Consider the following 57,671-nt stretch of genomic DNA (forward strand, 5'->3'; position numbering starts at 1 on the left):
TATTTAGATATGGAACCTCTATTAAAAGAGATTTAAACAATTGAAATAGAATGAGAAAAGAAGAAATGATCGAATTTACAGAAAAAGTGTTGCTTTATCGCTCAGCTCCCCAAAATAAAAAGAGAACCCTATGAGCAGCACAAGCCAACACGTTCTTTTCACAACCAGCAAAACCCCCCAGGTCTTTTCTGAAAAAGCCTCTGGAGAAGCTTGGTGCGCCCACCATCTAACAACCTACACCGGGGCAGAAAAAAATCCCATTCCAACGGACCATGGGGCGATTGCCAAGGTGGGGAAGGGGTACCGAATGGTTTTAACGGATGGGCTGGGGCATTGGGACCCCAAAGCCATTGGGACTGTGGCGCTGGAAGTGATGGAAAGGGCCCTTTCCATGAGCTTAAAAGAGCAGGTAGCAAAAGGAAAAGGAAGCTACCAAGGGTTTTTAAAGGGGCTGGCTATCGAGTATAAAAACCGTGAGGGGACAACTCTTTTACAATTAGAAGTCGAGACGAGGCTAAAAAAGCTCGGTGTTACCTTAGGAAAATGTGGGGACTCAACAGCGCTGATCATCGATGAAAGGGGAGCTGTTTGCTATAGCTCGGTCGATACGACCCACCATCTTAAGAGTGATAAGAAAGAAATCGGCCTTCTTGCCATTGGAGGGAACTTTCAGCCAGAATGGTTGAACCATGCTACCTATGTGAAGACAACATTGAAGGTGGATAAAGCCTTTGCAATTGTTGCCAGTGACGGTCTCACAAAATCCTTTTGCCAAAAAGATGGGACGATTGACTCCAAACGTTTCCGGTATGCTGTTTTAACAGGGAAGGCCCTTTTTGTGGGAGAAAAGATCCCTAAATTTGCGCCACTTTCTTTAACTCCGGAGGTTATCAATGCCCACCTGCGCCATGCTGCAGCAGAGTTTGCCCAAAGGGAGCAGAAAGAAAGAAAAACACTGATAAGAAAAGAGCTTGAAGAAAAAAAAGTTCCCGGGCAGGTAATTGAAAAAGAGCTTAAAAAAATCCATGCGGGAGATGACACGACGATCCTAACTGTTGCTTTGCATAAAAACTCTTTAAGCTCTTCAAGCAGCTCTCAGGATCCTCTTTATAGAAGCCTCATCGAAGCCTACCAAAAAAAAGAGTGCGAGGGGCAGCGTCTTGCCCTTACCGCTCTGGCTAAACGTTCCCGTACGCAGGGAAACCTGCAAGACGCTGCCCATTTTCTAAATGGGGCCGCTTCTCTTTACCCTCTAGAGCAGGTGCCCCCCTATCTTTTCGATCTCTTAGAAGAGCTCGAAACACTCTACCTAAAGTCATTGGGAACTGTTGTCCCCACTCCCTATGGAATTCTCCTCTATTACCGGGAAAAACTGGCTTCGATCAGGCAATATGTCAGCATTCAGCTTGCAAGCCAGACTCCTGTCGAAGAGGTGCAAAAAAGCTTAACCCAAGCACACAAAGGGATCTTGATTGCCCTGATTAAAGAGGGGTTAGAGATATTTGGAAAGCCTCCCACTCCTTTTATGATCATGGGACTCGGTTCGATGGCAAGAGAAGAAATGTGCCCTTACTCGGATGTGGAGTTTGCAATTGCTGTCAAAAAAAGTAGTCCCACCATAAAACACTACTTTAGAACCTTCGCTAAGTGGATCACTTTTAGGATCATAAACTTTGGAGAAACAGCGTATCGCTTAATAAAGTACCGGAAAACCGATAGAACCCACATAGAAGAGAGTCTGACCCCCCAAGGATTTAGCATGGACAGTGGAGGACTCTCCCCTCTCGGAAGACCTGGGGGCCATGAGCTCATCGGAACCCCAGAAGAGCTTGCTCTCTACCAAGATCCCACATGGCTAAAAAAACACTCTGGAGAGATTATCCTTGCCAACGCCCTCACTCAAACCTCTTTCGTCTACGGAGAGGAAAAGCTTCTTCAAGCCTACACCCAAGCAATAAACCGCTTCCTTAACCTTAAAGAAGGAGCTACCCTAAAATTTTTTGGAGGAACCAAGCAAAGAGAGCTCCGAGGACTTGACCTTCTCCGAGGACACCTCCATGAGTTTAAGCCCACCCTAGATGAAGATAGGATCCAAGGAAGAGCCTTTGGAGTCAAGCAAGATCTTTACCGCCCCTTACAAATGGCAATCAGCGGTCTCCTCCTCTATCTAGGCTTTCGAAGCTGCAAAACCCTAGAGGGGATTAAGAGCCTCCAAGAGAGAGGCTTTTTAAACAAGCAAGGAGCTACTCGGCTCAAAAAAGCCCTTCGCTCTCTCCTTACCCTCCGCATCCAAACTCACCTCTTCTACCAAAAAGAGCAAGAGATCCTCTACCTTCCTAAAGGCCCCAAAGACACCTCTGCTCAAGGACTCTACCTCATTGATAACTCAAATGCTCTCAGAGAAATCTACCGTGTTCTCATCCCTCTCCATACTGCGGTTCAAAGCTTTGTTCAAAACCCTCAAATCACCTTTAAAGACCTCTTCTTTTACGATAAAACCCTCGGTACCTTAGACCACTCCGCTAAAGAAAAACTACAGTACGATAAAGCAGAAGCCTCCTATACCCTAGCAGCTGCCCTCAATCCCAATAACACCGCTACCCTCCGCCACCTAGGGCAAATCAAGCAGACTCTGGGAAAAGTCAATGATGCTCTTATCTATAAACAAGAAAATCTTCGCCTCCTCAAGCAACAGCATGGAGAAACTCCCCACCCCGGTACTACTACAGCACTGAATGAGTTGGGCTTAGCTTACAACGATTTAGGAGAGTCGAAAAAAGCAATCGAGTGCTCTAGACAGGCGCTGGCAATGGGTCGTAAGCTTTATGGCACTAAGCCCCATCCAACCATTTCTAAAAGCTTAAATAACCTAGGTTTAGCTCACTTCGCCTCAAGAGAAATGGAAAAAGCAATCGATTTCTATAATCAAGCCTTGGCAATCGATCGAAAGCTTTATGGCAATAAACCCCACTCCGATATTGCTATCCGGCTAAACAATTTGGGTTCAGCTTACCAAGCTTTGGGAAAACCGCAAAAAGCAATCGACTATTTAAACCAGTCCTTGGCAATGGGTCACAAGATCGATGGCAATAAACCCCATCCTGACATTGCCATCCGCTTAAATAATTTAGGTTCAGCTTACCAAGCTTTGGGAAAACCGCAAAAAGCGATCAACTCCTACAACCATGCCTTGGCAATCGACCATAAGCTCTATGGCAATAGGCCCCATCCTCAGGTTGCTCTCCGATTATGGAATCTAGGAACTGCTTATTACGACCTCAAGCAGTATGGTAAAGCCAAAGACCATCTACTGCGAGCTCATACGATGTTCATGAAGGTCTGTGGCCCCAACCATCCCGATACTAAAGGGGTAAAAGAGTGGCTTGCTAAGAACGACTCAGTGCGCACGTCATGCAGTGGGCAGCGCCATACCCCCCTGTCAGATGTTTGAGACTTAGCGCGCGCGCTGAGACTCCATGTTGATAGATCTCCCTTTTATGGGGGAAAAACTGCCCTTCTCTTTTGAGGTATTCGTAATCTTGCTCCGCTTGCTTTAAAAGTGCTCCATATTTTTCAGGATTTTGGTCGGCAACATGGCGGAGGTTCCTCAATACTTCGCGGGTCACAGGTTCGACATCAACGGCTAAAATCTCTTTATCCTTAATGCAGAGAAAGTTTGAAGCATAAGACATCTGTTCTAGCGTGGTGATGTTGATAACTTGGAATCCTTTTTCAATAACATATTGGTAGAGAGTTGTCTGTTTAGGATCTTTTCGAAATTTTCCCTCTCCTTCATTATGATAAATATCGACCTTTGCTTCTTTTAAGAGAAGCTCAGCACCCACAACCACATCCTTTCCTGCAACATTAAAGTAGGTATCGAGGTGCATGTTGATCATCGGATCGGGCTTCGATGAAGGGATTAAAGGGTGAAGGGGTTGATGGACCACCCCAATTTGTTCATACCCAAGTGGAAGAGAGAGGAGCTGATCGATCGCCTCTTGATTGGTTCGATCCCCAACTCCGATCAGAGCAAATGTTCCCATGGGGATGAACTCCCCTCCCTCAATCGTTGCAGGATCTTTCATTTCATGAAGAATCGGGATATTGAGAACCTCTTCCCATAAAAATTTTGTCACCTCTGTCTCTCTCCTTCTAGAAGGTTTTGCCATCCGACATAATACAACCCCTTGATCGGTCATAAACTGTTGGTCTCTCATGAAGTAGAGGTTTGCTAAAGGTTGCCGGCTGATGACCTCGAGATCAACATTTCTAGAACCGGGAGATTCCTTTACCTTGACACGGGGATGCATAAGAATCACATAGAAAAAATGGAGGATATCATAGTACTGATAATGCTCATCAAATCTCTTCTTCGCCCGTTCGATATAGGCTTGATCGCCAACATACTCAAAGGACTCCCTCGCTTTATCAAGGAGCTTTTCCTTAATAGAAGGATCCTTTGTAGCGGCTTTTATGATAAGATCTTTTAAGTGCAAAACCTCAACATTGTATTCCTTATCCAATATCCGCGTTAACATATCATGCTCAAAGCGGGCACCATCGCGACTAAACGCCCGTTCATATAGCGATCCATAAGGATCTAAAAGACCAAAAAACATCTCGATTCCTGGTCGATGGACAACCACCTTTTTTAAGGGGTCCCACTCTGCTCGAATTTTTCCATCCATATTATCCTCTGTTGTTTAGCCGATAGGCCCAACTGTAAATCATAATAGAAAACAGCGTTAACACCACTAGATCATAGGGCATTTTTAAAAGGCCTAAGGGGGAATAAGGGGTAAAGTTATTTAACTCAAAGTGTTGATCTCCAATCATAGATATGATGATAATTCCTAGTAAATAGCAGGCAATCCAGACATTTCTTTTTAGCTCAAGATGGACCCTTCGAACCAAAAGAAATGCCGGAAATCCTAGAAAAATCAAGAGGGCTCCCACAAGTGTCCACGGCCATGAAGCCCAATAGATAAGCCAGGTTGCAAATACAAATCCCATAAGGGTAAAAAGCCGGTAAAAGGGAAGCTTAAATGGGCGGGGGGTCTCCCTTTTTGTCTTTCTTAAGATGGGAACCGCTAAGACAGCCGCAGCATAAGGAACAAGCGCTGTCATCGATGCAATAAGAGAAACCGATACAAAGTGGGGAATGGCAATAATTGTGATTGATGTTAGTAGCGATGTAAAAATCAATGAACGTGCTGGCACTCCATAACGGTTAACAGCATTTAGCTTCGACCAAAAAAGGGACTCTTTTGCCATCGCAAAAGGGATCCTTCCTTGAATCAAAACCCATGTTCCACTCGATCCCCCCGTTGCAATGATAGCCCCAATGGCAATAAGACTTGCAAGCCACCCTATCTTTAGGGTTGTCGATGAAAGGGTCACCTGAGCAAGAGGAGAGCCGAGCTCCCCGATTGCACTCCAATTCATGAAATTTATCCCAAGCCCTTGCCAATCAATCATCCCTAAAAATGCTGTGGCAACAAGGAGATAGGTTGCCATTGTGATCAGCATCGTTAATAGGATAGCCCTTGGAATCGTCTTCGCGGGGTCCTTCACCTCTTCCGATGGAACAACAATTGCTTCAAACCCGGTATAAGACCAAAAGAAAAGGGTGGAGGCTAGTGTGACCCCCGTAAGGCCAAAGGGGAGGAAGGGGGTGAAGTTATGGCCATCTATAGCAGCAAACCCTATAACAGCAAAGAGTAGCAGGGGAAGAATTTTGCCAATGGTTGTGATAATACTATAAAGACCTCCCCATTTGACCCCAAAAAGATTCATAAAGGTAAAAAGCCAAAGGGAACCCAAAGCGATGATAATGCCTAAAGGGGTCAAGGTCGCTCCGGCCGATAAACCAGGAACATAAAAGCCAAGATACACAATAAAAATCTCGATAAGCGCAGCGGTTCCGATAAATAAATAGAGAAAATATCCCCATCCTATGATAAAGCCCCCAATATCGCCTAGAGCAAGTCTAGGAAGGGAAAAGGGACCCCCCGTTATGGGAAAAGCTGCTCCAAGCTCTGCATAAGCAAGAGCTAAAAAGGTTGTGATCACCCCAGAAATCAGAATTGCTAGGAGAAGTCCAGGCCCTGCAAGAGCGGCCATATTTGCAGGAAGGATAAAGATCCCTGAACCAATAATTCCCCCAACCCCAATCGAAACAAGGGTAAGCAGTCCGATCTCTTTTTTTAACTTTGAACGACTCATAAATACACGTTCGTTATAACTAACTAACGTAATTTACATACGAATAGGATTTTTTTCAATACAACCCTGGAGCACCCCAGGGTTATTTGGTAAAAAAGGTTGAAATTAAAATATTAGGTTTTTAGAATTAAACTCGAAAGTCCTAACCGTTGCTGGACTTCTTTAGAAAAATAAGATCCGACTAGTGCTCTGTCAACCCTAAAATTAAGGATAGATTGGTTGAGATTTTTTTGTCTGGCAAAGTGTGGAGATCGAATCTAAACTTTTATAAGTTTGTGAGATCGAACACGAAGTCAGCCGGGAAAAGATAAATCAAGATATCCTAATTCTTAGGGTTGACAGGGCACTAGTTAAAACAAGAGGTTAATATTCCAATTTAATTTCTTTAAAGCCCCTGCATAACCATCCCTCTAAAATGGAGTTATTTAAGTGTCTAATAATATCCAACCCCAAAGTTCATCTTCTAGCCAACATCAGCAATACCCAAATAAAATACTGACTAACCAAAGGAGATTGAATAGTTTATCCGCACTGCCTATTGCGGAAATGAACCATGGATTCCCCCTTCCGGTTTCAAACACTACTAGGCATGCTAAAACTCAATCCTCTAAATGGGTCTATTCGATCAAACCAATCAATCATACTCAAAGGAATCGCTCTTCTTCTAGCTCACCCTTTTTTAGGCAACAAGCAGTAGCTATCTCTAAACTCCCTTCAAATTGGCCTATCCCCCTCGTAACGCAAAAACTCTTCAGTGAATCTAGCAGTTCAAAACAAGACATTGATGGATCTTATTACAGTGCTTTTGAGTCGGCCTATGACTCCAAAAACCTAAAAGAGCAAATCATTTATCTTGAAAAAATGGGAAAACGTGCTCAGGAAAAAGGAGACTTTATAAGAGCAGCCCACTTACTGAATTCAGCTCTTGCTATCACTCCCCTTAGCCAGACCTCTTATCAAAAATATCTCTTTGATAAACTTGAAGCTTTAGAACAAGCTTTTTTGGTAAAAAAACTTGGATTAAAATCTCTTGTTTCCCAAAAGGGCTACTTGGCATGTTACCGTAAAAATATAGCAAATATAAGGTCTAGAACAGCAGCTGAACTGTCCAAAAAAGGAGCAGATATTGAAAAGGTCCAAAAGGAGATGACAATAGCCTATCAAAACCTCTTATCTAAGATAATCCAGCAATCTATAGAGTGCATTCAGCTCCCTCCTCCTTGTGCTTTTGCTGTGATGGGCCTTGGATCAATGGCTCGTAAAGAGATGTGTCCTTATTCAGATATTGAGTTTGCCTTTATTGTTGCTAAAGAAGAAGAAAAATGCCTCGATTACTTTAGAAACCTCACCCATTTTTTAGAGCTCCGTTTTACGAATTTTGGCGAGACAAAGTGGCCTATTCTTCGCCCCAAAAGGCAGCCGGATGGTTCCATGCGAGAAGCGATTAGTCTGACTCCTGGAGGATTTAGTATGGATATAGGAGGGCTCTCGCCTCTCGGAAAAAAAGGGGTTTATGAGCTTATCGGAAATCCAAAACATCTAGCCGCTTACCAAGACCCTGCTTGGCTCCAAAAAAATGATGGAGAAATTATCCTTGTGAATGCGATGACACAAGGGTCCTATGTAATGGGCAATAAGGGACTTTTTGAAGATTACCAAAAGTTAGTTGCTGAATGGCTTTATTTACCAAAAGGTAATAAAGAACTAGAAGGGGAAAAAAGAGCTCTTAACCTTCTAAGGGGACATTTAAGTGAATTTCGTCCTTATTTGAATAAAGAGCGGATCCACCTTCGAGCCTTTGATATTAAACGGGACTTTTACCGCCCTTTTCAAATGGCGATTGGGAGCCTTTCCCTTTATCATAAACTGCCAAGAGAAGGAAGTTTGCAAAGCCTTCAAGCACTGAAAGACCGCGAGATTATCAACAACAACGCATTTTCCACTCTTAGTAAGGGGCTAAAAATAGCCTTGACTCTTAGAGTACGTGCCCATCTCTTTTACCAAAAAGAGAAAGAAATTCTCTACCGCTCTAAAGCATATAAAGACATTGAAAGTAAGGGGCTTTTTACCATTTCCCATGAGGAGAGCTTAGAGATTTTAGAGCTTTACCGGATCCTTTTTCCCATGCACACAGCTTTAGAAGCTTTTTTAAAATCCCCAAAAGAGAGCCTGCAAGCCTTTAACTTCTATGACAAAACTATTGGAACCTTGAACCACAATGCTAAAGATAACCTTGATTACAGCAAAGCCGAATCATCTTATGTCCAAGCAACTGCTCTCAATCCCAACGACTCTAAAGCTCTCTTACACCTAGGGCAGATTCAACATACTTTAGGAAAGGTCGATGAAGCGCTTAACATCACTTTAGAAAGGCTAAAATTGCTTAAACAAAAACATGGCAATATTGACCATTCTGAGGTTGCTGTTGCTTTGAATGAGGTCGGTAGAGCTTATTATAACATAGGGAAAAACTCACAAGCAATCACCTACTATAAGAAGTCTTTAGAAATGCACCGGAAAATTTATGAAACCAAACCTCATTCAGATATCAGTACTTCTTTAAATAATCTAGGGTTAGTATATCACACGCTAGCAGATTATAAAAAAGCGATCGATTGTTATACCCAAGCCTTAGAAATAAGCCGAAAGGTTCATGAAAATAACCCCCATCAAGGCATTGCTATTGAATTGTTAAATCTAGGTTTAACTTATAACGCATTGGGAACATATAAGAAAGCAATCGATTATTACACAGAAGCTTTGGAGATATTCTATAAGGTCTATGAGGATAAGCCTCATCCAAAAATTGCCACTACTTTAAACAATTTAGGGTTATCTTACTGTAAACTGGAAGAATACCAGAAGGCAATTGACTACTACACCAAAAGCCTAGACATGAACCGGGAGGTTTATGGGGGGAATCCCCATCCACAAATCATTACCAAGTTAAATAATCTTGGGGAGGCTTACAATAAGCTAAAAAATCACCAAAAAGCTATTGAGTGCTATACTCAAGCCCTAAAAATGAGCCAAAAGGTTTATAAAAACCACCCTCATTCAGATGTTGCAACAGTCTTAAGCAACTTAGGCTTTGGCTATAGCAAACTCATGCAATCCAAAAGAGCCATTGACTACTATACTCAAGCCTTAGAAATGCGCCGAAAGATCTTTGACCCGTCTCATCCAAGTATTGCGATTTCCTTGCTCAATCTAGGAACAAATTACTATGTTTTTGGAAAACCTCGTGAAGGACATGTACTTATTGCAGAGGCTCACGAAATTTTTAACAAGGTTTATGGACCTAGTCATCCAAAAACTAAAACCGCAAAGGAATCGCTGTCTCAAATTAAACAGTTCCTTACTTCAAGTTCAAACTCGTCATCAAGTAGTGGAAGCCGCTCAAAATTAGATAGTGCACAAATTAAGAGAGCCAAAGCTACCTTAAAGTCGGGTAAACGTGCATTGAGAGTCCTCAAGTTTATCTCTAGTGGAGAATCAAAACTCAAGCTTGCAAATATCTATATCCAGATGGGGGACACTTATAAAGCACTTGGAGAGTATCGAAAAAGTCACAAAATGTATAAACAAGCCTTTAAAATTAAAAAATCGTTTTATAAAAGCCCATCGCATAAAGAGGTTTTAGAGATTGTTAGCAGAATGGAAGATATCAAAAAAAACTGAAGCTTTTCTCCTCAGTAAAGGACATTTTTTGGAGGGTGAGGGGCAAGCGAAGCAAAATCAGATTTTCTTGAATGACGAATCCCATAGCCAAAGTGCTATGGGTGAGGAAGAAAGGAAATCTGATGAGGCTACAGCTGCCTATCGACTCCAAAAAATGCCCTGTACTGAGGCTTTTCTCAACAGAACCTAAAAAAATCCTCTGTTTCACTTTATGACTGTTCCTGAATGTCCGAAAAGAGCCTCCTTTGCCTGCTCCAAGGAGGATATAAGAACCTTTTTCCCACCCGACTTGATAAAGGCGCACGCAGCCTCTACTTTGGGAGCCATGCTCCCCCTTCCAAACTCTCCTTTTTCTAAATAGACTTCAGCTTCTGCCACTGTCATCTGTGAGAGGTTTTTCTGATTCGGTGCACCAAAATGGAGAGCAACGTGCTCGACATCTGTTAATATCATGAAAATTTCAGCATGTACCTTTTTGGCTAAAAGAGCAGCGGTTCGATCCTTATCGATCACTGCTGCAACCCCCTCTAAGCTCCCTTCTTCTCCCCTAATCACGGGAATCCCTCCGCCACCACAAGCGATTACAATCCGGTTTTTTTCGATTAAATCCTTAATCGCATTTACCTCGATAATATCGATGGGTAGCGGAGAGGGAACAACCCTCCTAAACCCTTTTCCTCTTTCTTCAGTAAAATTCCACCCCTTTTTTTCTTTGAGCACTTCTGCTTGCTCTCTACTATAGAACAAACCAACCGGCTTTGTCGGCTCTTTAAAAGCAGGATCTTCCCGATCAACGACAACCTGTGTGCACAGTGTGATAATCTCTTCTGTCCTTTTTCTTTTTTTTAGTTGGTTATGCAACTGTTGCTGAAGGACATACCCGATCATCCCTTGAGTCTCACCGACACAAACATCAAGAGACATGGGGGGAAGCTTTTCTTTAGTGTACTCATCCTTTAACAGAAGGGTCCCCACTTGGGGACCATTTCCGTGAGTAATAATGAGTCGGTAGCCTGCTTCAACAAGCTCAGCTAAGGACTCACTCGTCTTCTTGGCGTGGGCCAAAAGCTCTTCAATGCTTCCCTTTTCTCCACGTCTTTGGAGCGCATTCCCTCCCAGGGCGACTAAAATCGTTTCCTTTTTCATCATAACGTTGCAACCATCACTGCTTTAATGGTGTGGAGGCGGTTTTCTGCTTCATCAAAAACGATGGAGTGACTCCCTCTAAACACTTCATCTGTCACCTCCATTTCAGAAAGACCGTGTTTCTCCTCGATCTCTTTTCCAACCGTTGTATGGGTGTCGTGAAAAGCGGGAAGGCAGTGCATAAACTTTACCTGAGGATTTTCCGTTTTTTTTATCATCTCTTGATTCACCTGATAAGGCTTTAGGAGTTTAATCCTTTCAGCAAAGAGAGCTTCTTCACCCATCGAAACCCAAACATCGGTATAAATCACATCCACATGTTTAACCGCTTTTTCGACTTCTTCGAAAAACTCGATTTTAGCTCCCGTTTTTTGAGCAATTACTTCCACCTCTTTTATAAGCTGTCTATCTGGGAAAAGGTCTTGAGGAGCAAGCCCGACAAAATGGATCCCGAGTTTTGCTGCACCAATCATTAGAGAATTTCCCATATTACTGCGAGCATCCCCCACAAAAACAAACTTAACCTGGTGGAGTGGTTTATGAACATGCTCCTGGATGGTTAGAAAATCAGCTAAAACTTGAGTGGGATGGTAGGTATCGGTTAACCCATTCCATACCGGAACCCCTGCATGTTTTGCGAGTATCTCAGCGGTCTCTTGCTTGAACCCCCGAAACTCAATCCCATCATAATAGCGGCCAAGAACTTTTGCCGAATCTTCAATCGACTCTTTCTTCCCAAACTGACTATTGGAAAGAAAGGTGACATGAGCTCCTTCATCATAGGCAGCGACTTCAAATGCGCAGCGAGTCCGGGTCGATGTTTTCTCAAAAAGGAGGACAATATTTTTTCCCTTTAAGAGATTTCCAACAGTTCCAGACCGCTTTTTTTCTTTTAAGTTTCGGGAAAGATCGAGTAAGTAATGAATTTCTTCTTTTGAAAAGTCTTTGAGTGTGAGAAAGCTCCTCCCCTTCAAATTGATAGGCATAGTTTTTCTCCTTTTTGGGTTTAACCCCGGAGTGCTACTAATATTAATAGTAGCACTCCGGGGTTTAAGATAAATCACCACTATTTTATACTGTTTTCAATGGAAAAGCAATCGATCACCTTAAAAAATGTTCGGGTCCACAACCTCAAAGGGGTCGACCTCACCCTCGATCCGGGAACGTTTATCGTTTTTACGGGGGTGTCGGGCTCGGGAAAATCGTCACTTGCTTTCGATACGATCTATGTCGAAGGGCAACGCCGCTATATCGAATCCCTTTCGAATTATGCCCGCCGCTACATGGGAAACCTCACCAAGCCAGAGGCCGACCGGATCGAAGGGATCAGCCCGACGATTGCAATCGAGCAAAAAACGGCCGGGAGAAACCCCCGCTCAACGGTGGGAACGATCACCGGCATCTACGATTACCTCCGCGTCTTGTTTGCCCGAGTGGGAACGCCCCACTGCCCGGTGAGTGGCGAGCCGGTCGAACCGCAGAGTACCGAGCGGATCTTGGCGGCCATCCAAAACTTTAAGGAAAAATCGCAACTCATCTTCCTAGCCCCCCATACGCAAGGGAAAAAGGGAGAGTTCAAAGAGCTTTTCGAAGAGCTTGTCCGCAAAGGATTCATGCGGATCCGTCTCGACGGAGAGATCGTCAATCTAGAAGAGGAGATCGAGGTCGACAAAAGTACCGCCCACGATATCGACCTCGTCGTCGACCGGATTGTCCTCAAAAAAGAAGAGAAAAACCGGATCATCGAAGCGGTCACCCAAGCCTTAGAGCTTGGTGAAGGGGTGATGAGCGTTTTGAATGTAACGACCAAGGAAGAGACCCTCTTTTCCCAACATGCCTACGCAAAAAAATCAAAACTCTCCTATTCCCCCTTGGAGCCCCACGACTTTTCTTTCAACCACCCGCGGGGGATGTGCTCCACCTGCGAAGGGCTCGGAATCAGCCAAGATTTTGACCTCGATAAGATCATCGATCCCGAGAAAAGTATCGCTGAAGATTGTTGTTTGGTGGCGGGTTCCTACAAAACGGTCAAATGGGGCAATATCTACAATAACCTTGGCGACCTTTACGATTTTGATGTCGATACTCCGTGGAAAGACCTCTCGAAAAAAGCGCAAGATCAGTTCCTCTATGGCAACCGGAAAAAGTGGACAAAGATGTGGTTCACCCACCCTGAAAAAGGAACCACTTGGGTCGAGTATGTGAAGTGGCGAGGGGTCCTCACAGAGGCAAAGAAGCGGTATAACGATGCGCAAAGTGACGCCTACCGGACGAAGATGCAAAAGCTGATGCATGAGACGGTCTGCCCCGATTGCAGCGGCTCACGGATCCGCCCCTACCCAGCCGCAACCAAACTTGGGGAAAAGACGATCCATGAACTAACCTCGATGACCACTAAAGAACTTTTAGCTTTTTTCGAGGGGCTAAAACTCTCCCCTTTCCAGGATATGGTCGGGCGAGACTTGATCCAAGAGATTACCCAAAGACTCGACTTCCTACTCAATGTCGGCCTCTACTACTTATCGCTTGAGCGGACCGCTCCCACCTTGTCGGGAGGAGAATCGCAGCGGGTACGTCTCGCTTCCCAAATCGGGTGTGGCCTGGTCGGCACCACCTACATCTTGGATGAGCCGTCGATTGGTCTCCACCCCCGCGACAACACAAAACTGATCGGGACATTGGAACGTCTGCGGGATAGGGGAAACACCATCATTGTAGTCGAGCATGACGAAGAGACGATGGAAGCGGCCGACTGCATCGTCGATATTGGCCCTGAAGCCGGTTCACTTGGAGGAGAGGTCGTCGGGATGGGAACGATCGCTGACCTTGAAAAATCACCTCGCTCAATCACCGGCGCCTATCTCAGTGGAAAAGAAAAGATCCCCATCCCCAAAAAGCGGCGAAAAAAAACAAAAGAAAAGGTGATCATCAAAGGAGCCGAGCACCATAACCTGAAAAAGATCGATGTCTCTATTCCTTTGGGCCTTTTTGTGGCGGTGACCGGGGTTTCTGGCTCGGGAAAATCGTCTCTTGTCACCGACATCCTCTATCCCTCTTTAGCCAACCAGCTCCACCGCGCTGAGCACCGGGTCGGCAAACACCAAACGATCGAAGGGGTCGACCACCTCGATAAGGTGATCGCCATCGACCAAACCCCGATTGGGCGGACGCCCCGCTCTAATCCGAGTACCTACATCAAGGTTTTTGATGATATCCGCGATCTTTTTACAAAACTCCCCGAGAGTCAGGCGGCCGGTTTTAAGGCGGGCCGCTTTAGCTTTAATGTGAAGGAGGGGTCGTGCTCTGAGTGTCGCGGGATGGGGATGATCCGTCTCGACATGGATTTCCTCGACGATGTATGGTCCACCTGCTCCCTATGCGAAGGAAAGCGGTTCGACCCCAAAACCCTTTCGATCACCTATAAGGGGAAAAACATCCATGACGTTTTAGAGATGACGGTCGATGCTGCCTTTGAGTTTTTCGAGGCGATCCCCCACATCCACCATAAGCTCTCTTTTTTGAAAAAAGTGGGGCTGGGTTACATCACCTTGGGGCAGTCGTCGACCACTTTATCGGGAGGAGAGGCGCAGCGGATTAAACTGACCCGGGAGCTCATCCGTCCCGGCACCGGAAAAACCCTTTATATTCTAGATGAGCCGACAACAGGTCTCCACTTCCACGACATCCGCAAGCTGATCGATATTTTGCAAACCCTCGTCGATGCGGGAAATAGTGTCCTTGTGATCGAGCACAACATCGACCTGATTAAAACGGTTGACTGGATCATCGACATGGGACCCGAAGGGGGGAAAGGGGGAGGTCAAGTTGTTGCAATGGGAACCCCGGAGCAGATGGCAAAGAAAAAGACCCCGACAGGAGAGGCGCTCTTGCCGCGGAAAATCCCCAAAAGTCGTCCCCATGCGCCCACCCAAAAAGAGCTCACCGCGATCTCTGTCAAAGGTTGCAGCCAAAACAACCTGAAAGATGTCACCTTGGAGATTCCCCGCGGAAAAATCTCGATCTGCACCGGCCCATCGGGATCGGGAAAAAGCTCCTTTGCTTTTGAGACCGTCTATGCCGAGGGGCAGCGCCGCTATATCGAGTCTCTTTCTTCCTATGCGCGACAGTTTGTCAAGCAGATGTCGAAGCCCAAGGTCGAAGAGATCGAAGGGCTCTCCCCTGCCATTGCGATCGAGCAAAAACACCACGCCGGAAATCCCCGCTCCACTATCGGAACGATGACCGAAATCTACGACTTCTTGCGTCTCCTCTATGCCCATAGTGGCGTCGCTTACTGCCCCGAAACGGGAGAAAAGATCGAATCGATCAGCAAAGAGTCGGTAGTGAAACATCTCATGACCCTCCCCGAAAAAACCCGCCTCCATATCCTCACCCCGATTAAGGAGCATATCGAGGATGTGAAAGAGGCGCTCGTCCAGCAAGGATTTTTGCGGATCCGCCTCAATGGAAAATATTATGAACTCGATGAGGAAATCCCCTACCAAAAAAGTCGGAAAAATTCCCTTTTTCTAGTGATCGATCGGCTGGCTATTCGCTCAGGAGTTGAAAAGCGCCTTTTTGAAGCGATCGAAACAGCAACCCGCCTTACCAAAGAGCCCTTTACCGTCGCCACTCCCGAAGAGGACCTTCTCTTTAACCTCGCCTTTGCCGTTCCGAGTACGGGGAAAACCTATCCTCCGCTGACACCCCACACCTTCTCCTTCAATAGCGAAGAGGGGATGTGTCCCGACTGTCTCGGCCTTGGCTTTCAGTGGGGAGCCAACATCCTCCACCACCAAAAGATCATGAACCTTTCGGCCTACACGCTCATGGCCAAGCTTTGGAAAGAGGAGATGACCTCTATTTCCGAGGAGATGTTTCTTACCTTTTTAAAAGAGGAGGAGATCGATCCCGATATTCCCCTCTATAAACTTCCGATCAAGCAGATCCAGCTTCTTTTGAACGGTTCTCCCCGCTTCTTCCAATATGAGGGAATGGAGCTCCGGTGGGTGGGGATCAATCAGACCTTTGCCACCATTGCCAAGACAGGAAAACGGGCCCAAAAAGAAACGATTCAACCCCTTCTTGAAACCGCCCCCTGTATGAGCTGTAAAGGGGAGCGGCTCGCTCCTCTCGCGCGAGGCGTCAAGCTCAGCGGCAAAACGCTGGGAACCTTATGTGAGCTCCCTTTAGAAGAAGCGCTCACCTTCTTCCAAAAGATGAAAAAAGATCCCCTCCTCCAAGACATCTATGACCAAGTGCTCAGCCGCTTGACCTTTCTCTGCAACATTGGCCTGGAGTATCTTTCCCTATCGCGGAGTGCCCCCACCCTTAGCGGTGGAGAGACCCAACGGATCCACCTCGCCCGACAACTCGGAAGCGGCTTGACCGGCTGTCTCTACGTCCTCGACGAACCCACCATCGGCCTTCACCCCTACAACAACGAGCGGCTCAATAAAGCGCTCGTCCATCTCCGCGATCTCGGCAACACCCTCCTCATGGTCGAGCACGACCCCTTAACCCTTGAAATCGCTGACCACATCTTTGACTTTGGGCCAGAGGCAGGAAGGCTTGGCGGCGAACTCACCGCCGAAGGGAACCTTGCTCAAATCAAAAAGAACAAAAACTCGCTGACCGGCGCCTACCTCAGTGGCAAAAAATCCCTCCCCATCCCTAAAACAAGGCGGACCTCCAAGACCTTCCTCACCATTGCAAATGCCAAAAAGCACAACCTGAAAAACATCACTGTGAAGATCCCGACCAAAACCCTCACCTGCATAACCGGCGTGTCAGGCTCAGGAAAGTCCACCCTCATTAGCGACCTTCTTCAGAAAGGAGTGCAAACCCACCTCGCCTCCCGCTCCAAAGAGGATACCATCACCGTTGACGGTGCGAAAATCAAAGGACTTTCCCACTTCAATAAGTTGATCGCCATCGATCAAAATCCGATCGGCCACACCATCCGCGCCGACGTCAGCACCTATAGTGAAGTCAATGCCCCCTTAAGGCAGTTCTTTGCCGCCCTTCCCGAAGCGGCCGCGCGGGGACTCCAACCCCGTCACTTTAGTTACAACCATCTCAAAGGGATGTGCCGCACCTGCTGGGGGCTCGGCTTTAAAACGATTCATCTCCAGTTTCTCCCCTCTTTGCGCGTTCAGTGTGACAGCTGCCACGGCAATCGGCTTAACTCACTTAGTTCGAAAATCACCTACAAAGGGAAAAACTTGGGACAGCTTCTTAAGCTAACCGTCAACGAAGCCACAACATTCCTTCCCCCCATTCCGAAACTGCAAAATATTCTCGACACCCTCATCTCGGTTGGCCTCGGTTACCTCACCCTGGGGCAAGAGATCCAGTCCCTTTCCGGAGGAGAAGCGGGCCGCATGCGCCTCGCCCGCGAGCTTTCCAAGCGGGCGACCGGCAAAACCCTCTACCTCTTTGACGAGCCCACTATCGGTCTCCATACCGAAGATATTGGGAAACTCCTCCCCATCTTCCACACCCTCGTCGACAAGGGAAATACCGTGGTGATTATCGAGCATAATCTTGATATCCTCAAAAGCGCCGACCACTTGATCGACCTCGGCCCCGACGCCGGCAAAGCCGGCGGACAGCTCCTCGCCACCGGCACCCCTGAAGAACTCTCAAAAACAAAAACCCATACCGGAAAATACCTGGGTATGGTAAGCTAGTTTTTGCCGGGGAACTACTGGAATAGAGCGTTTTCGAACCAGGTCAGAACAGGAATGTAGCAGCCTTTAGATCGCGTTTTTATGCTGGGAGCACTCTCCGGCACTTTTTCGTCACAATAGTGCACCAGCTTGCTGCATTTTTCCGAAAAAATTTGTGAGTAGGGTTTCACCCTGGGTAAAGCTCTTTCTTGAGTCCTCCGGATGGACAGAAGAGCTTCCCTTTCCACTCGCCAATATTGCGCGACTTTGAACTAAAGTTAACCCCCATCACTAAGATCTCTTTCCCGTCAAGAGCGTATCTCTCTTGGTACTTCTTGATTTCTGCTTGCTTAAGGGCAATGTCTGCCGTTTTATCAAGCTTCAGTTCAAAAATAATGGTCGCATGCTCCATTTCACAAATGAGATCTATGCGACCAATGTTGGTCGCCATTTCAGCTACCGTTCTAATCCCGGAAGCCTCAAGAAGGGTAAAAAAAACCGCTTGATAAAACCCTTCTTGCGCATGAGAAAAGAGATGATAAGAGACCTTTGCAAAGTGGATATTTATTTTAGTGATAAAAGAGCTAAGATTCAGTTCTCTCAAATCGGCTAAGAGTTCTTTAGCATCTCTTTGAACCATTAGAGGATCTATCTCCGCAAAATCCTTTAGAAGAGAGTCAAAAAAGGCTTTTTCTACCTCTTTATTTGGAAAATCAAGCTGATAAGAGTCTTCCTCAGGGTTGTAACTCCTAATCGTTAAGTACCCTGTTTGAAACATCAATGGAGCTAGACCTACTTTCTCAATATGGCTGGCATGAGAAAGCGTTGTATCGAGAATCGACTTTCCCCTCAAGGTAGTGATTGTCTCAGGAGTTTTCTTAACTTGACTAATAAGAAAAGAGGGGGTTCCAGTCCTATACCAATAGGGTGATGTTTCTTGTTCATCCATATAGTTAAGGGTAGAAAAAGGGTTATAGACATAAGCCTCGCTCCTGGTAAAGCGGTATCCATTGTACCAACTGCGTAGCTCTTTGAGGACCTGCTTTTCTGTCGTCGATCTCCCCTGCTCACTCCTTTTTTTGATGATTGCCTGAATGTGGTCATCAAAGGATGTTTTTATCTCCTTTTCCGTGTACCCCATGACCTCCGCATATTTAGGGTTCATCGTGATGTTTTTGAGATTATTCAGCCCAGAAAAAAGGGAAACTTGGGAAAACTGACTCACACCAGTAATAAAGGAAAATTTTAAGTAATCGTCCGACCCTTTCAGAGTTTCAAGAAAGCTTTTTAAAACTTCTCGATTTTCCTGAGCAATCGAGTGATGGTGCATTTGATCAATGATCGGCTTATCATATTCATCAATAAGAATAACCACGAGATTTTTTTTTGACAACTTTTCAATCAACCGCTTAAAGCGTGTCTTATTAGAAGAGCCTGTGATTGTTACTTGATTTGAGGCTGCAATATCTTCTAAAGTTTCTTTTATCCCTGTTTCTAATAATTCAGGATTTTTGTTTGGAATTTGAGAAAAGTCCAGGTGGATAATTGGATGATGCTTCCAATCATAGTCACTCTCATAAATCGCACACTCTCTAAAAAGTTCTTTATTGCCACTTAAAACTTCTTTTAGGGTATTTAAAAATAAGGATTTCCCAAATCTTCTGGGACGAGAAAGAAAATAGTGTGGTGCACCCTCATCAAGCAATCTCTTGATAAACAGAGTCTTATCTATATAGATATAATCTCCATTTAAAAGAACCTTATTGATGCTTTGGATTCCAATCGGTAATTTTTTCATTTCTTCAAGGGTTTTCTCCCATTTTACACCACAAAAACCGAGTCTGCAAGGATTAAAACTCCTAAGCAAATTTCATTTACAAATACCGCTCTACGATACTTTTCTGGACATACTATTATGATACATCAATACCGATACATTGTGACTTTTATGACTCAGTACAAGACATTTTTTGGAGCCGATAGACAGCTGCAGCTTCATCAGACTTCCTTTCTTCCTCACCCATAGCGCTTGAGCTATGGGATTCGTCATTTACCTTTTTACGCAGCAAGCTGCGGGGCCTTACTTATTCAGAAACACTACAAACTTTTCCGAGATGTCGTTGGCTTTGATTTTGACCCCCTTTCGGTCGTTTGGGAGTTGAAAAAACCAACATCTATTTTCTGGGAAAAGTTAGATGAATCAGGGGGATCTTACATATGGGGCCTTCTGTATGGTTTTGGTGAAAGCAACGCCTTTTCCTTCTCATGCTCAGACAAAAGGCCTTCTTTTAACAAGCAGCCATTCATTTTGCTCCCCTTCATAGAGAAATTTTCCCTCCCTTCGTTCATCTCTTTTTCTAAGGAAGACCCAATCATCAAACGCTACGAAAGTGGGCGGGCAAATATCCAACGTTCATATAAGGGGAAAAACTTTTTAGATCATACTTTAGAACTCATTGGTGAAAGTTAACGCCTCAATAGCAGCATCCGCATCGCTCTCATTCATCAACCACTTTGTTGTCACAAAGCGGTTCCCAAATTTCGATAATTTCTCCATCTGGTTGTCATCAATCACAACAAAATTTGCGCGATTTGGATCAAATCCATGGTCCCGCAGCCAAAACTCGATAGCACTCGCACGGTCTTTTAGCTGAATCCCATATTCCTTTTCTGCGGCTTCATAAAACTCAAACCCGAGCTTAGATTCAACAGACAACATCTCTTCGGAGCGATAGTCAATAGATGTTTTTCCACATAGATACTTGCTAAACTTATACTGGCCGTAGGCGTCGCATCGATGTTGATCGAGAAAACAGGCATGACGCCAAGAAGAGCTTAAGACAACAAGAGGACGCTGACCTGATGCTTCAACACCTTCAATCACCTTGTCGAGACAGGCAACTGCTTCCTCCTTGAAACATCTAGCCGTAGCAATGTTTTGCTGATAACCCGAAAATGATTCCTGAGCATAAGGAAAAAGTTCTTTCATCGTCTCTCTAATTTTACTATACACCTCTGGTGGGTGAATAGCATCGATCAAAACCCCATCGATATCCAAAAAGATAAGCGCTGGCTTCCTTTCATCATTTTTAGGATAGATCATCTCCCAGTCACAAAGGGGGCAGTGGATATAGTCCCTGCAATCTTCATTCCCTTTCGGGGACCAGGTAACGGCGGACGACCTCCTCATCGTTTTAACCAAAATAACCTCCAAGCTTTAGGTTTGGGGACTATTGTAGCACAGTTGGCGATTAACTGTGAAAATTTACTGGCTGATAAACATCGACAGTCATTTTATCTAAGTCAGCATACATGGTTTTTAGCCATGAAACCAATGTTTTACCAAATTGTTGAGGGGTAGAACACTCAACGACTCCGAGGTTATCATCAATAAAACGGAAAAGATTCTTATCACGGTAAAACTGCATATTGATCGCGTGTCCATATTCTCCTGCGCTGGAGTCCATCCCCAAACAAAGGTTTGTAAACCCTTTAGAATCTAGTTCTTTAACCTGTTTTCCTAGATTTTTTCGTCCAGTAGAAGTCATACTAACAAGCTCTAAGCCTAACTTTTGCCTTATAAGTTTCGCTGCTTTTTTACCCTGCTGACTAACATCTTCTTCGCTTGTTTTTATCTTATCAAACGATCTACGCATACCACGCCCTATTTTAGAGCTTCCCATTGATATATCACCGCTTTTAATTACTGGATTATCATGAAGAACTTTTACTCTCTCAAGGGTATTTTCAAAGCAGGTCCCTGCGCCCATATTTCTCTCAGTATCGTTGGTTTGATCATAGACTTGTTTGATAAAGGGAAGGTTCCCTTTAATCCAGTTTGTTATGCTATTGTTATTAGATTCACTAATATAGCTAAGTTTAGAAACAACCGTAGAGAAGGTTAAGGAAGCATTTTTTTCTTTCTTCCTCCGTTTCTTTTTCGGGGGAGGGCTTACTTCTTTATTCTTTTTATCTATAATTTCGAGCAACCCTTTGTTCACTGTTTGAAGGTCTGAGTTGGAAATAAGACGTCCGATCTTATCCAGGCCTTTCCGAAAATCTTTAAGACTATCAAGTTTCTTTCCCTCTAAAAACTGCCTATCACCTCTATCAAGAGTAAACACATGGGTGATTTTTTTATCCATTTGCACTTCTTTTTTAAATAAAAACCCAAATAAAAACTCAATTATGCGATTGAATATCGATTGAGTTTTCTGATCGGTCTCCACAATCTTAACATTATTAAACGCTTTCTTGAGACTAACAAGGCTATTTTTTGAGTTTTCAGTACTACCAAAATCTACAACAGCCTGAAAATATGTATCAAAACTAACTCCCATAAGTTCCCCCTATTTGGCTTGCTTTTAGTTAAACAAACCAACCTCCTTTTGTTTTCTAACTATTATTATATCACAATTCTTAATTAAAATAAAGTGGCGCAAATTTAATTATATTAAGATGTAATTAGTTTAAAATAAGTGAGTTAAGAATGTTATTAGCAGCGCGATCGCGCGTAGAAAGGGGCTCGAGACCCCATCTTTCCTCGATGAATTTGAGGATTGAGACGGTCTCATAGGAGGTGGAGTCTACGTAACCCTTTTTTACATAAGGGGATATGATGAGAGCTGGAACACGTGTCCCAGGACCGAACGGGTCGACCTCGGGAGGGGCCACATGGTCCCACCGCCCTCCATTTTCATCGAAGGTGATGATGATGAGACAATCCTCCCACACGGGACTTTTTTGGACCCGGTGGACGGTGTCGACAAGCCATTTGGCCCCATCCATGACGCTAAGGTGGCCAGGGTGGAAGCTGTAGATGTCGAGGGAGCGGACGAAGCTGACGGCGGGGAGGGTATTAGTGTCGAGGGCATCGTAGAACTCGGTGAGGTCGGCGAGGTGTTTTTTTCGCATGGGCGAGCCCGGGGCAAAGGGCTTGTAGTAGAGGGGGGCCTGATGATGAAAGACAAAGGAGGGGTGGGGATGGCCCGCATCGGCACTTTTCCACTCCTGGGCATACCACTTCCAGGAAATATTTTTTTCGGAAAGGCGGTCGCCGATAGTGACTTGATCGATGGGGGGAACGCGGAGATGGTCGGGGACCTCTTTTTTATGGGGAGGGTAGAAGGGCTCGGCATCGTTAATGAGATACCCATTGGGAGAGACTTTCCCGTCGCGACGGAGCGCGCCACTGGGAATAATTTTAGCGATGTACTGCTTGGGAGCGTTGGGCCAAACGGGCATTTGGGCAGAGAAGAGCCAAAGGACGTTACACAAAGAGCCTCCATAGCAGGAGTGGAACCATCGGTCGCAGATGGTAAATTCTTGGGCAAGTTTTGCGAGCTCTGTATGTCTTAAGTCGTAGTAGCTCATCGCAAAGCCCCACGCATTGCTCCAAAGGGCAAATTTGTTCATCTTTCCCCCGTTAATTTGGTACTGCTCTTGGTAATAACGGTGGTAAAGGTCGGAGGTTTCCTCAGTAGGGGGAATATAGGGGCCTAGGTTATAGGGACCGTTGAGAAGATTTTGGGGGATTTGGGGGTAGGGCTTTTTCGTTTTGGTGTCGATGCTGGGTGGAAGTTTGGGGTAAGGGGCGCCGGTGAGGTCGAGTTGTGTTTTGCTCTCTTCGGAGGCATTGGCAATCCCGTCAACACCGGGAAGGGTTCCTAAAAGACCATCGAATGACCAGTTCTCCTGAAAGATAATGATGAGGTGTTTGATCTTTTTGGTTGCAGCGATCTCTTCCTTGGAAAAGGTGACCCTTTTAGGTGCTTCCCTTCCAAAAAGGGAGGCGATGAGAAAAACGAGAAACAAGGTTTTCTTCATGGAGCGATTCTTTTTTGTTGTCCAACATTTTTCCTTTTGTTACATTTTGGGTTTTAGCTCAAGTACCGTTATGTGGAAATTTGTTGTTTGTTTTCTTCTTGTTTTAAGTACCGCCTGGGGAAAGGGGGCTGGCTCCTATGACAGCTACTTTGCCCTTGAAGGAGACTATGTCCTTTTAAGGCGGACCAACTCCCACAACAAACACCTGGTTGAAAGTGCCGGGGTTTCGAGCGGGATCTCTGGCTGCGACAAAGAAGCCGGCAAGGCCTTTATCGAGTCGAAAGATCTGATCCACGACATGGGCTTCAATACAGGGTTTTCAGCGGCGTTTAAGCTTTTCCCTAGCATCGGTTCGACCTGGGAGCTCCGCTATACCGGGGGCTTTAACTGGAAAGGAAAGGAAAACAAGAGCTGCCCGGGAAACCTCAACCTCGATGGTAGTTTAGCCTTTGAAACGGTTGACTACCAGTTTGCCGATCGGGTCAAAAGCCTACTCCGCTCCGACATGTATACCCCAGAGTTTAACTTTTGGCGCCATATGACTCCCCGCTACATCGATCACTTTTCGGTCTCCTGGATGGCAGGACTCCGTTACTTTCGGATCGATGAGAAGCTCAAGCTCTTCTTCACCAAAGATAACCAGACGAGTCGTTACCGCCTTAAGACCGACAACAAGTCCTTTGGCCTTCAGCTGGGGGGAATGCTCGAGTACAACCCCTACCACTTCCTCACCTGGGGAGTGGCGGTCAAAGTGGGAGGCCTCTATAACCGGGGAGAGCAAAAAACGCGCATGGAAGATGAGGGCAATACCGTCACGATTCGCGACCAAGACCGGAGCGGCTCCAACTTTGCCTATATGGCGCAAGTCTACCCCTACATCGAGATCCGCCCCACCAAACACTTTTTCTTCAGCGTCAACTACCAGGTTCTCTACGTAGGAGCCCTAGTCACCGCCGACCGGAACCTCCGCTTCCACGGCACCCACTCGATCTTTGACCACGATGGTCATATCCTCTACCACGGCCTCACCGGCGGCTTGCAGCTTAACTTTTAAACAGTGCTTCGTACCTTTTGAGAGCGGTACGTAAAGCGCTTTCTGCATCGACTCCTTCCTCTTGCGCTTGGATCACAAGATCGAGAAGCTGATCACCAAGGGATGTGGCCAACTCTTTTTTTGGAAAAGGGATCTTTTTGTGGATCATTTTTCCCACAATTTTTTGGGCACGGGCAAGGGCCCCTAGGGTTTTAGGGATCCCCTCTAGTGGATGTTTCCGCTCTTTTTTTTCTTCAGCTTTGACCCGCTCCCAGTGGTGGATCACTTCGGAGGCATCCTTTGCCTCAGCATCGCCAAAGACGTGGGGGTGGCGCCGAATGAGCTTCTCCCCTACCTTGCGTGCCACCTCTTGGAGGTTAAAGCGACCACTTTTTTCTCCCAGCTTTCCGAAAAAAACAATTTGGAAGAGGATGTCGCCCAGCTCTTCGACCATCCCCTCGGTGGAATCTTCATCGATCGCTTCTAAAAGTTCATGCACCTCTTCCAAAACATGGGGGCGGAGCGACTGAAACGTCTGCTCTTTATCCCATGGACACCCCTTGGGTCCATTTAGGGTATCGGTAATTTCTACAAGCTTTTCAAATTCTTTCATCACAACTCCTTGTGCTTTTCAGGAAAACTTTTATAATGTATCATCAATTGGTTTAAAACGAGGAGAAAAGTGGGATCAAAAAAGCGACACTTTACAGCCACCACCTATATTCTCCATGAAGAGAAGGTCCTTCTCCTCTTTCATCCTAAGCTAAAAAAGTGGCTCCCTCCTGGGGGGCACATTGAAGAGAATGAGTCTCCTCCCGAGGCAGCTCGACGAGAGGTGCGCGAAGAGACAGGGCTCGAGATCACCTTCATCCAAGATGAGAACATCTGGATCGATCGGTGGAATGCTAAAAGTTTTGAGCGCCCCTACATGTGTTTGCAAGAGCATGTCCCCTCACATAAAGAAACCCCTGCCCATGAACACTTCGACCTAATCTACCTTGCCCAACCGGCCGGACTTCCAGAACCTCATGGACCTGACCCCATCCGCTGGTTTACCTTAGAAGAGGTCGAAGCGCTTGAAAGTGACGTCGAGATTTTTGGAGAAACCAAAGAGGTGATCCAGTTGCTTCTAGGTGTGGAGGTCGCCCCATGAGTCAAACAGCCTTTTTCATTGCAGCCACGGGGCAACATGTAGGGAAGACAACCACCTGCCTCGGCCTTGTCTCTGGACTTCTCAAACGGCACAAGGGGGTGGGCTTTATCAAGCCTATTGGGCAAGAGCATGTCGAGACCGACACGGGAATCCACGTCGATAAAGATGTGGTCCTCTTTAAGGATCACTTCCACCTCGATGAAGAGGAGGCTTTGATGAGCCCCGTCCTTTTCCCCCGCGGCTTCACCCGCGACTTTCTCGATGGAAAGGTGAGTGAAGAGGAGATGGGAGACAAGATCGAGCGCTCTTTCCAAACTATCCAAGAGAAAAATGAGATGGTCGTTGTCGAGGGGACCGGTCATGTGGGCGTCGGCTCGATTGTGAACTTTAGCAATGCGAAGGTCGCTGCCCGCTTAGGGCTCAAGATGATCCTCGTCGCCTCTGGAGGGCTCGGCTCCTCCTTCGATGCCTTAGCTCTTAATAAAGCGTTGTGCGATACCCTAAATGTTGAGGTTGCTGGGATTATTCTCAACCGCGTCCATGATGATAAGCGAGAGATGGTTCTCTCCTACATGGAAAAAGCACTTAGCCGGTGGAATATTCCCATTCTTGGCTGCATCCCCTTCGACCCTTTCTTAAGCAAACCGACGATGCAAGACTTTGAGTCGCTCTTTCGGGCTCCCCTTCTTACCGGTGAAGAGCACCACATGCGCCATTTCAAACGGACCCGCTTTGCCGCCACCTCCCTCAAAAGTTATCGGGAGCGGATCCTTCAAAACCAGCTGATCATCACCCCAGCCAACCGGGAAGACATCATCCTCGCCACCCTTACCAAACACTGGGACGTGAAGATCGCCGATCCCCATAAAGATCTCGAGGCAGGGATGATCCTCACCGGAGAAACCCCTCCCCGCCAAACCATCATCGAAGCGCTTAAAAAAGCAGGGATCCCGATGCTCTACGCGCCAGTCAGCAGCTACAAAGCGATGGAGATGATCACCTCCTACACCGTCAAGATCCGAAAAGAAGACAAAGAAAAGATCATCGAAGCGGTCGAGCTCGTCGAGTCCCACATCGACTTTGACGCCCTCACTCAAGCGATTTCTTAAGAAACTCTCAATCAACAGATTAAGACTTTAAGTCTATTAAAAATCCGGAAAACTGTGTGCTTGGACTCATATTTCCAGGAATATTGTTGACTCAAACTCATATTTCCAGGAATATTGAGTGTAAGAAAGCAATATTCTAGGATGAGTGATGTTAAAACGACGTCTCAAAGAAAAATTAGATCGCGTGATCAAGAGGGGGAAAAGTGTCCTTCTCTTAGGCCCCCGCCAAGCAGGGAAGACTACCCTAATCAGCGAGTATAAGGTGGATCTTGAAGTGAACCTTCTCTTTTCAAAGGTACGGCGTCAGTATGAAGCAGACCCAGATCAGCTGATTCGGGAAGTCGAAGCTTTAAAACATAAAAATGGCAAACCTCCTCTCGTTGTTGTTGATGAAGTGCAAAAAGTTCCCTCTTTGATGGATGGAGTGCAGCACCTCATCGATAAAAAGCTCGGTCAGTTTATTTTAACGGGATCGTCTGCACGGAAGCTCCGCCATGGAACAGCAGTCAATCGCCTCCCTGGTCGACTGATTCAGATGCGTCTTGACCCTCTCACCCTTGAGGAACTGGATACACCCCTTCCCGATATTAAAGACTTTCTCCTTTATGGCTCCCTTCCCGCCATTCGATTAGAAAAAGACCCCTCTATTAGAGAAGAGGAACTAGACTCTTATGTCGACCTCTATTTAGAAGATGAGATACGAGCTGAAGCTTTGGTTCGTGATATTGGAGCTTTTGAAAATTTCCTCCGCTTGGCTGCAATTGAGTCGGGTAACATTATCAACTTTAAGAAGATTTCTCAAGATATCGGGGTTGCCCATTCAACCATCCATTCTTACTATCAAATCTTAGAGGATTGTCTCATTGCTGAGCGGATAGAACCTTTTACAACAAGTGTCACCCGTAAAAAACTCATCAAATCTCCGAAATACCTCCTATTCGATCTAGGACTCCGTCGTCTTGCTGCTCAAGAGCACCCCTCTCTACCAGAAAAGTATCTAGGCCCCCTGTTTGAACAGTTTGTGGGGCTAGAACTGATCAAATGGTCCCGCTTACAGCAGCACAAAATATCCCTCCTCTTTTGGAGAGATGTAGGTGGCCCAGAAGTGGATTGGTTACTGAAGTGGAAAGACACTCTGATACCGATCGAAGTGAAGTGGACGGAGACCCCTTCTGCGCGCGATGCCAAACACCTCTCTCTTTTCTTGCAAGAGTACCCAGAAGCAAAGAAAGGGTTTGTAGTCTGCCGAGCAAAAAACCCTCAGGCTTTAGAAAAAAACATCGAAGCCATCTCCTGGAAAGACCTTACGACAAGACTTAACGAATTATTTCTTCAAGAGTCTTAGACGATAGACCTTTGATACAGGCGCCTGTTTTGCAGGTGCGCAGGGCCGGACACCGTTTGGTAAAGGTCTTGCCGTAAGGGCAAGGACCTTGAAGGGCATGGTGGTGGGCCCCTGCAGGCTTATAGACCGCAGCGCTAGAAGGACCAAAGAAACTATAGGTGGGAACGCCAGTCGTTGCGGCGAGATGAAGAGCGCTGGAGTCGACAGAAAAGATCCCATCCATCTTGGCCATCAGCCGCTGCCAAAGGGGAAGAGAGAGGTGGGGAAGAAGGGTACTCATTTCTGGAAACTGAGCGTGGAGGGCGCGCGCCTCTTGCTCTTCCTTCTCATTTCCCCATACGAAGTAGTAGTGGGGGTTTTTCTTATGGGCAAACTCTTTCAAAAGCTCAATCCAAGTCGGCAAGAAAAGCTTTTTGTTTTCCCATTGGGAGCCTGGGCAGACCATATACCGGACGGGAGGGGCTGTTTGCTCATCGATCCAAGCCTCTTCTTCGGGGGTGATTGTTAGAAAGAGTTGCTTTGGGATGGGAGCCTGCTGAAGAGCAAAATGGTTTTGGACAAGGGAGAGATACTGAAGGGAAATCGCTTTCTTTTTATCGAGGGGGTAGCGATGGGTTAAGAAAAAACCATTGGGCCACTCAGGCGCTGAAGAAAAAGAGGTCCCCACCTTTTGCTTTGCAGAGATAAACTTGGCGATCAGCCCCGACTTGATATTTCCCTGAAGATCGATCGAAACATCATAGTCGTTTTTGACCGCTGCTTGCACACCGGAGCGGTAAGCAAAAAGGTTCTTTTTCCACTTCCGCGCTTCAACTGGAATAGCCTGACGAATATCTGGGTGAGCTTCGAGAAGTTCACAAAAAGATTTTTCAACCACCCAGTCGATTTGGGAATGGGGATAGGTCTGTTTTAGGAGGGCTAAAACAGGGAAAGATTGGATGATATCCCCCAACGAGGAGGTTTTGATAATCAAAATTTCCATTTTCACTAGAATAAATAATCTCTAATATTGTACAAGATGAGTCTTAAAAGGGCTAGTAACATGAAACACCAAGATGTCATTTTTTCTAACAAACATCCGCGGGAGATGTATCTCCTAGCACTTGTCGAGATGTGTCAACGATTTGCCTATTGGGGAATCGGGAACCTTTTAGTCCTTTTTCTTGTTAAACATTTTACTTATAGCACCCCCAAAGCAACCCACATTTTTGGAGCCTATACCGGAATCGCCTTTACCCTTCCCATCCTCGGCGGCTACATCGCCGACAAGTGGAACTACCGGAGCCCGATCCTTTTGGGAACCTTTCTCACCGCGATTGGCTGCTTTATGCTCTCTTCTCTAAGCGAGTTTATGATTATTCCCTCTCTGGCCCTGATTGCCTTTGGAGGTGGACTGTTTACCCCGGCGATCTACTCCCTTTTGGGAAGCATCTACTCGAAAAAGCCCCACATCCGTGAAGGGGGGTTCTCGATCTATTATGCAACAGTCAACGTGGGCATCTTCATCGGAATGATTGTCTTGGGATATCTTCAAACAATAAGTTGGCGCGCTGTCTTTATCGTCTGCGGCTGTATCCAACTCCTTGCCGCACTCCCCTACATTGCAGTGATGAATCGACTTAAAGAACTCAAAGTCCCCTCCCATTATTTCGTTTCAAAAAAAGATGATCCCAACCTCTTTCCCCTTAAAAAGCATGAGAGGGATCGTATTCTTGTGATTCTCATCATGACCCTCATCTCCATTGTTTTCTGGATGGCTTATAACCAAGCGGGGTCGTCGATGACCCTTTTTGCTTTGAAGTTTACCGACCGACAGGTTGGAGGCTTTACCGTCCCTACACCCTGGTTCACCTCAATGGAGACCTTCTTCTTGATCCTCTTTGCCTTCCCCCTTGCTCACCTCTATCTTTTCCTCCGCCGGATTAAATCGAGTGCCAGCCCTCCCATGAAAACCGCCCTGAGCCTCTTCTTTATGGGACTCTGCTTCCTCATCATGCAGCGGGCCGCCGCCCATATCCCCGAAGGGGCCACTTCCGCAAGCGTGAGCCCTTACTACTTCGTCTTTGCCTATGCGCTAATGGCCCTTGCTGAACTCTTTCTTGCCCCCATCGGCCTCTCCCTTGTCACCAACCTCAGCCCTCACCGTTACCGAGGCCTCCTCACCGGGGTCTGGTTTGCCTGCATCGGGATCGGCTTCTACCTCGGCGGCTACGTCGCCGGCTGGATGGCCACCCTCCATCTCCCTACCTTCTTCGACATCTTCGTTATTACCTCTTTCTTACCCGCTTTCCTCCTCGTCCTCTTCAGTAAAAAATTAGATACCATGCGCCATATTCGATATTTATAGACAAAAAATTTAGACCTCTTTTATAGAGGGTTTCTCGCTGTTAAATTCTCATAGAGAAAAATACCTCTGCTGAAAAAACTTTACCCCAAACTTTGGCTAACTGTGATCGCTTTTCCCAGAGAAGGCAGTTTTCAGTTCAAAAAAGCCTAAAATTTGACCCCAATTAATAATCAAAGAGTTACAAATCAATTCTAAAAAATCTGAAAAATTCTTCATGGAGAAAATTCCAAAATTGTTTACAGCGGGAAAGCCTCTTTATAGTAGAGGCCATTGAAATTTTAACGACAGGAAAAATATAATGACTGCAGTTAAAACCACAATTATGCCCTCTAATATTAATGAAGGTGATGCAAAAATACGGCATGGTTCAATCGTGGGTAACACTTTTTGGTCTTATGAAAGGTGCGTCGGGGGCAAGCCCCCTGCTGCCCCCTTGAGCTTCAATCTGGCAAGCCAAATCACCCCTCCTCGGGGGGCCGTGCAAAGCACTGTCCACCCCTCGTGCGGGGCGATTTTTCACAGCCATCTTGAAGCCGCGGATAGCTCACCGCATGGCTTTTCTCCGCCTTCGGCTCAGAAGCCATGTCAGTTCGCTGGAAAGTTTTTTTCAAGAAGACCTCGCTCATCTTTTACCAAATAGCAAGACTCTTTTTATCTACTCGTTTTAGGATGAACAAGACCCTTATATTTTGATAAAGTGTTACCTCAACATGCTATATTTTAAACCATGCCAAAAATACTGATAAATTGGGGACTTATTGAAGAAGCTACAGACACAAATCGATATAAAGTCCATACTGATAAAATTGCGTTTTTTAAAGAACCCGAGTACCTCAAATCCTTCCCATATGAAGCTTCCATTCTTTTGCCTAAAAAAACCGATTCTAAAAAAATAAGTTTTGCTTTGAAAATAATTTCAAGATCCAATAGAACCCGTGTAGATGGTCTTCCTGACTCAAAGATTTATATCTCAAGCGATAGTGATAAGACTTTAAAATCCATTAGCAGTCAAAAGTAGCTTAAAGAACACCTGCTATTTACTCTAAAAGCCAAATACAGTCTGCACAAAACAAAGACTGTTTCATACTCTGCTGATAACCTTAAAGAAAATTCTTATTACAAAATAAATCTTCCATAAGATAAGGCTAACTTAAAGGAACTCTTTCCAGATATTGAAATGTGCTATTTTGCAAGCCCAGCAGGTGCATCTACAAATAAACTGTTGAGCGACAATTAGGATTGCCGCTTAACGACAATTATCTTTGCCGGTAAGAAACTCCTTGAATTAAGATCTCTTGCATGAAAGTGAGAGGTTAATATGACAGGGAAAAAGATTACAAAGCAACAGATAAGGATTTATATGGAATCTAGAAAGAAAGGAAAAACAAAAAAGGTTGCATCAGCGCAAGCAGGTTTTTCTGAGCGATCTGCTCGAAATATTGAAAAAAGAGATCTCACAGAAGCAAAACCTTTGCACCGGTGGAAAACCCGAAAAGACCCCTTTGAGGATGTATGGACAAGTGAGCTTGTTCCCTTGCTAGAAGAAAATCCCAGATTACAAGCAAAGACGCTTCTAGACGATCTCGAAATCAAGCATCCTGGAGAATACCCAGACAGCACGCTTAGGACACTCCAAAGGCGAGTTCGAAAATGGAAGGCAACCCATGGAACCGAAAAAGAGATTATTTTTCGGCAAAACCATCCCCCAGGCTGGCAAGGAATATCAGATTTCACCCACGCAAAAGATCTAAAAATCACCATAAAAAATGAAAAGTTTGATCATATGTTTTACCACTATAGGCTCGTGTACAGCAAGTGGGAGGCTGCTTCAGTTGTCATGGGAGGCGAAAGTTTTACGGCTCTATCTGAAGGATTACAAAACGCTCTATGGCTCAGTGGGGGAGTTCCAGAAACCCACCGAACAGACAGTCTTTCAGCCGCCTATAAAAATTGCTCAGACAAGCAAAAAGAAGAGTTCACAAAAGACTACTCCGAGTTATGCGCCTACTACCAAATGGAACCCACGAGAAACAACAAAGGGATCGCCCATGAAAATGGAGCCATAGAAGGCTCCCATGGAGGACTTAAAAACAGAATCGATCAAGCCCTAATGCTCAGAGGATCAAGAGACTTTTCTTCAGTAGAAGAATACAAACACTTCATCCAAGAAATCGTAGCCAAGCACAATAAAAGAGTCCAAAAAAAACACCTTGAAGAGCTAGCCCACCTTAAACAGCTCCCCGAAAGAAGAACAACCGACTTTGACGAACAACGAGTCCGAGTCACAACCGGAAGCACTATCCGGGTCAAAGACATCATTTACTCCGTTCCCTCAAAGCTCATTGGAATGACCCTCAAAGTTCACCTGTATGATGACCGGCTAGAATGCTTCATAGGAAGCGATCTAGTAGAGACCCTACAAAGAGAGCGGCGCCGCGATAAACACGTCCACCAAATTAACTATCGCCACATCATAGGAAGCCTCCATAAAAAACCCCAAGCATTCCGAAACTACATCTACAAACAGCACCTATTCCCCACCCTAGCCTTTAGAGAAACCTGGCAAAGACTCGACCAAAAGCTAGACCCTAGAACAGCTTGTCGAGAATACGTCAAGATCCTAAAAGAAGCAGCAGAAGGCGACAATGAGCCAATTGTTAACAACTTTCTAGAAGAAAAGCTCCACAAACAACAGCTCCCCAAATCCAAAGAAGTCCAAGACCTCTTCAGAAAAAAAGAGCAAGCCCCACCAGTCAGCTCCAGAGAACCCGACTTAGAAAGTTACCAAGCCTTAGTAGGAGGTGATTTATGAAAAAAGCCACATTACTCCCCACCCTACTCAAACAACTCCGTCTACCAACAGTCAAAAAGTTATGGGAAGAAGAAAGCATAAAAGCAATAGAAGAAGGGTGGCACCCTAGCTACTACCTTCAAGTTCTCTGCGAGTATGAACTATCCCATCGCGACAATCGCAGACTCAAAAGACATATGGCAGAAGCAAAACTACCCAAAGGAAAAACCCTAGAAACCTTTGATTTCGAAACCGTACCAAAGCTCAACAAAACCCAAATAAACGCCTTTGGGTCCGGAGAAATCTGGATCGAAAACGGAAGGAACCTCCTCATGTTTGGTCCCTCAGGAACTGGGAAAACCCACCTAGCGGCAGCCATAGGAGAAAAACTCATTATCTCCGGATATCGCGTCCTTTTTAACCGAACCACAGAACTCGTTCAAAAACTCCAAGAGGCCAAAAAAAACCTTACCCTTCCCTCCGCTCTAGAAAAACTCAGCAAATACGACTGCCTCATATTAGACGACTTCGGATACGCCCCTAAAAACCAAGAAGAAACAAACGTCCTATTCGAACTCATCTGTGAAAGATATGAAACGAAAAGCCTGCTCATCACCAGCAATCAGAGCTTCGTAGAGTGGGACAAAATCTTCATGGACAAAGCAATGGCAGTCGCAGCAGCAGACCGACTCGTCCATCATGCCACAATTATAGAAGTAGAAGCAGAAAGCTACAGAAGGCAAGCTGCGCTAAAACAACTAGAGCAAAACAAAAAGGAGAAAGCTTTAAACCAACAAGAATAAAATAAAGATTTGACTCCTCCCCCATGGGGGAGGGATGCTGGGGCCTTAGGCTTCGCTAGCTTATAATCCTAAAGATACAGGACCAGGCTGAAAGGTCCTTAGGCAAATGGTGAACCTTAATTGTCGTCAGTACCAAAAATAATTGACATTAGCCCACCAGGCTAAACAGGAACAGATTATACAGAAATTACGCAGTTAATCTGAGAGAGGTAAAGCGGCAAAGATAATTGTCGCTAACCGGCAAAAATAGTTGACGCAAAACAATCACCTAGGGCCGAGGTGAAAGGCGAAAAACGACCTTTGCAAATGAAATTCGCTTAGGTTCTGTTGAGTAGCTCCTAAGGTTAAGCAAATAAGAAATAAAAACCAAGTTTAGTGTAGCTACCCTAAGTTGCTCAAAATATGGTGGAGTACCTTGGGACACATGGGATGTTAAGCTATAGATCTCACACTGAAGCAGGAACCAGCAGGGAGTTAGCGGTAAGAGTCTGCTCCTAGGGTGTGTTTAGACAATCTAGGAATCCTCTTCCTTTAGGGAGAGGAGGATGTCAAGGTCTGCTATTCTTGGATCTGATAGTCGAGTGGCGCAAGGGAACTTCCCCCCTTGCGCCACTCGACTGATGTGATCGAAAAGTTAAGCTGTTTGGGTGCTGCCAAAAATCCAGTGTTTGAATTTATGTGGATATGACCCCAAAAAAGTAGGAGTTAGTGTAAGAGCTTATCCTTCATTAGCTTTTTTCTCACTGTGGTCCTCTTCTATGGGAAAAGGGATCACTTTCCTAGGGGCGATATAAGGGATGGTCGTTTCAATTGCAGTGAGTCTGTTTTCGACCTTTCCAACCCGATCACCAAGATGTTCGATTTTATCATCGGTTCTTGAAAACTTAAGATCGACTTCTTTGCGGAAATCTTTGATGTCGTGGTCGACCTTCTGAAACCTAGCATCGACCTTCTCGAATCTAGCATCAACTTCTTTACGGAAGTCTTTAATATCATGGTCGACCTTCTCGAATCTAGCATCGACTTCTTTACGGAAGTCTTTAATATCGAAATTTACACGGTCAAATTTTTTTTCAATCAGTTTGTAGACCCATGCTAAGCTGGTGATAGATGCTGTGATAAAGGCTGCTAATTGGCCCCAACTAATTGCTAATACTTCCATAGTGACTCCTTACCCAGTATTGTAACTCCTGATCGATTAGTTGGCAAGAGCTGCGAGAGTCATCAAAAGGAAAAACAATAAGCAATTAATAATCAGCTTCTCAAGGGTAATAATGGCGTGTAAGGTTTAAAAAATCACATTTCAAAAAAAGATGTGCTACTTTAAGTTTGGTCTTCAAATCTTTCAATGACACTCATCAAGGCTTGATTTCAGCAGAGCTTACTGCAATTGAGAATAAGCACAAGCAACCAAGTGTTTGCGGACTTCAAGAGCTTGAAAGATCAATCAAAAACTCCAACCTATCAGGTAGTCAAAAACAAAGTCTCCTAGTCCGAATAGAGAAGGCTTTCTCGGGAAGGAGCTGTAGCTCAAGCTCTAATAAATAGCTATTGATGAATGATTTAAAGTCATAAAGATAACTGTTAGACTTTTAGTTGCTTGGGGATAAAAATTGGGGTATACAAACCACTTCTTTCATGTTAAAATGGGGACCAATGGAGTATTAGGGATATGATAGAGCTACTAGATTTAAAAAATGATGTGGTTTTCAAGGATTTTTTTGGAGATAAAAGTAACAAAGAGATCCTAGAAAGCTTTATCAACGCTGTCTTAGGGCTTGAAGGAGATGACTGTATAGAAATCGAAGAGTTCCTTGACCCTAGGAAAATGCGCGTTGAAGTGGGAAAGCCTTCAACCTTCGTTGATTTGTCAGTCAAGACAAGGGGAGGGGAGCGCTATATCATTGAAATGCAGACTTATAATCATGATGGGTTTGATAAAAGGCTTCTTTACTACCTGGGCAAAGACTATACCGAACAAATAGAATATCATTACCACCAACCCACTGCTTCACAGGCCTTAAACGATAAAAAAGCTAAAAAAATGATTGGCTGGGCTGACCTTCCAAGGGTCCATATCATAGCAATCATAGACTTTCACCGTAACCGGAAAGAGAAAAATGGGATCTTAAATCATCATGAAGTGGTAGAAACCTATCGGTTTAAACCTCAGATTTCTGCTTCTAACGAGTATATCTTTGATCATTGGAAAGCAACCATTGTTGACCTTAAGAAATTTAAGTCAAAGCCAGTAAATAAGCTAAAGACCGATAAAGAGATATGGATCTACATTCTGAATAATGCCCCTTTTCTTAAAGAAGATGAGATAGAAGTTCTGAAGAAAGACCCTGTTTTTCAGAGGGCTTTAGAGCGACTTGAGATGCTTTCTGCAGACCCCAAAACGCGTAAGGCTTATGAAGTAAGTGTTAATGATCAAAGAGACCACTTAGCAATTATGGAGGCTGCTGAAAGAAAAGCTCACAAAGAAGGCCGAAAAGAAGAAAAGGTAGAAATCGCACAAGCTTTGCTTAAACAGGGCCTCCCAGTGAATCAGATTTCTGAAGCGACTGGGCTTTTGAGCGAAGAGATTGAAGCCCTACGCTAAGTTTTATTCCTCAGGGCGCATCATCGGGAAATAGACCACATCGCGGATAGAAAAGGCGTCTGTGAAAAGCATCGTAAGACGGTCGATTCCAATCCCTAGGCCGCCGGTCGGAGGCATCCCTTGACAGATCGCTTCGATAAACTCTTCATCCATCGGGTTGGCCTCATCATCTCCCCCTTCGCGGAGGCGGTTTTGATCCTCAAGAAGCTGCCGCTGCAGCTCGGGATCATTCAGCTCTGAGTAGGCATTACAGAACTCATAGCCCAGGATGAAGGTTTCGAACCGTTCGACAAACCGTTCTTCCCGCAGTTTAGAATCGCGGTGCAGCTTGCAGAGGGGAGTGGTTTCGATCGGGTGGTCGATAATGTGGTGGGGCTGGATCAGGTAGTGCTCCGCAAACTCTTCGAAGAGGTAAGAAATAAGTTTTCCGCGGGGGGCATCCTTAATCTTTTCATCCTCGATCTTTCCTTTTAGCTTCAGGCGCATGTCATCATCGGAAAGTTTATCGGGATCGATTTTTCCATAGGTTTGGATCGCCTCTTTCATCGACATCCGCTTCCATGGAGTTTTAAGATTGATGAGGTGTTCATTTCCTTGCTTATCTTTTCGCATCCCGATCTCTGTCGTTCCATAAAGCTCTTTTGCCAGGTGGGCGAAGAGATTTTCGGTATGAACCATCACATCGTTGTAGTCCCAATAAGCGGCATAAGATTCGAGCATGGTGAACTCCGGATTGTGAGTCCGGTCGAGTCCCTCATTCCGATAGACTTTCCCGATCTCGAAGACTCGAGACAGGCCTCCCACAATGAGTTTTTTCAAAGAAATCTCAATCACAATCCGGAGATACATTGTTTGGTGGAGTGCGTTGAGCTCAGTGATGAAGGGGCTTGCCTCTGCGCCCCGATAGATGTTTTGAAGGACGGGGGTTTCCACCTCCATGAAGCCGGTATCTTCAAAGTAGCGACGGATTTTAGAGACGAGAAGGCTTCGTGTTTTCAGCCGCTCAACACTTTCTGGATTGGTAATCAAATCGAACCATCGCTTCCGGTAGCGGGTTCCCTTATCAGCCAAGCCACTATGCTTATCGGGAAGGGGAAGATACCTTGGCTCTTGGTGCCGATTTTTATGGGGATGATCTTGTGGTTCCCGGGATCGACCATCCCACCTACCAACCCTCATTTAGCAATGCAAGTTGTTACCCACGGTTTCTAGAACTCCTCCGGAGCTACCTTTCAGAGGGGATCGTCGACAAAATTGCCTACAAAAATGCTCAAAATGCTTTTATTTGACTATTAACCTCTTACGGTTAAATTTCTCTTGTTTTTGATTCTAATAATGAATCAAAAACTTGACTTTTGATAGCTTTAAGGCTATCTTAAAGAAAAGGAAGAAAGATGAAAAAATCAGAGAAGCTCTTTGTAGAAAGGGTAGTAGCTGCAGCTCAAAAGCTCCAGATAGAGCAAAAAGGGGTTGAGATAGGACCATTGATTGCTCTTATCCGAAAGCAACTAAAGATGTCACAAAGGGTGCTTGCAAAGCGGGCAAAGGTTCCTCAATCTACTGTTTCTAAAATTGAATCAGGACGATTAAAGCCTAATGCTGGGACATTAGAAAAGATACTGAGTGCAATGGAGAGTGATTTGCTTATAACGATTGTTCCAAAAGAGAGTCTAGAAATGATCCTTAAGAAGCAAGCAATCGTTAAAGTGAAGCAAAAAATGGCGTATCTTAAAGGTACAATGAACTTAGAAAAGCAGAAGCCAGATGAAGCGTTATTTAGAGAGCTTTTTGATGAAGAAGTGAGAAAAATATTAGAGCTACCGGGTCGTGAACTGTGGGAGGAGGAGTTATGAAGTTTTTCTATCCAGAAGATGCAACGCCTATAGACGATATCAGTGGTCTAAAGCCCAATTGGGTAAGAACCCAAGAAGAACTCAACCAGGTTGAAGCTGAAAATGTTTCAGATGCAATTGATAAGTATCTCATAAAGGCTGTTAAGTTGCCTCAAAGCTGGTTTAATGTTCCGACACTGAATGAAATTCATCGCGCTATGTTTTTTGATGTATGGGATTGGGCGGGGAAGTTTCGTACAGCGCAAACGATTCCTGGTCTCAAGCCCTATCAAATTCCTGAAGCGCTTGAGAGTCTCTGTCGTGATGTCCAATTTTGGTGCAGCAAAGATTCTGGTATGGCACCCATCGAGCAAGCCGCTCAAGTACACCATCGACTTGTCTGGATTCATCCTTACCCAAATGGAAATGGGAGGTTTTCTCGTCTTGTTGCAGACCGCTATTTGAAAGCTTGGAAATGTAAAGTTCCCTATTGGCCAACAGATTTAGGGGAAAATGGACAGCATAGGAAGGACTATATTGCAGCGCTCAAAAAAGGAGATAGGGGAGATTACAAGCCGCTTGTCTTGTATATGATGAAATGTGGAGCAAAATAGACTGTTTACTCTTCAGGGCGCATCATCGGGAAGTAAACCACATCCCTTATAGAGAAGGCATCGGTGAAGAGCATCGTGAGACGGTCGATCCCAATCCCGAGACCTCCAGTTGGGGGCATCCCCTGGCAGATCGCCTCGATGAACTCTTCATCCATCGGATTGGCCTCATCATCTCCCCCTTCACGGAGGCGATTTTGATCCTCAAGAAGCTGCCGCTGCAGCTCAGGGTCATTCAGCTCTGAATACGCATTACAAAACTCATAGCCTAAGATAAAGGTTTCAAACCGTTCGACGAACCGCTCTTCGCGTAGTTTCGGATCGCGGTGTAGCTTGCAGAGGGGAGTCGTTTCGATCGGGTGGTCGATAATGTGGTGGGGTTGGATCAGGTGGTGCTCTGCAAACTCCTCAAAGAGATAAGCAATCAACTTTCCGCGGGGGGCATCTTTAATCTTTTCATCTTCGATCTTATCCTTCAGCTTGAGGCGCATGTCATCATCGGAAAGTTTGTCGGGGTCGAGTTTGCCATAAGTTTGGATCGCCTCTTTCATCGACATCCGCTTCCAAGGCGTTTTAAGGTCGATGAGGTGTTCATTTCCTTGCTTATCTTTCCGCATGCCGATCTCTGTCGTGCCATAGAGTTCTTTGGCGAGGTGGGCGAAAAGGTTTTCGGTATGGACCATCACATCGTTGTAGTCCCAGTAGGCGGCGTAGGACTCGAGCATGGTGAACTCAGGATTATGTGTCCGATCGAGTCCTTCATTCCGATACACTTTGCCGATCTCAAAGACCCGAGAGAGTCCTCCCACAATGAGCTTTTTCAAAGAGATCTCAATCGCAATCCGGAGATACATCGTTTGGTGGAGGGCATTGAGCTCGGTGATAAAGGGGCTCGCCTCTGCTCCCCCATAGATGTTTTGCAAAACGGGGGTTTCCACCTCCATGAAACCGGTATCTTCAAAGTAGCGACGGATTTTAGAGACAAGGAGGCTTCGGGTTTTCAGCCGCTCAACACTTTCTGGGTTGGTGATTAGATCGAGCCATCGCTTTCGGTAACGGGTTCCCTTATCGGCTAGCCCACTATGTTTGTCAGGAAGGGGAAGGAGCGTCTTACACAGTAGGGTGACTTCTTTAGCAAAAAGGGTGAGCTCTCCCTTTTGTGTGCGGAAAAGGTGTCCTTCGACACCGACGATGTCACCGAGATCGATCTTCTTTTCGATAAATTTTAAGGGGCGGACTTCACTTTCTTCAGGAAGGCCAGTCACCTTGGTGAGGTCCCGGTTAAACATGATCTGAAGACGGCCCGTTTCATCTTGGGTGTGGCCAAAAGCATTTTTTCCCATCGCGCGGAAAAGGACCAAGCGGCCTGAAATCCTCACCTGATCGGTTTTTCCTTCAGCTGCCTCTTCACTGCTGCCGACTGCTCCTCCCTCAAACTTATCGTGCAGCGCGCGCATCTGGTGAGTGGGGGCATATTTATGGGGGTAAGGGTCAATCCCCATCTCGCGGATTTCCTTGAGCTTTGCCGTCCGGTTCTGAAACTCTTCATAGGTGTGGTACTCAGGGGGTGCAATCTCTTTAACTTCAGTCATGGTATCTCCAATAGGTTAATCACCCATCATAGCAAAGGACTTAAAAACTTTGCAACCGGCTGGGGTAGGGGTAAATTTGACCTCTTAAATTGCTTTTTATAAGCAACTTAAGTTGCTAACCCTGTATTTTGCCCAAAAAGTGGATAAAAAAGCCCTCTATTTTGTCCAATAAATGGATAAAAAAGCCTTGTATTTTATCCAAAAATAGGATATAATCAAGGAAAAGGAGCTAAAGTGATGTTTCGATACATTGAGAAAGAGCTAGAAGAGTGGCGAAAAAAGAAAGAGCATCTTCCCCTGATCCTTAGAGGAGCAAGGCAAATCGGGAAAAGCTATATCATCGAGAAGTTTGGAAAGAAAGCGTTTGATTCTGTGGTTGTAATCGACTTTGAATTTCAACCCGAGTTTTGTGAGTGCTTTGAAACGCTTGATCCTAAAAAGATCCTCAACCGTCTTGAGTTGATATCCGAAAAGAAGATTATCCCTGAAAAAACCCTCCTTTTTTTGGATGAGATTCAGGAGTGTCCTAAAGCGATTATGGCTCTCCGATACTTTAAAGAAAAAATGCCAAAGCTTCATGTCATTGGAGCAGGGTCCCTTCTAGAGTTTGTGTTAGGTGAAGAAGATTTTTCTTTTCCCGTGGGGCGGGTTCAGTTTCTTTTTATGGGACCCCTCTCTTTTTCTGAATTTCTTCTGAATACTGGGAATGAAAGATTAGTAGAGTTCTTAGGGGAAGTTGAAATTAAGGAAGGGGTTCCAGGCGAAGTGCACAAAAAACTCCTTGAGGAGCTCCGTCTTTATTTAGCTCTTGGGGGAATGCCTGCAGTGGTTCAAAAGTACTTGAAAACAAATTCGCTTATAGAGTGTCGTCGGGTGCAGCTCTCTATTCTTCAGGCATATCAAAATGACTTTGGAAAGTATGCTTCAAAGGGAGAGCACCGCCACTTGCAGCTTCTCTTTGAAAAAGCGCCGAAGGTTGTTGCGACCCACTTTAAATATGTGAATGTTTCTGCAGATGTAAAGTCGAGAGAAATTAAAGTTGCACTTGAGCAGCTTTGTTATGCAGGGCTGTTAACGCGCGTTTATGCAACAGCTGCATCGGGCTTTCCTTTATCTGCTCAGATTAAGGAAAACCGCTTTAAGATTTTGTTTCTTGATATTGGTCTTTTGCATACGGCTCATAGGGTAGATATTAATGAGCTTTGGCAAGAAGATCTTTTGCAGATTCACTCAGGAAGGCTTGCCGAACAATTTGTGGGGCAGGAGCTTTTGAATCTAAGAGATTTTTATGAAAGCCCCCAACTTTTTTTCTGGAAGCGGGAGCAGAAAGGGAGTTCAGCAGAAGTAGATTATCTCCTTACCTCGAAGTCTTCTGTTATTCCATTGGAGGTGAAAGCGGGTGCTACCGGGCGCTTACGTTCCATGCATCAATTTATGGAGAAGAAAGGCTCCCCTCTCGGCGTAAAAGTTTCCATGGCTCCTTTGAGTAGAGATGGGAATATCCTTTCAGTCCCTCTATATATGGTTGACCAGATTCATCGCCTGGTCCGCTAGAGACTTCCAACCAAGGACGTTTCCTAGAGTCCGTTTTTGATCCTCATTGCCGCCATAGATGAGATATCCCTCTTTAGGAGAGGCTCCGGCGAGGTTGCACCAGTGTTCTAGGCCAGAGAAAAAATCGGAGTTGATTGTTTTACCCGACTTGATTTCGATCGGAATAAGTTTTTCTCCATGCTCGACCAAGCAGTCAATCTCATGCCCTTGTTGGTCTCTCCAAAAATAGAGGCTAGGACGCCTTCCTATATTGTAGCTAGCCTTCATCAGCTCAGAAAAAACAAAAGATTCAAAAATACCGCCCCGCAAATAGTGAGTGGATAGCTGAGAAGGAGAGCGAATGTCGAGGAGGTGGCATAAAAGTCCCGTATCATAGAAGTAGAGCTTAGAGGTTTTTACGAGCCGCTTGTTAAAGTTTTTGAAGTGAGGAGTAATAGGAAAGGTGATAAAGCTTGCCTCTAGTATGTTCAACCAGGACTTGGCTGTATTATGAGAAATGCCACAGTCATTGCCAAGCGAAGTGAGGTCGATCAGTTGGCCGCAGCGTGCTGCACACATTTTCATAAAGCGCTGAAAAGTGCCAAGGTCATGGATGTTGGTAATAGCCCGAAGATCTCGCTCTACATAGGTTTGAATGTAGTTGTCATACCACGGATAAGGCTCAACATCTCGTGTATAAAGGGGAGGGTAAAAACCTCGATAAAGGGTTTCCTCTAGGCTGGGAGTTTTCTCCCTTTCTGCCAAACTTAAAGGGAGGAGATGGAGCATTGCAACCCGACCAGCAAGTGATTGGGTAATTTTTTCCAAAAGGAGGAAGTGTTGCGATCCGGTCAGGATAAATTGCCCTGGAATCTGATCCTCATCAACAATTTCTTGCAAATAAGAAAAAAGTTCAGGGACCAACTGCGCTTCATCAAAGATCACCTTCTTTCGATACTTTTCAAGAAACCCTCTTGGGTCTTTTTGAGCAAAGGCCCGCGTATCGAGATTCTCTAAAGAAACATAGTCATATTCATCCTTGAAAAGCCCCTTGATAAGGGTGCTTTTCCCCGATTGTCTCGGGCCGGTGAGGGCGAGGATGGGGAAGCCCTTAATGAGCTTTAAAATTTCCTTTTCGATGAGGCGCGGGATCATAGTTCCTCTCCTATTTCCTTCACTATAAACTATTACTGATTTTTTTTGCAATTTGGAAATTGAATTTCCAATTTTCTAAAAAGTAGAGGTGGGGTCGATGTCGACCAGGAGGCGGATCGAGCGGGGGAGGGGAAATCCCTCCCGGGTCTCCTTAATCAAGGAGGAGAGAAAAAGGGGGTTGGGACCCTTGATCAGGAGCTTAAAGCGATAATTATTTTTGATTTTGGCATAGCCGCAGGGGATGGCCGGATAGAGGGTATAGGCTGGGGGGAGTTTTTGGAGGAGAATTGCATGGAATTCCGCAGCAATATGCTGAACATGGGACTCGTTTTTCCCTGAAAAAACCAGCTTGGCCAAACGGGCAAAGGGAGGGAAGCCAAAGAGCTCCCTTGCCTCCACCTCTTCTTTGAAAAAAGTGACATAATCCTCTTTCGATGCATGGTGGAAAATGGGATGTCCCTTCATCGAGGTTTGGACGATCACTTCTCCCTTTAAATCGCCCCGTCCCGATCGCCCTGAGACCTGTGTGAGGAGCTGGAAAACATTTTCAGCGGAGCGGAAGTCGGGAAGGTTGAGCGCCCCATCGGAGTTCAAAACACCGACCAAAGTGACAGCAGGAAAATGGAGCCCTTTAGCGATCATCTGCGTGCCGATCAAGATGTCGGCTTTCCCCGAGCGGAACTGTTTGAACAAAAGATCATGACTTCCCTTATGGCGAGTCGTGTCGGCATCCATCCTCAGCGTCCGCACATCGGGGAAGAGGGCGTGGAGGGTTCTCTCCACCTGCTCGGTCCCGACTCCCTTGAAGCTGAGGGTGGCTGATTCCTTACAAGAGGGACAGGTCTTGGGCGGAGGAGCTAAAATAAACGAGCACAAGTGGCAGGCGAGGTGGTTGGTCTTTTTGTGGAAGGTTAAGCTCACCGAGCAGTGAGGGCACTTGACACTTTCACCGCAGCCGGCGCACATTTGGAAAGAGTGATAGCCCCGCCGGTTGAGAAAGAGGAGGGTTTGCTCTCCCTTAGATAACCGGTCTTTAATCGCATCGATCAATGCTGAGCAGAAAAGGATGAACCCCTCCGATTTGGTATATTCCACCTTCATATCGATCAGTTTGACTGAGGGAAGGGAAGCATCGGTGGCCCGTTTTTTCAAAGTGGTGAGGGTATACTTTCCCTTCTGTGCATTGGCATAACTTTCGATCAAGGGGGTGGCACTTCCCAAAACAACCGTTGCCCCATGAAGTTTTCCCCGCATAATCGCCACATCGCGTGCGTGGTAACAGGGCTCTTCATCGGTTTGCTTGTATGAAGACTCATGCTCCTCATCGACAATAATAAGTCCCAAGTTTTGAACCGGGCTAAAAATGGCTGAGCGAGCTCCCACCACAATGGGAATTTCCCCTTTGCGGATTCCATGCCATATGTCAAACCGCTCCCCATCGCTCAGGCGGTGGTGCAAGATCCCCATCTTATCGGTAAAGCGGGACTTAAGCCGCTCGATCGTCTGCGAAGTCAGAGCAATTTCAGGGACAAGTAAAATGACCCCGAGTCCCATCTGCCGCGCCGCTGCAATCGCCTGCAAGTAGACCTCTGTTTTTCCACTTCCCGTCACCCCATGAATCAGGTGGGTCTGAAAAGACTTCAGCGTTCCCACGATCTTTTCAAGAGCCTCTTCTTGTTCTCCATTGAGCTTTTTGGGTTTTGTCGGAAAAAACTCCATTTCTTCCAAAGGGGAACGGTCGATCTGCATCTTTTCCACTTTTACGATCCCCTTCTTTTCGAGCGTGGTGACGGGGCTTTTTGAAACCTGCGCCACTTCTAAAAGCTCACTCAATAAAAGCCCTTGCGGCTTTTTTATCAGCGCATCCAAAACCCGCGCCTGCGAGGCATGTTTTTCACGTAAAGTCTCAATCAGCTCTCCCACCTTTTTCGGAGGAAGAAGGCGGCGGACAAAAAGTTGCTCTTTTTCTCCTATTTCCTTCCGAATCGTGGCGGGCAAAAGAACTTTCAGCGCCTTTCTCAGCGAGGTGCAGTAGTAGCGGCTGATCCAGTCGGCCAGCTCAAAAAGCTTAGGGCTAATGAGGCGCTCCTCAGAAAGGATCTCCCGAACCGGCTGGACCTTGGCAACAGAAGGCTCTTTTTTGATCGCGACGATGGTCCCTTTCCGGAGGGAGTTTTGGACGGGGACCAGGACGCGGGTCCCCACCTCCACCTCCTCTTCCAGGGCGTAGTCGAGGGGCTGGTCGAGCCCCTTATCTAGGATGACGGCAGCAAATGAGCCTTCTTTCATTCTTTAAGTCGACTTTTGGTTTCTTCCCAAGGAAAGGTTTTTTCTTGTCCTTTATCAATGCAGTCTAAAATTTCTTGAGCTGCTTCAGCAAGCTTTTGATCACCTTCTACTGCTTCGGGGTATTCATCCATAAATGATCCTTTTAAATATTCGGTAGTTTGCCGATTGTATTGCATATGACATTCCAAAGGGCCCGTTTGAGATACGGGTCCTTGTAGTATAGAGAAAGGTCGGGCAAAAGGAGGAGAGGAACTTTCCCAAGTGTTCGGACCTTTTGTTGCGGCGTTTCTTGATAAAAGGAGAGGAGCTCCTTGTTTCCAAAAATAAGAGCATCGGGAGCCAATATGAGTTTCAGGTTTTCCGACTCGAGAAAGAGATCCCATTTCTTCTGAGGTTCGACCTCCACAATCCGACAGGTTCCATAGGTCAAATCGATTGCTTTAGCGATATTGGTCACAAAGGAGCGGTAGGGAGCTCCCTGGAAAAGGATCGGAAAGGTGGGGGTCTCCTGCTTTTCTTTCCACGCCTCTTTAACCCTCTTAGCCTTGTGATCGGGAGGGACCGTATCATGGACATACAGATCTGGTGCCACTTCTTTCAGGATCTTCAACGTTCCAGAAAGGGATTCTGAAGAGGGCTTAGGCTGCGGCTTGAGTTCGAACGCTTTTTTCTTTGGAGGGGGAGGGGGCTGCTTCACTTCAGGAGTGGGTGGTGGCGCGACCACTTCTTTTGGCGGTGGAGGAAGCTCAACCTTCGGGGGAAGCTTAGAGAGCGTCGTCAAATTCTCTCTGCTGTCTTGGCCCTTTCTATGGAAATCTCCATTGTTGCCCTGCTTCAAGAGCCCGCTTTGGGGCTCTTTCCATCGGGCGCCTTGGAGACCTCTCATAGAAAGAACCCTTCCATCAGATATAATATGACGATGCTCTCTAGGAAGTTTTTCCTGGATGTAGGCAAGGGTGTCGCTGACAAGGGCAAAATAATCGTTCATGTCCACCATTTAACCACAGATCACTTGGAACTGCAACACGGGTTATATGCAGAGATAAATTTCCCTTTGGCGTATTTCAAAATTTTCTGATCTTTAGTGACCAAAACAGCATTTTCTTCGAATGCGGTTGCAATAAGCAAACGGTCTAAAGGGTCCCCATGAACTTCACCTAGCAGTTTGGTGCTCTGGATGGCGATTTTTGGTGTGATAGTGGAAAGTTGAATGCCAGGAATATCTAAAGCTTGTTCCACCCAGTCTAGTGCTCTGTCAACCCTAAGAATTAGGATATCTTGATTTATCTTTTTCCGGCTGGCTTCATGTTCGATCTCACAAACTTATAAAAGTTTAGATTCGATCTCCACACTTTACCAGCCAAAAAAAATCTCAACCAATCTATCCTAATTCTTAGGGTTGACAGAGCACTAGAGTGTCCATATCTATTTTAATCCATTTTTTTTCAACAAGCATACCGATTTCCCAAACAGACATCGAAGAGACTAAAATGCTATTGGCTTCTAATGCTCTTTCGAAAGCGCGCTGGAAAGGCTTCTGTAACTTAGGATCTCCAACCATTGCCCAAATCCAAATTTGTGTATCTATTAAAAGTTTGTGTTTTTTGAGCTCTTTAAGAATCGGCATCCCAACTCTCCTTAATAGGATTCACGATATTTCCTTTTGTATGGACCGTTCCTTTTAGCTTCCCAAAGCTCTCTTCTTTTTTTTCTTTATGGGGGTTAGTTTAGCAATGGGAACATTTCTTTTAGTGATGATTACCGGTCTGCCTGTCTTTTTTACTGTTTCCATAATTTGAAGACAGTGGGTCTTGAATTGACCCGCAGGAATTGTATTGGGTGACATATGAGCACCTCCTTATTTTTTGCGCCCATGGTCATATTAAACATTCAAATAAAAATATAATCGATTGAAAAAAGAGAAGCTTATGAAATAGATTCAAAAATGCCTTCGACTTCAACAGCGCTTCCTAAGGGGAGAGAGTTGGCGCTGACAGCGATGCGGGTATGACGCCCTTTCTCTCCAAATAGATCGACAATCAAATCAGAAGCGCCATTCATTACTATAGATTGGCTTTGAAAATCATCTGTTGATTGAATAAATCCGCTCAAACGAACGCAACGCTTGACGCGGCTTAAGTCTCCTTCGCAAGCGATGCTTAATTGACTGAGGATATTTAAGGTACAGAGCCTAGCTGCTTCCCGTCCTTCTTCAACCGTAAGTTCACGCCCGACCTTGCCAGCAAACTGGATCTTCCCTTCTAGTATAGGCAGCTGTCCTGAGATAAATATTAATGAACCTACCTGCATAAAGGGAACGTAGTTAGCAACAGCCGCTGGTTGAGGGGGAAGTTTGATTCCAAGCTGTTGGAGGCGATCGTTAGGTTTCAATGTGTTCATAGGTTGCCATTTGTGAATATTGATTGATATTAAATTGATAGTCATCAATCACGGAGAGGATTTTACTCTTCGTTAGCTCTTTTATACTTTTAATTTTATAGGAAATATCTTTGATTAATTCTTTTTGGAGGGTCCTTACAAATTTAGCATAGCGATAGGGGACTTTATCAAAACAAACGAGATTATGATAGGAGGTATAGAACTCTTTGTAATGATCCATAAGAAAGTCTTCGATCTCTCGTTGTAAAATGAAGTGCTTCCAGTTGGGGTTAGTGAGTTCGGGATAATTTTCTAAGGACATAATTGCGATCGCTTCGGTATCGATTTTTCGGTTTTTTTCAAAGATAGGGAGGGCTACATCCCAGTTATCCTCAAATTTATCTAAGTATTTGTTAAGGAGGTAGCAGTCTTCAAAGCAGCAGTTGATTCCCTGTCCAAAAAAGGGAGTCATACTATGGGCACTGTCCCCCATGATTAGGACCTTACCTTCAAGTTGCCACTGCCCCCCAGTTGTTGTCACAAAAGATCCCATAGGATTATTTATCATTTCTTCGACTAAATCGGGAATGAGGGGGCAAACATCGCCAAACTCTTGTTGAAAAAAGGAGCGAATCGTTTCAGGATTCTTTAAGATGTTTTTGAAACTTTTAGTCCCATCTTTCGGCAGCAGAAGAACAGAGGTAAAGGAACCTTCATAATCGGGTTGGGCAACGAGCATAGAGTTTTGCCTTGGCCACATGTGCATGGCTTCAAGCTCTAATGCTTCTGCTAGAGAAGCGGGGACTTTAAGGGCTTTATATTCATAATTAAAAGGGTGTTTAACAAAAGAAGTTCCAGAGGTTTGTTCGATGTACTCTCTAACAGAGGAGTGGACCCCATCGCATCCTACGAGAAGTGTTGTTGGAACTGTGTACTCCTCTTGCGTTATTTCGTCTATAAAGGAGGCCTTTTTTGATTTGAGGTCAAAGGAGAGAAACCTTTGGTTGAAATGGATTTTTACTGCATTAAAGGTTCTCGCCTTGCTGAGGAGATGTTTATGGAGATCGGAGCGGGCGACGGTATTAATGTAGGTATCATCACCCTTTCCATAGGGAAGGTCAATAAGGGCTCCATCTAGGAGATGAATCACCCTTTTCTTCATAGGAATAGAGCGAGACAAAATGTTTTTATCGAGTCCAATTTCAGATAAAGCTAAGAGACCTCTTACAGAGAGATCTAAGCTCATGGCTCGCCCACTGCCATCATACTTATAGTAGGTAACATCGGGATCGGGGCGAAAATCATAGATGGTTACGGTATACCCTCTTTTTGCGAGGTAAATAGATAGCATGAGACCTGTGAGGCCTGCGCCAATAATTGTAACACTTTTTTTCTGAGAGTTCACTTTGTAGCCTCCTTAATTCCTTGAATTAATTTAAAGATATCCTCCTCATTATTAAAGTAATGTGTTGAAATTCTCAAACCACCAAGGTTTGAGGTATAGCGGAGTGAGATATAGATTTTTTTCTTGAGCAATTGGTTTGCTAAAGCTAAATCTTTTTCGGGGTCATTAAAATAGCTGAAGACGGTAATTCCCGACCTTAAGTCTCCATCTTCTTTTGTCACCTTAGAAACATTGAGTTTATTCAGCTCTTGGTGAAGCAAATTTGTTAGCTCCCGTATCCTCTTTTCTACGTTGCGAATCCCGATTTGGTTGACAAGGGCCAAAGATTTTCCAAGCCCAATGGCTCCAGGATAATTAGAAGTTCCTGCAATTTCGAAACGTTTGGCTGTCCTCAAGAATTTAAAATTATCAAATGGGGTAATGGAGGGGGTTCTAAAATAGGTTCCCCACCCCCCTTCTGGATCTTCTGTTGCTAAGTAGCCATATGAGTCGGGTTCAAGGGTGTCTAAGACCTTATCAGAAAGGCACATCACACCGCAGCCAAAAGGGGAATTGAGCCATTTATGTCCCCCAGCGATATAAAAATCGACATATTGATGGCTTAAGTCAACATCTAAAGCTCCCATTTCATGAACCCCATCGACGACAAGCCAAATATTTTTCTCTTTGCAAAGCTTTCCCAGGGCTTCTATATCAATGCGATGTCCTGTACACCACTGCACGGAAGAGGTGCAAATCACCTTTGTTTTTTCATCGATAAGCTCTGCAAAATCTTCTACCGTTAGCTTACTATCTTTTGTTTTGACTTCTTTGATAGTGAGGTTGATTTTTTCTTGTTTTTTCATCCAAGGGATCGAAACCTGCAGGAATTCTGTATCAGGAATCAGAATAGTATCACCTTCTTCAAGAGGGATGGTGTTGGCTGCAATATTAAGGCCGTGCGTTGTGCTCTCAACAAGGCAAATGTTTTTAGTAGGGACATTAAGAAGTTTTGCAGCCTCCTCAATGGGTTCTAAGCGCATTTTATCCATCTCGATATGATGGAGTGAGGCATCTTTGGCTCTACAGTAAAGGGCCATATCTAAAAAATTTTCAATAGCTGCTTTTGCTGATGTTGGAATTAAGCTCACACAGGCTGCATCTAAAAAGACCTTATCATTTAAGCCAGGAAAGAGTTTTCTCGCTTCTGAAGCGGTTAATTTTTTTTCTGTGTTTAGGGTTGTTGTCATTGATTACCACCTTAATTTAAAAACAAGAGATCGTTAATTTTATACCTAAGAGAAATAAAACCGATGACATGATGATCATCATCGGCTTTCTTAACTTTAGAACAAGGATATTTCTTAATTTACTATGTGAAAGTAACAAAGAGACACCCCCAAACCACAAGAATCCAATCACCACAATTTCAATCCAGTAGGCAAACTTAAGAAAAGTGGGGTCGTTAGGGTTGGTGTAAGAGGAAAAAATGGCTAAAAAGAAAACTAAAGCGAGAGGATTTAATACATCTACTAAAAAACCTTCTTTGATGTGGTGAAAATAAGATAGAGAACGGTTTTTTTCTTTTGAAGTATCGGGAGCTCTCTTTGCTTTTTTTTCAAGAAAAAGAAACTTTATGCTTAAGTAGATCAAATAGATCCCTAACAACACGTTCAAGATACTGAGCAGCCTCGGGCTATTTTGTAGGAAGCTAAGTCCTGCTAACGAATAAAAGGCTTGAAAAGCAATCCCACACGTGGTTCCAACAGCTGTAAGAAATCCAGCTCTTGAAGAGATGCTTAAGCTGTTTTTTGCAATGACCGCTAAAGAGGGGCCTGGTGAGATAACAGCAAGTAGATAAGATAGTCCTAATAGAAAAAAAATAGTTTCCTCAGTTGATTGTTTTAGCAACTTTTAGTTAATTGAGATTAACTATAAATGACATTTTTTTTTTATTGCAAGAAAAAATTGGTGTTCAATTTTCGGTGGTGGGATTTTCCGGGACAATTTACTCTGGAGGTTTAACGAGGAGGCAAAGGTGATATCTTTAGAGCTGAAAAAGGAATACTACAGCGCTTTAGTTGCAAGAAATTCCGACTATGATGGGACCTTTTATGTAGGGATAAAAACGACAGGTGTTTTCTGTCGGTCGGTTTGTCCTGCGCGGAAGCCAAAATTTGAGAACTGTGAATTTTTTGAAAAAGCTGAAGAAGCGCTTTTAGCGGGATTCCGTCCTTGCAAACGGTGTCATCCACTTTCTCAGCCTGATCAAGCCCCTGAAGTTGTTCGCAGGCTTATTGAAGCTGTGGAGCAGCATCCCGAAAAAAGATGGAAAGAAAAAGACTTCCGCATGTTATCGACCAATGCCGTTCAAGCATCGAGGGTTTTTAAAAAGAGGTTTGGAATGACCTTTGTTGCTTATGCGCGAGCTCGCCGAATGGGAATAGCCCTTAAACAAATTAAAGAGAAGGGACCCGTTATTGATGCACAACTAGAAACAGGTTATGAGTCAGGAAGTGGATTTCGTGATGCTTTTTCTAAAATTATGGGGTTTCCTCCTGCAAGGTCTGAAGAGGTAAATCTTTTTAAAGCTGATTGGATCGATACGCCTCTTGGCCCGATGGTTGCGATTGGAGGTGAAGAGGCTCTTTATCTACTTGAGTTTGTCGGTCGTCGTGGACTAGAAAAAGAAGTGGAAAGACTTCGAAAAAAAATGAAAGTGACAATTGTACCCGGTCAGTCTCCTCCCCTTCAGTCAATAAAAAAGGAGCTAGGCCTTTATTTTAAAGGTTGCTTAGAGAACTTTCATACTCCAATAAAGCTCATCGGTTCTCCTTTTCAAATGAAGGTATGGCTGGAGCTGCAGAACATTCCAATAGGGGAGACCCGCTCTTATGCTGATATGGCAAAAGCTTTGGGGGTGGAAGGAGCTGCACGGGCCATTGGAAGAGCTAATGGGAGCAATCAGCTAGCCATTATCATCCCTTGCCACCGCGTTATAGGTGCCAGTGGAGAGCTTACCGGGTATGCGGGTGGCCTAGCCCGAAAAAGGTGGCTCCTTGCTCATGAAGGTAAAACCTCCCAAAAAAGTTTCTGATTTTTTCGGAGTATACTCCGGAAATGTCGGTAAAAACCGGAATATACTCCGAAAAATGAATAAAACAGGTTGATTTTCTGTAAAAAATGGAGTATACTCCAGAAATATCAGTAAACAATGGAGTAGGCATGCTTCCCCGACTAAGGCGATTTTCGACTAAACAGAGCTTTTTTCTCTTTGGCCCCCGTGGAACTGGGAAGAGTACCTTGCTCAAGCAGTCCTTCAATCAAGACGAGTGTTTGTGGTTAGACCTTTTAGACTCAAGTGTTGAAGAGCGGTTTTTTAATAAGCCCGATGAGCTCTATGCGATTGTAAAGGCGCTGCCTCCTAAGGTAAAATATGTCATTGTTGATGAGGTGCAAAAGGTTCCAAAACTGCTCGATGAAGTGCACCGTCTGATCGAAGATGAAGAGGTTGATAAGGTCTTTATCTTAACGGGGTCGAGTGCAAGGAAGCTAAAAAGAGATGGGGCCAACTTACTTGCGGGTCGCGCTTTTGTCTATCATCTCCACCCCTTTTCTTGCTTTGAGCTCAAAGAGCGGTTCGATTTAGAAAAGGCTCTCCATTCAGGAACTCTCCCTCGAGTTTTTAGCCTTCAAGGAGAAGAGGAAGAAAGGGCTTTTTTACGCGCGTATGCCGATACTTACCTTAAAGAGGAAATTGCAAATGAGCAGCTCGTTAGAAAATTGCAACCTTTTCGCCGCTTTCTTGAGGTTGCGGCGCAGTGTAATGGGAAGATCATAAACTATGCCAATATTGGAAGAGATGTGGGGATCGATGACAAAACAGCTAAAGAGTATTTTTCCATTTTAGAAGATACGATGTTGGGGTTTTTCTTAGAGCCGTTTCATAACTCTTTTAGAAAACGGCTAGTTGGCAAGCCGAAGTTTTACTTTTTCGATCCTGGTGTTGTTCGGACCCTTTCTAGACGCCTTTCGGTTCCTTTGACGCCCCAAACAGCGGCTTATGGAGAGGCTTTTGAGCATTTTATTTTATTAGAGATCAACCGTTTAGGGAGTTATTTTCAGCCCGACTATCGCTTTTCTTTTATCCGGACAACCTCTGATGTTGAGGTCGATTTAGTGGTAGAAAGGCCGGGCAAACCTCTTCTCTGTATTGAGATAAAAAGTGGTGAGGCGGTTGACGAGGTAAGTCTACGCTCCTTCATTAAGATCACCAAAGAGATTCCCGACTGTGAGGCGATCGTTTTAAGTCAGGATCGCTTCATGAAAAAGTTTGAGCATGTCGCCTGCTACCCCTGGAAACAGGGGATCGAAGAGATCTTCCCAGAAATTAATTGACGACAATTAAACATAAGATTAACAATGCAGGCGTTGTTTCTTTAAACAAGGAGAGTCTTATGGTTACAGAAATTAACGATTCAGTAGAAAACTTTGATGCTTACAATGTTGAAGAGGAGCAAGGCTCTTCTTGGAATGGGCGCCATGTTACCCTAACTGCAGGAAACAATGCCCCAAATATCGTGCTATGCGGAGAAAATTGTAGCGCTCATGGAGACTACTCTTTTGACATGAATATTGGTGAGGATGGTTTGGAGGTAGAAGGTGAAGTTGGAATCTCCAGTGAAGATAGAGATGTAAGATTTTCAGTACAAGGTGGGGTTGATGTCGATAAAGACGGAAATGCTAATGCTTCTGGCGGTATTCACTTAGAGGGTAGCTTTTAGATGAAAGCGACCTCGGCTTTCTTTTTCTTTATATTAAGCCTACTTATCTTTGGCTTTTCTTGTAGTAGTAAAGACTATGTTGAATTGCCTGTGGGTTTTAATGCTGGCAAAATTCCGATCATTGAGGTGCAAGTTGAGAATAACTCTTATCTGTTAGGAATAGATCTTGGAACTTTTTTGGAGCTTAAGATCCGCTCCTCCCTCTTAGAATCTATAAATAAAAAGTTTTTAGGGACAGACTTTTGGGAGATCTATGATGGCTCTAAATTTGTGTGTCCCAACTACCAGGTTCCTAATGTGAAAATTGGCAATTTAGCATTTAAAAATGTGGTTGCTACAGCCTACCCCGAAGATAAGGAAGCTAAAACAACCATTTGGGAAAATCCTAAGGAAGGCGTTTTTTATAAAAAGGTTGGAGTGCTAGGGAGAGGTTTTTTTCAGAAAAGCAGCCTCCTCTTTGATTTCAAAAAATCAAAAGTGATTATTTCGAACAACATTAGCAAACTAAAGAAAAACGGGTATGACCTCGAATCGTTCATAAAGCTCCCATTTACTAAAAACAAGTTTGGGATTCTTGTGAATGTAACAACAGATATCGGAGATAAAACCCTGCTTCTTGATACGGGGTTTACTTACACCATGCTTCACGAGCATGAGTATCCAAGTGATCGGGAAAAAGAGACGAGCTACCAGGGCTTCCTCTGTCTTGACTCCAATCATTTTGCTATTAATGGGGTTGACTTTGGGAAGAAAAAGCTCTACTTCTTAAAGCTTTCAGAAAAACTCAGAGAAATCGATGGGTTTTTAGGGATGGACTTCATCAAGCACCATGTCATGTATATCGATTTTCCCAATAAACTTCTCTATATTCAGCCTCCTCAGGAGAAAAGGGCATCCACATAAGGCTCGGGAGAAAAGGGGAGAAAGTCGTCCTCTTTTTCGCCGATGCCGATAAAGCGGATGGGGATCCCCATTTGGTGGTAGATCGATAGGATAATGCCCCCTTTGGCTGAGCCGTCGAGCTTGGTGAGAATGAGGCCGGTTAAGGGGGTAAATTCATTAAAGATTTTGGCTTGGTCGAGGGCATTTTGCCCCGTTGTCGCATCGAGAACAAGGTAGATCTCATGGGGGCCATCGGGGACCACTTTCTCAACGGTCCGTTTAATTTTGGAAAGCTCGTTCATCAGGTCGGTCTTCGACTGGAGGCGGCCGGCGGTGTCGGCGATGACAACGTCATGCCCCCGCGCTTTGGCGGCGGTCACTGCATCGAAAATGGTTGCCGAGGGATCGCCTCCTGACTTTCCTTTGATGCAGTCGAGCTTGAGTTTGTCTGCCCAGGTCCCAAGCTGTTCGATGGCGGCGGCGCGGAAGGTGTCGCCGGCAGCAAGCATCACTTTTTTGCCCTCTTCTTTATAGAGGCGGGCGAGTTTGGCGCAGGAGGTGGTCTTTCCACTTCCGTTAACGCCCACAATGAGGATCACCTTGGGTCCTTCCTTGGCCTCTTTCCCCTGAACATGGGGGGGCTTATGGAGGATCTCCTTGGCGTGATTTTGCATCGTTTTGATCGGGTTATCGGAGCGGCGGACATGTTCGACAAACTCAAGGGCGAGGGTGCTCCCGAGGTCTGCCTCGAAAAGGACCTGTTCAAGCTCATCCAACGTCTCTTCGTCGAGGGGTTTGCGAAGAACAGCCCGCACCTTATCGCCCAAAAGGGAACGGGTTCGAGAAAAGGCTTTCCGAATTTTGTTAAGTCCTGACTTTAAAAGGCTAAACATGATTCCCCAAAATTTTCGTTGATCGATATTCAATCGTATCACATATAGGAATTATGAACACTCATGAGTATCAAGCGAAAGAAATTTTAAAAGAGTATGGAATGCCCATCCCTGAGTTTGGGGTGGCGGGGAATGCTGCGGAAGCAGAGCAAATCAGTTCCTTTCTAGGACTTAACGAGGCGGTCGTTAAGATCCAGGTCCATGCCGGCGGCCGGGGAAAGGCGGGGGGCGTCAAGTTTGCCAAGAGTAAAGATGAGATTATCGATACGGCGAAAAAACTCATCGGTATGAAGATGGTGAACAACCAGACGGGCCCTCAAGGGATCGTTGCGCAAAAGGTGCTCATTACGGAGCCGGTGGACATTGCCAAAGAATACTATTTGGGGGCGATCATCGACCGGGAAAATAAGGAGGCGATCCTCATCGCTTCCCCTGAAGGGGGAATGGAGATCGAGGTGGTTGCCGAAAAAACCCCCGAGAAAATCTTAAAGCTTCCGATTGGCCTCGATGGAAAGGTGAGGCCCTATCACCTTTTAAGGCTAGCCAATTTTATGGGATGGAAAGGGGAAACGGCGAAAGCTGGGATGAGAACGGCGGCAGCACTCGCTAAGGCCTTTATCGAAACCGACGCTTCTCTTTTAGAGATCAACCCCCTTGTTGAGACGGGGAAAGGGGAGATTTGGGCGGTCGATGCGAAGCTGAGCGTCGATGACAATGCCCTCTTTCGTCAGAAGGAGATTGCGAGCTTTTATGACCCAATGCAGGTTTCTGAAAACGAAGTTTCAGCGAAAGAACATGACCTTGCCTACATCTCTTTAGAGGGAAATATTGGGTGTATGGTCAATGGGGCGGGACTTGCGATGTCGACGATGGATATCATCCATCATTACGGCGGCAAGCCGGCCAACTTTTTAGATGTGGGGGGGAGTGCCGACAAGGAAAAAGTGGCTGCGGGGTTTAAGATCATTTTAGCCGATCCCAACGTCAAAGTGATTCTCGTCAACATCTTTGGGGGGATCATGAACTGTGCGACGATTGCTCATGGAGTGATCGCTGCATCGAAAGAGATTGGGATGAAAGTGCCCCTTATTGTGAGACTTGAGGGGACCAATGTGGAAGAGGGGCGCAAAATCTTAAAAGAATCGGGCCTTGCCATTATCTCTGCAGAGGGGATGGCCGATGCTGCCGAAAAGTCGGTCGCAGCCCTTAAGGGAGGGAAGTAGATGGCGATTCTGGTCGATAAAAACACCAAGGTGATCACCCAAGGAATTACAGGGCGGGCAGGGCAGTTTCATACCGAGCAGTGCATTGCTTATGGCTCCCAATTTGTTGGAGGGGTCACTCCTGGGAAAGGGGGGCAGGAGATCTTTGGCCTTCCCGTCTTCGATACCGTCTATGAGGCGAAGGAAAAGGTAAATCCCGATGCAACGATGGTGTTTGTCCCACCTCCTTTTGCAGCAAACTCGATCCTTGAGGCTGAAGATGCGGGGATTCCACTCATCGTGTGCATTACCGAGGGGATTCCAATCCGCGACATGCTTGAGGTGTCAAGGGTGATGGAGCGCTCAAAAACCTCTCGTTTGATCGGTCCCAACTGCC

Annotated in this window: 47 protein-coding genes (1 of these 47 running past the window's edge); 22 read left to right on the forward strand and 25 right to left on the reverse strand. The window is 45.3% G+C overall.

Annotated features, from left to right (window positions below):
• Positions 1–130 precede the first annotated feature (130 nt).
• Positions 131–3,451 carry a tetratricopeptide repeat protein gene (locus NEPTK9_RS01455; protein ID WP_194847056.1) on the forward strand — a complete coding sequence of 1,107 codons (3,321 nt, stop codon included), beginning with the start codon at positions 131–133 and terminating at the stop codon, positions 3,449–3,451.
• On the opposite strand, the gene NEPTK9_RS01460 is transcribed toward NEPTK9_RS01455, so the two are convergent.
• Together NEPTK9_RS01460 and NEPTK9_RS01465 are read right to left on the reverse strand one after the other, a co-directional pair.
• Complete coding sequence (locus NEPTK9_RS01460) at positions 3,387–4,691, reverse strand: arginine deiminase family protein (RefSeq protein ID WP_194847057.1); 1,305 nt, start codon at positions 4,689–4,691, stop codon at positions 3,387–3,389. The two genes, NEPTK9_RS01455 and NEPTK9_RS01460, sit on opposite strands and share 65 nt — an antisense overlap.
• Before the next feature lies 1 nt (position 4,692).
• Complete coding sequence (locus NEPTK9_RS01465) at positions 4,693–6,228, reverse strand: APC family permease (protein WP_194847058.1); 1,536 nt, start codon at positions 6,226–6,228, stop codon at positions 4,693–4,695.
• 513 nt (positions 6,229–6,741) lie between these two features.
• On the opposite strand from NEPTK9_RS01465, the gene NEPTK9_RS01470 reads away from it, so the two are divergent.
• Positions 6,742–9,909, forward strand: a complete 3,168-nt coding sequence (locus tag NEPTK9_RS01470) for a DUF2225 domain-containing protein (protein WP_194847059.1) — start codon at positions 6,742–6,744, stop codon at positions 9,907–9,909.
• 204 nt (positions 9,910–10,113) lie between these two features.
• On the opposite strand, the gene arcC is transcribed toward NEPTK9_RS01470, so the two are convergent.
• Both arcC and argF read right to left on the reverse strand, forming a co-directional pair.
• Positions 10,114–11,058, reverse strand: a complete 945-nt coding sequence (gene arcC, locus NEPTK9_RS01475; RefSeq protein ID WP_228546960.1) for a carbamate kinase — start codon at positions 11,056–11,058, stop codon at positions 10,114–10,116.
• Positions 11,055–12,041, reverse strand: a complete 987-nt coding sequence (gene argF / locus NEPTK9_RS01480) for an ornithine carbamoyltransferase (protein WP_194847060.1) — start codon at positions 12,039–12,041, stop codon at positions 11,055–11,057. The genes arcC and argF overlap by 4 nt, the downstream gene beginning before the upstream one ends.
• A 99-nt stretch (positions 12,042–12,140) precedes the next feature.
• On the opposite strand from argF, the gene uvrA reads away from it, so the two are divergent.
• The gene (uvrA, locus tag NEPTK9_RS01485) at positions 12,141–17,747 is read left to right on the forward strand and encodes an excinuclease ABC subunit UvrA (RefSeq protein ID WP_194847061.1); all 5,607 of its coding nucleotides are present in this window, start codon (positions 12,141–12,143) and stop codon (positions 17,745–17,747) included.
• 166 nt (positions 17,748–17,913) lie between these two features.
• On the opposite strand, the gene NEPTK9_RS01490 is transcribed toward uvrA, so the two are convergent.
• The 4 genes from NEPTK9_RS01490 to NEPTK9_RS01505 form a co-directional block, all read right to left on the reverse strand.
• On the reverse strand, positions 17,914–19,524 hold the full coding sequence (locus tag NEPTK9_RS01490) for an ATP-binding protein (RefSeq protein WP_194847062.1): 1,611 nt from the start codon (positions 19,522–19,524) through the stop codon (positions 17,914–17,916).
• 648 nt (positions 19,525–20,172) lie between these two features.
• Positions 20,173–20,916, reverse strand: coding sequence for an HAD domain-containing protein (locus tag NEPTK9_RS01495; protein WP_194847063.1), 744 nt, complete (start codon positions 20,914–20,916; stop codon positions 20,173–20,175).
• A 61-nt stretch (positions 20,917–20,977) separates the two neighbouring features.
• The gene (locus tag NEPTK9_RS01500; RefSeq protein ID WP_194847064.1) at positions 20,978–22,066 is read right to left on the reverse strand and encodes a hypothetical protein; all 1,089 of its coding nucleotides are present in this window, start codon (positions 22,064–22,066) and stop codon (positions 20,978–20,980) included.
• Positions 22,067–22,190: 124 nt separating this feature from the next.
• Positions 22,191–23,552: an alkaline phosphatase family protein gene (locus NEPTK9_RS01505; RefSeq protein ID WP_194847065.1), complete on the reverse strand. Its 1,362-nt coding sequence runs from the start codon at positions 23,550–23,552 to the stop codon at positions 22,191–22,193.
• Between NEPTK9_RS01505 and NEPTK9_RS01510 the strand changes: the two genes are divergently transcribed.
• On the forward strand, positions 23,551–24,606 hold the full coding sequence (locus NEPTK9_RS01510) for a hypothetical protein (protein WP_194847066.1): 1,056 nt from the start codon (positions 23,551–23,553) through the stop codon (positions 24,604–24,606). The two genes, NEPTK9_RS01505 and NEPTK9_RS01510, sit on opposite strands and share 2 nt — an antisense overlap.
• Here the strand turns inward: NEPTK9_RS01510 and NEPTK9_RS01515 are convergent.
• Positions 24,596–25,198: a MazG family protein gene (locus tag NEPTK9_RS01515; protein ID WP_194847067.1), complete on the reverse strand. Its 603-nt coding sequence runs from the start codon at positions 25,196–25,198 to the stop codon at positions 24,596–24,598. The two genes, NEPTK9_RS01510 and NEPTK9_RS01515, sit on opposite strands and share 11 nt — an antisense overlap.
• 69 nt (positions 25,199–25,267) lie before the next feature.
• On the opposite strand from NEPTK9_RS01515, the gene NEPTK9_RS01520 reads away from it, so the two are divergent.
• From NEPTK9_RS01520 to NEPTK9_RS01530, 3 genes are all read left to right on the forward strand, one after another.
• The gene (locus NEPTK9_RS01520; RefSeq protein WP_194847068.1) at positions 25,268–25,738 is read left to right on the forward strand and encodes an NUDIX hydrolase; all 471 of its coding nucleotides are present in this window, start codon (positions 25,268–25,270) and stop codon (positions 25,736–25,738) included.
• The gene (locus NEPTK9_RS01525; protein WP_194847069.1) at positions 25,735–26,847 is read left to right on the forward strand and encodes a phosphotransacetylase family protein; all 1,113 of its coding nucleotides are present in this window, start codon (positions 25,735–25,737) and stop codon (positions 26,845–26,847) included. Before NEPTK9_RS01520 ends, NEPTK9_RS01525 begins: the two co-directional genes overlap by 4 nt.
• Before the next feature lie 148 nt (positions 26,848–26,995).
• Entirely contained in the window at positions 26,996–28,192 is a 1,197-nt protein-coding gene (locus tag NEPTK9_RS01530) for an ATP-binding protein (RefSeq protein ID WP_194847070.1), read from the forward strand.
• Here NEPTK9_RS01530 and NEPTK9_RS01535 read toward each other — a convergent pair.
• The gene (locus tag NEPTK9_RS01535) at positions 28,164–29,174 is read right to left on the reverse strand and encodes a glycosyltransferase family 9 protein (RefSeq protein ID WP_194847071.1); all 1,011 of its coding nucleotides are present in this window, start codon (positions 29,172–29,174) and stop codon (positions 28,164–28,166) included. The genes NEPTK9_RS01530 and NEPTK9_RS01535 overlap by 29 nt on opposite strands.
• A 60-nt stretch (positions 29,175–29,234) precedes the next feature.
• Between NEPTK9_RS01535 and NEPTK9_RS01540 the strand changes: the two genes are divergently transcribed.
• The 4 genes from NEPTK9_RS01540 (at position 29,235) to istB (ending at position 34,133) form a co-directional block, all read left to right on the forward strand.
• Positions 29,235–30,539, forward strand: a complete 1,305-nt coding sequence (locus tag NEPTK9_RS01540; protein WP_194847072.1) for a peptide MFS transporter — start codon at positions 29,235–29,237, stop codon at positions 30,537–30,539.
• Between the two features lie 727 nt (positions 30,540–31,266).
• Positions 31,267–31,557, forward strand: coding sequence for a hypothetical protein (locus NEPTK9_RS01545; protein WP_194847073.1), 291 nt, complete (start codon positions 31,267–31,269; stop codon positions 31,555–31,557).
• 342 nt (positions 31,558–31,899) lie between these two features.
• On the forward strand, positions 31,900–33,351 hold the full coding sequence (gene istA / locus NEPTK9_RS01550) for an IS21 family transposase (protein ID WP_194847074.1): 1,452 nt from the start codon (positions 31,900–31,902) through the stop codon (positions 33,349–33,351).
• A complete protein-coding gene (gene istB, locus NEPTK9_RS01555) occupies positions 33,348–34,133 on the forward strand; it encodes an IS21-like element helper ATPase IstB (protein WP_194847075.1) in 786 nt (261 codons plus the stop codon). Before istA ends, istB begins: the two co-directional genes overlap by 4 nt.
• A gap of 718 nt (positions 34,134–34,851) precedes the next feature.
• Here istB and NEPTK9_RS01560 read toward each other — a convergent pair.
• Positions 34,852–35,295: a hypothetical protein gene (locus tag NEPTK9_RS01560; RefSeq protein ID WP_194847076.1), complete on the reverse strand. Its 444-nt coding sequence runs from the start codon at positions 35,293–35,295 to the stop codon at positions 34,852–34,854.
• A 510-nt stretch (positions 35,296–35,805) separates the two neighbouring features.
• On the opposite strand from NEPTK9_RS01560, the gene NEPTK9_RS01565 reads away from it, so the two are divergent.
• Complete coding sequence (locus NEPTK9_RS01565) at positions 35,806–36,738, forward strand: Rpn family recombination-promoting nuclease/putative transposase (protein WP_194847077.1); 933 nt, start codon at positions 35,806–35,808, stop codon at positions 36,736–36,738.
• Positions 36,739–36,741: 3 nt separating this feature from the next.
• On the opposite strand, the gene lysS (NEPTK9_RS01570) is transcribed toward NEPTK9_RS01565, so the two are convergent.
• A complete protein-coding gene (gene lysS / locus NEPTK9_RS01570) occupies positions 36,742–37,917 on the reverse strand; it encodes a lysine--tRNA ligase (RefSeq protein ID WP_194847078.1) in 1,176 nt (391 codons plus the stop codon).
• Between lysS (NEPTK9_RS01570) and NEPTK9_RS01575 the strand changes: the two genes are divergently transcribed.
• The 3 genes from NEPTK9_RS01575 to NEPTK9_RS01585 all read left to right on the forward strand — a co-directional run bounded on the left by NEPTK9_RS01575 (position 37,842) and on the right by NEPTK9_RS01585 (position 39,184).
• Positions 37,842–38,027, forward strand: coding sequence for a hypothetical protein (locus tag NEPTK9_RS01575; protein ID WP_194847126.1), 186 nt, complete (start codon positions 37,842–37,844; stop codon positions 38,025–38,027). The genes lysS (NEPTK9_RS01570) and NEPTK9_RS01575 overlap by 76 nt on opposite strands.
• Positions 38,028–38,132: 105 nt before the next feature.
• Complete coding sequence (locus NEPTK9_RS01580) at positions 38,133–38,591, forward strand: helix-turn-helix domain-containing protein (RefSeq protein ID WP_194847079.1); 459 nt, start codon at positions 38,133–38,135, stop codon at positions 38,589–38,591.
• Positions 38,588–39,184, forward strand: coding sequence for a mobile mystery protein B (locus NEPTK9_RS01585; protein ID WP_194847080.1), 597 nt, complete (start codon positions 38,588–38,590; stop codon positions 39,182–39,184). The genes NEPTK9_RS01580 and NEPTK9_RS01585 overlap by 4 nt, the downstream gene beginning before the upstream one ends.
• Before the next feature lie 5 nt (positions 39,185–39,189).
• On the opposite strand, the gene lysS (NEPTK9_RS01590) is transcribed toward NEPTK9_RS01585, so the two are convergent.
• Positions 39,190–40,773: a lysine--tRNA ligase gene (gene lysS / locus NEPTK9_RS01590; RefSeq protein ID WP_194847081.1), complete on the reverse strand. Its 1,584-nt coding sequence runs from the start codon at positions 40,771–40,773 to the stop codon at positions 39,190–39,192.
• A gap of 237 nt (positions 40,774–41,010) precedes the next feature.
• On the opposite strand from lysS (NEPTK9_RS01590), the gene NEPTK9_RS01595 reads away from it, so the two are divergent.
• A complete protein-coding gene (locus NEPTK9_RS01595; protein WP_194847082.1) occupies positions 41,011–42,327 on the forward strand; it encodes an ATP-binding protein in 1,317 nt (438 codons plus the stop codon).
• Here the strand turns inward: NEPTK9_RS01595 and NEPTK9_RS01600 are convergent.
• The 11 genes from NEPTK9_RS01600 to NEPTK9_RS01645 form a co-directional block, all read right to left on the reverse strand.
• Positions 42,289–43,461, reverse strand: coding sequence for an ATP-binding protein (locus NEPTK9_RS01600; RefSeq protein WP_194847083.1), 1,173 nt, complete (start codon positions 43,459–43,461; stop codon positions 42,289–42,291). The two genes, NEPTK9_RS01595 and NEPTK9_RS01600, sit on opposite strands and share 39 nt — an antisense overlap.
• Positions 43,462–43,536: 75 nt before the next feature.
• On the reverse strand, positions 43,537–45,750 hold the full coding sequence (gene priA, locus NEPTK9_RS01605) for a replication restart helicase PriA (protein WP_194847084.1): 2,214 nt from the start codon (positions 45,748–45,750) through the stop codon (positions 43,537–43,539).
• Positions 45,747–45,881, reverse strand: a complete 135-nt coding sequence (locus tag NEPTK9_RS09810; RefSeq protein WP_267239220.1) for a hypothetical protein — start codon at positions 45,879–45,881, stop codon at positions 45,747–45,749. Before NEPTK9_RS09810 ends, priA begins: the two co-directional genes overlap by 4 nt.
• A gap of 11 nt (positions 45,882–45,892) precedes the next feature.
• Positions 45,893–46,738: a hypothetical protein gene (locus NEPTK9_RS01610; protein ID WP_194847085.1), complete on the reverse strand. Its 846-nt coding sequence runs from the start codon at positions 46,736–46,738 to the stop codon at positions 45,893–45,895.
• Between the two features lie 20 nt (positions 46,739–46,758).
• Complete coding sequence (locus tag NEPTK9_RS01615; protein ID WP_320412041.1) at positions 46,759–47,064, reverse strand: PIN domain-containing protein; 306 nt, start codon at positions 47,062–47,064, stop codon at positions 46,759–46,761.
• A 79-nt stretch (positions 47,065–47,143) separates the two neighbouring features.
• Positions 47,144–47,377 (reverse strand): PIN domain-containing protein, encoded by a 234-nt coding sequence (locus NEPTK9_RS01620; protein ID WP_194847087.1) that lies wholly within the window; start codon positions 47,375–47,377, stop codon positions 47,144–47,146.
• A gap of 54 nt (positions 47,378–47,431) precedes the next feature.
• Positions 47,432–47,596, reverse strand: coding sequence for a type II toxin-antitoxin system Phd/YefM family antitoxin (locus NEPTK9_RS09955; protein WP_420887661.1), 165 nt, complete (start codon positions 47,594–47,596; stop codon positions 47,432–47,434).
• An 80-nt stretch (positions 47,597–47,676) separates the two neighbouring features.
• Positions 47,677–48,150 (reverse strand): RidA family protein, encoded by a 474-nt coding sequence (locus tag NEPTK9_RS01630; protein ID WP_194847088.1) that lies wholly within the window; start codon positions 48,148–48,150, stop codon positions 47,677–47,679.
• Positions 48,131–49,534 carry an FAD-dependent monooxygenase gene (locus NEPTK9_RS01635; protein ID WP_194847089.1) on the reverse strand — a complete coding sequence of 468 codons (1,404 nt, stop codon included), beginning with the start codon at positions 49,532–49,534 and terminating at the stop codon, positions 48,131–48,133. Before NEPTK9_RS01635 ends, NEPTK9_RS01630 begins: the two co-directional genes overlap by 20 nt.
• A complete protein-coding gene (locus NEPTK9_RS01640; RefSeq protein ID WP_194847090.1) occupies positions 49,531–50,763 on the reverse strand; it encodes an aminotransferase class V-fold PLP-dependent enzyme in 1,233 nt (410 codons plus the stop codon). Before NEPTK9_RS01640 ends, NEPTK9_RS01635 begins: the two co-directional genes overlap by 4 nt.
• 16 nt (positions 50,764–50,779) lie before the next feature.
• On the reverse strand, positions 50,780–51,424 hold the full coding sequence (locus NEPTK9_RS01645; RefSeq protein WP_194847091.1) for a LysE family transporter: 645 nt from the start codon (positions 51,422–51,424) through the stop codon (positions 50,780–50,782).
• Between the two features lie 127 nt (positions 51,425–51,551).
• Between NEPTK9_RS01645 and NEPTK9_RS09875 the strand changes: the two genes are divergently transcribed.
• From NEPTK9_RS09875 to NEPTK9_RS01665, 4 genes are all read left to right on the forward strand, one after another.
• On the forward strand, positions 51,552–52,610 hold the full coding sequence (locus tag NEPTK9_RS09875) for a methylated-DNA--[protein]-cysteine S-methyltransferase (RefSeq protein WP_194847092.1): 1,059 nt from the start codon (positions 51,552–51,554) through the stop codon (positions 52,608–52,610).
• 128 nt (positions 52,611–52,738) lie between these two features.
• A complete protein-coding gene (locus tag NEPTK9_RS01655) occupies positions 52,739–53,911 on the forward strand; it encodes an ATP-binding protein (protein WP_194847093.1) in 1,173 nt (390 codons plus the stop codon).
• Between the two features lie 59 nt (positions 53,912–53,970).
• Entirely contained in the window at positions 53,971–54,297 is a 327-nt protein-coding gene (locus NEPTK9_RS01660; protein ID WP_194847094.1) for a hypothetical protein, read from the forward strand.
• Positions 54,298–55,200, forward strand: a complete 903-nt coding sequence (locus NEPTK9_RS01665) for a hypothetical protein (RefSeq protein ID WP_194847095.1) — start codon at positions 54,298–54,300, stop codon at positions 55,198–55,200.
• On the opposite strand, the gene ftsY is transcribed toward NEPTK9_RS01665, so the two are convergent.
• Positions 55,176–56,072, reverse strand: a complete 897-nt coding sequence (gene ftsY / locus NEPTK9_RS01670; RefSeq protein WP_228546961.1) for a signal recognition particle-docking protein FtsY — start codon at positions 56,070–56,072, stop codon at positions 55,176–55,178. The genes NEPTK9_RS01665 and ftsY overlap by 25 nt on opposite strands.
• A 53-nt stretch (positions 56,073–56,125) precedes the next feature.
• On the opposite strand from ftsY, the gene sucC reads away from it, so the two are divergent.
• Together sucC and sucD are read left to right on the forward strand one after the other, a co-directional pair.
• The gene (sucC, locus tag NEPTK9_RS01675) at positions 56,126–57,295 is read left to right on the forward strand and encodes an ADP-forming succinate--CoA ligase subunit beta (RefSeq protein ID WP_194847096.1); all 1,170 of its coding nucleotides are present in this window, start codon (positions 56,126–56,128) and stop codon (positions 57,293–57,295) included.
• On the forward strand, positions 57,296–57,671 hold the 5' portion of the coding sequence (gene sucD, locus NEPTK9_RS01680) for a succinate--CoA ligase subunit alpha (protein WP_194847097.1). It continues 497 nt past the right edge of the window; the window shows 376 of its 873 coding nt (coding positions 1–376); it begins with the start codon at positions 57,296–57,298; its stop codon lies beyond the right edge, outside the window.

The sequence above is a fragment of the Candidatus Neptunochlamydia vexilliferae genome, from assembly GCF_015356785.1.
GTDB lineage: Bacteria > Chlamydiota > Chlamydiia > Chlamydiales > Simkaniaceae > Neptunichlamydia > Neptunichlamydia vexilliferae.

Bases quoted from the DNA above. Each gene is read 5' to 3' on its own strand.
- NEPTK9_RS01455 (WP_194847056.1), top strand. From the start codon at position 131: ATGAGCAGCACAAGCCAACACGTTCTTTTCACAACCAGCAAAACCCCC.
- NEPTK9_RS01460 (WP_194847057.1), bottom strand. From the start codon at position 4,691: ATGGATGGAAAAATTCGAGCAGAGTGGGACCCCTTAAAAAAGGTGGTT.
- NEPTK9_RS01465 (WP_194847058.1), bottom strand. From the start codon at position 6,228: ATGAGTCGTTCAAAGTTAAAAAAAGAGATCGGACTGCTTACCCTTGTT.
- arcC (WP_228546960.1), bottom strand. From the start codon at position 11,058: ATGATGAAAAAGGAAACGATTTTAGTCGCCCTGGGAGGGAATGCGCTC.
- argF (WP_194847060.1), bottom strand. From the start codon at position 12,041: ATGCCTATCAATTTGAAGGGGAGGAGCTTTCTCACACTCAAAGACTTT.
- uvrA (WP_194847061.1), top strand. From the start codon at position 12,141: ATGGAAAAGCAATCGATCACCTTAAAAAATGTTCGGGTCCACAACCTC.
- NEPTK9_RS01490 (WP_194847062.1), bottom strand. From the start codon at position 19,524: ATGAAAAAATTACCGATTGGAATCCAAAGCATCAATAAGGTTCTTTTA.
- NEPTK9_RS01495 (WP_194847063.1), bottom strand. From the start codon at position 20,916: ATGAGGAGGTCGTCCGCCGTTACCTGGTCCCCGAAAGGGAATGAAGAT.
- NEPTK9_RS01500 (WP_194847064.1), bottom strand. From the start codon at position 22,066: ATGGGAGTTAGTTTTGATACATATTTTCAGGCTGTTGTAGATTTTGGT.
- NEPTK9_RS01510 (WP_194847066.1), top strand. From the start codon at position 23,551: ATGGAGCGATTCTTTTTTGTTGTCCAACATTTTTCCTTTTGTTACATT.
- NEPTK9_RS01505 (WP_194847065.1), bottom strand. From the start codon at position 23,552: ATGAAGAAAACCTTGTTTCTCGTTTTTCTCATCGCCTCCCTTTTTGGA.
- NEPTK9_RS01515 (WP_194847067.1), bottom strand. From the start codon at position 25,198: ATGAAAGAATTTGAAAAGCTTGTAGAAATTACCGATACCCTAAATGGA.
- NEPTK9_RS01525 (WP_194847069.1), top strand. From the start codon at position 25,735: ATGAGTCAAACAGCCTTTTTCATTGCAGCCACGGGGCAACATGTAGGG.
- NEPTK9_RS01530 (WP_194847070.1), top strand. From the start codon at position 26,996: ATGTTAAAACGACGTCTCAAAGAAAAATTAGATCGCGTGATCAAGAGG.
- NEPTK9_RS01535 (WP_194847071.1), bottom strand. From the start codon at position 29,174: ATGGAAATTTTGATTATCAAAACCTCCTCGTTGGGGGATATCATCCAA.
- NEPTK9_RS01540 (WP_194847072.1), top strand. From the start codon at position 29,235: ATGAAACACCAAGATGTCATTTTTTCTAACAAACATCCGCGGGAGATG.
- NEPTK9_RS01545 (WP_194847073.1), top strand. From the start codon at position 31,267: ATGCCAAAAATACTGATAAATTGGGGACTTATTGAAGAAGCTACAGAC.
- istA (WP_194847074.1), top strand. From the start codon at position 31,900: ATGGAATCTAGAAAGAAAGGAAAAACAAAAAAGGTTGCATCAGCGCAA.
- istB (WP_194847075.1), top strand. From the start codon at position 33,348: ATGAAAAAAGCCACATTACTCCCCACCCTACTCAAACAACTCCGTCTA.
- NEPTK9_RS01560 (WP_194847076.1), bottom strand. From the start codon at position 35,295: ATGGAAGTATTAGCAATTAGTTGGGGCCAATTAGCAGCCTTTATCACA.
- NEPTK9_RS01565 (WP_194847077.1), top strand. From the start codon at position 35,806: ATGATAGAGCTACTAGATTTAAAAAATGATGTGGTTTTCAAGGATTTT.
- lysS (WP_194847078.1), bottom strand. From the start codon at position 37,917: ATGAGGGTTGGTAGGTGGGATGGTCGATCCCGGGAACCACAAGATCAT.
- NEPTK9_RS01580 (WP_194847079.1), top strand. From the start codon at position 38,133: ATGAAAAAATCAGAGAAGCTCTTTGTAGAAAGGGTAGTAGCTGCAGCT.
- NEPTK9_RS01585 (WP_194847080.1), top strand. From the start codon at position 38,588: ATGAAGTTTTTCTATCCAGAAGATGCAACGCCTATAGACGATATCAGT.
- lysS (WP_194847081.1), bottom strand. From the start codon at position 40,773: ATGACTGAAGTTAAAGAGATTGCACCCCCTGAGTACCACACCTATGAA.
- NEPTK9_RS01595 (WP_194847082.1), top strand. From the start codon at position 41,011: ATGTTTCGATACATTGAGAAAGAGCTAGAAGAGTGGCGAAAAAAGAAA.
- NEPTK9_RS01600 (WP_194847083.1), bottom strand. From the start codon at position 43,461: ATGATCCCGCGCCTCATCGAAAAGGAAATTTTAAAGCTCATTAAGGGC.
- priA (WP_194847084.1), bottom strand. From the start codon at position 45,750: ATGAAAGAAGGCTCATTTGCTGCCGTCATCCTAGATAAGGGGCTCGAC.
- NEPTK9_RS09810 (WP_267239220.1), bottom strand. From the start codon at position 45,881: ATGGATGAATACCCCGAAGCAGTAGAAGGTGATCAAAAGCTTGCTGAA.
- NEPTK9_RS01610 (WP_194847085.1), bottom strand. From the start codon at position 46,738: ATGAACGATTATTTTGCCCTTGTCAGCGACACCCTTGCCTACATCCAG.
- NEPTK9_RS01620 (WP_194847087.1), bottom strand. From the start codon at position 47,377: ATGCCGATTCTTAAAGAGCTCAAAAAACACAAACTTTTAATAGATACA.
- NEPTK9_RS09955 (WP_420887661.1), bottom strand. From the start codon at position 47,596: ATGTCACCCAATACAATTCCTGCGGGTCAATTCAAGACCCACTGTCTT.
- NEPTK9_RS01630 (WP_194847088.1), bottom strand. From the start codon at position 48,150: ATGAACACATTGAAACCTAACGATCGCCTCCAACAGCTTGGAATCAAA.
- NEPTK9_RS01640 (WP_194847090.1), bottom strand. From the start codon at position 50,763: ATGACAACAACCCTAAACACAGAAAAAAAATTAACCGCTTCAGAAGCG.
- NEPTK9_RS01655 (WP_194847093.1), top strand. From the start codon at position 52,739: ATGCTTCCCCGACTAAGGCGATTTTCGACTAAACAGAGCTTTTTTCTC.
- NEPTK9_RS01660 (WP_194847094.1), top strand. From the start codon at position 53,971: ATGGTTACAGAAATTAACGATTCAGTAGAAAACTTTGATGCTTACAAT.
- NEPTK9_RS01665 (WP_194847095.1), top strand. From the start codon at position 54,298: ATGAAAGCGACCTCGGCTTTCTTTTTCTTTATATTAAGCCTACTTATC.
- ftsY (WP_228546961.1), bottom strand. From the start codon at position 56,072: ATGTTTAGCCTTTTAAAGTCAGGACTTAACAAAATTCGGAAAGCCTTT.
- sucC (WP_194847096.1), top strand. From the start codon at position 56,126: ATGAACACTCATGAGTATCAAGCGAAAGAAATTTTAAAAGAGTATGGA.